Below are 55,694 nucleotides of genomic sequence, written 5' to 3'. Positions count from 1 at the left end.
GTCGCCAAAGCGGTCGCCTCGCGCGCCGTCACCGCGGCCGAGGCGCGCGCGCTGGGAACGAAGGAAAAGCTTGAACTGATTTTCCGCCCTGGTTTTTCGACCGCGGCAAAAGTCACCGCCATCTCGGGCCGCGGTGTCGGGATGGATATCGTCAAGGCGAATGTCGAAAAGATCGGCGGCGTCGTCGAACTGCGTAACGAAGAGGGCCGCGGGCTGACGATCCTGCTCCGCGTGCCGATGACGCTGACGATCATTTCGGGCCTGATGGTCCGCGCGGCGGGACAATATTTTGCGATCCCGCGCGGGGCCGTTCGCGAAATCCTGCTCGAAGGCGGGGACAGTGTGCGCATCGACCGCGTCGGTGGCGGCGAGCTCGCGACGGTGCGCGGCGAGCAATATCCGCTGCTTCGGCTCGAAACCGTGCTCGGTCGCGGGCGCCACCATGGGGACGACGTCGATGACCGCGCGCTTGTCATCGTCCGCCCGGGGCAGGGACAAAGTTATGCGCTAAGCGTCGCGGCGATCCACGATCACGAGGAGCTGGTGATCAAGCCGGCGGCGCCGATGATCATGGCGACGGGGCTCTACGCGGGCACGACCTTGCCCGACAATGGCCGGCCGGTGCTGCTCCTCGACGTCCAGGGCATGCTCGCCGCGTCGGCGATCGACGCGAGCGAAGCGGGGCGCAGCCACGACCGGATGGCCGAGACCGAAGCCGAAGCCGCGGCAGCGCGCAACGCCGCGCAATTGCTGCTGTTCCGCGACACCAATGCGCGCGTTCGCGGCGTCCGCCTGTCGGTCATCGAACGCGTCGAGGAAGTTCCCGCATCGGCGCTGTTCGAAAGCGCGGGCCGCGTTCAGGTCCAGATCGGCGACGATATTTTTCCCGTCCACGCAGCGGCCTTGCCGGGCGGCGAGGGGACGCTGAAGCTGCTGCGTCTCTACGACGGACAGTCGGTGCTCTGCTATCCGATCGCCGAGGTGGTCGACATCGTCCGCCTGCCCGACGCGGTGCAGCCGTCGGCTGCGCCCGGGCTGATCGCCGGCGTCGTGCTAGTCGGCGGGGAGCCGGTCGAGCTCATCGATCCATTCTGGTTGATGGAGCAATATGCCGGAGGGACCAGCGTCCCGACGCTGCGCCAGCCGCTCTGCCGCCTTGCCGACGACCATGATGGCTGGGGCGACAATTTCCTCGCGCCGATCCTGCGAAGCGCCGGTTATCGCGTCATCTCCGCCGATGCCCCGTCCGACGAGGCGCCCGACGTGCTGCTGTGTTTGACCGCCGAGGGCGGCGATTGCGATGACGCCGGTGGCGTGCCGGTGATCCGCCTGCGCACCTCGATCGCGGCCGCGGGTCCCGGGGACGAAACCGTCTATCGATACGACCGGCAGGCGCTGCTCGACGCGCTGCGCCGTCAGATCGGGGGAGAATGCGCATGATGGACAAGCTCTACCTCGTCGCGCGCATCGCCGACACGCGCGTCGCGCTACGCAGCCGCGCGATCAATTCGGTCGTCACCGTCGGCACGCCGGTCGAGGTTCCCGCCGCGCCGCCGCATGTCGCGGGACTTTTCGCGCTGCGCAGCCGCGTCTTCACGCTGATCGACCCGCACGTCGTCATTGGCCTCCCTCCGGTGCTGGTCGCGCCGGGGCAGCGTGTGATCGTCGTCGAGGTCGCCGAACATGGTTATGCGCTGCTCGCCGACGAGATCGAGGATGTCTGTTTCATCGAAGCGCCCGAAACGCGGATCGCGGGCAAGCTTCTCCCCGGATGGGCGCGCGTTGCCGATGCGATGATCGAACATCGCGGCGCTTCGCTGCTTGTCGTCGATCCGTCGCATTTCATCACCTTACCAGCCTTAAAGGCTGCATGATTCCTGCCGTCTATTAACGGGCTGAACACCCCTTCACCGTAAACAGGCCCAAATCCCGGGGGTCGGAGTTAATTTGATGTCGAAATCTTGTCTGGTGGTCGATGACAGCAAAGTCATTCGCAAGGTCGCGCGCCATATCCTTGAAAGCATGTCTTTTGCTGTCGAAGAGGCGGCCGACGGGCAGGAGGCGCTGACCTTTTGCCGCGCCAATCGCCCCGATGTCATCCTGCTCGACTGGAACATGCCGGTGATGAGCGGAATGGAGTTCCTCGGTGCGTTCAACGACCTCGACTATGGGCATGAAGAACGGCCGCGGGTCGTTTTCTGCACCACCGAAAACAGCATCGATCACATCCGCGCCGCGATCGAAGCGGGCGCCGACGAATATGTGATGAAGCCGTTCGACCGCGAAACGCTCGAAGGAAAGCTGCAGCTCGTCGGTATCGCTTGAGGCTGTTTCCATGGGCCGGCCACAACCCCTGATATCGGACCCCGAGCCAACGGCCCGCACCGTGCGCGTGATGCTCGTCGACGACAGCCTTGTCGTTCGCAGTATCCTCGAACGGATCGTCGATCAGCGGCCGGGCCTCAAAATCTGTGCATCGGTTGCTTCGGCGCAGGACGCGCTCGATTATCTCGCGCGCGAGCCCGTCGACGTCGTCGTGCTCGATATCGAAATGCCCGGGATGAGCGGTATCGACGCGCTGCCGCACATATTGGAACGCGCCGAAAAGGCCCGCGTCCTCATCCTCTCGTCGAACTGCGTCGAGGGCGGCCCCGCCGCGATCGACGCGCTTGCGCTCGGTGCCAGCGACACGCTTGCCAAACCCGGCCGCGGCAGCTTTTCGGGCCGCTTCGCGGAAGTGCTGACCGAACGGATCATGACGCTCGGGCATCGGCAGGATCATCCCGCGCCGGTTCCGGTCGCCGAACGCCGGGCGCCCGCGCCGCCGGCGCTGGCAATCGACACCGACCAGCCGATCGAATGCATTGCGGTCGCCGCCTCGACGGGGGGCATCCCCGCCTTCACCAATTTCCTCGCGCATCTCGATCCCCGGATCGGCGCGCCAATCCTGCTCACCCAGCATCTGCCCGACGCATTCATGGAATTTTACGCCAAGCAGATTGCGACGATGACGACGCGCCGCGTCTGTGTTGCCGCGGCGGGCATGGCGGTGGAGCGCGGCTGCATCTATCTCGCCCCCGGCGACGCGCACCTCCTGGTCGTTGCAAATGGCGGCCGTCACGAAATCGCGCTTGACCACCGCGTCGTCGACAATGGCTGCTGTCCGTCGGCCGACCCGATGCTCGACTCGCTCGCCGAAGTGTATGGCAAAGGCGGCATTGCGGTGATCCTGAGCGGCATGGGCCGCGACGGGGCGATCGGCGCGGCGCGCGTGAAGGAGGCTGGCGGGACGGTCTTCGCGCAGGCGCCCGAAAGCTGTGTGATCTGGGGGATGCCGGGCGCGGTCGCCAAGGCGGGTATCGCCGCCGCGACGCTCAACCCCGACGCGATCGCACTGATGCTCGGCAGCTTCCTGCCGGGGCGCGGACAGGGGCGCCGCAAGCCATGATGGGCGGCAGCGCCAGCGAATCGGCCTATCGGGTGCTGATGGGGGTGCTCGAATCGCGGACCGGCCAGACGCTGTCGCCGAACCGCATCTGGCGGATCGAAATGTCGCTCAAACCGGTGATGCAGCGTCATGGCATCGACGACCTCGACGCGCTGGTCGCGGCGCTCGTCACTTCGAACAGCCGGCAACTGCTCGACGATACCGTCGACGCGATGCTCAACAACGAAACCTATTTTTACCGCGAATATAGCGTCTTCGACGAAATAGCTGCGACAGCGCTGGAGCAGATACGCGAGATCAACAAGCTGCGGCGCCGGGTGACGATCTGGCATTGCGGCGTGTCGACGGGGCAGGAAGCCTATTCGATGGCGATGCTCATCGCCGAACAGGGCGAGAAATGGGCGGGCTGGCAGGTCGATATCGTCGGCACCGACGTCAGCTATCACGCGATCAGCCGCGCGCGTGTCGGCCTTTACAGCCAGTTCGAGATCCAGCGCGGCCTGCCCGTGCAGCGCATGGTGCGCTGGTTCGACCAGACCGAGGGGGGCTGGCTCGCCAAGGCCGACCTGCGCCGCCGGATCGATTTTTCGGTGCAGAATATGCTCACCGACCGGCCGCCGCTGGCGAGCCCCGCCGACCTGATCTTCTGCCGCAATCTCCTCCTCTATTTCTCGGCGCCGATGCGCCAGAAGGCCTTCGCGCGGCTGCGCGCGATGGCGGCGCCGCAGAGCTTTCTCGTGCTGGGGGCGGGCGAGACGGTGCTCGGACAGACCGACCAGTTCGTCGCGAGCCCGCGCCTGCGCGGTCTCTATGAGCCCGCCGACCAGCAAGTGCGCCGCGCCGCCGCGGCCTGACTTGCAATTTCCACCGTGCTGGCGCAGGTGGGGTGCCAATCCGCTTAGGGGCGGCGCAGGCAGGAACCGCGATACGCATGAGCGATTTTATCGAACGCTGGTCTCCCAATTTCGACGAACGCGCGCTGCCCATCTCGATGATCGTGCTGCATTATACAGGTATGAAGGACGGCGCCGAAGCCATTGATTGGCTTGCCAATCCCGAAGCCAAGGTGTCGGCGCACTATGTCGTCAGCGAAGACGGCCAGATCACCCATATGGTGCCCGAGGACAAGCGCGCCTGGCATGCCGGACAGTCGCATTGGCGCGGAGTCAGCGACGTCAATTCGGCGAGCGTCGGGATCGAGATCGTCAATCCGGGGCACGAATGGGGCTATGTGCCCTTTCCCGACCCGCAGGTCGCATCGGTCGTCCGTCTGGTCCACCTGATCAAGGACCGGCACGCAATCACGCGCGGTAATGTCATCGGCCACTCGGACATCGCCCCGACGCGCAAACAGGACCCCGGCGAACTGTTCCCATGGGAAGAACTCGCGCGTCGCCGCCTCGCGCTGCCGCGCCCGACAAAGAAGCTGACCGACCCGCTTTGGACCGACGCCGGCTTCCTGCTCGCGCTCGAACGCTTCGGCTATGATGTGACCGACGGATTCGCCGCGACGGTCGCGTTCCAGCGGCGTTTTCGGCCCGAACTGATCGACGGCACGATCGATGGCGAATGCCGCGCGATACTGCTCGCGCTGCTGCTCCCGCAACCCGAGGGAGGGTAGCGGAAGCCGTAAGGGAAATCGTCTCCCACTGCTTCGTGCGGAGCCGCGTTTTTGATGCGCCGTCGGCATCCTGTTGCAAATAGGTCACAATTTGCAGGAAATTTCGGGCCGGGCCTGAAACCTCCTTTACGCGCCTGGCCGGAAGGCCCATCGGCCCCGGCAGGGGGGGCGGCGCAAGGTTGCAATCCTCCCGGGTGCCGTCCCTTCCTATTCTGCCATAAGCAGCGAGGAATACTGCACAGTGAAAAAAGCTTATCTCCCCCTACTGAAATTGACTGCCGCTCCGCTCGTCTTGAGCGTGGTGATGCTTTCGGCTCCGGCGCACGCGCAGGACGCTGCCGCCACCGAAGAAGCGAGCGAAGATACGATCGTCGTGACGGGCTCGCGCATCGGGCGCCCCGAACTCGAGGGGTCGAGCCCGGTCCAGGTGCTCGGCGAAGCATCGATCCTTCAGCAGGGTTCGCAGAATATCTCGGACGTCCTGAATGAAATGCCGTCGATCGGCACGGGCATCGGACGCACCAACTCGAACTTCCTGACGAGCGGCAACGGTGTCGCCACGGTCAATCTTCGCAACCTCGGCAACAACCGCACGCTGGTGCTGGTGAACGGCCGCCGCGTCGCGGCCGGCCTCGGCGGGACCTCGGCCGTCGACATCAACAATATCCCGACGGACCTGCTGCAGCGCGTCGAAGTGCTCACGGGCGGTTCGTCGGCCGTTTATGGCTCGGAAGCGATGGCCGGTGTGGTCAACTTCATCCTGAAGGATGATTTCGAAGGCATCCGCGGCCGCGCCCAGGCCGGTATCACCGATGAAGGCGACAACGGCCGCCAGATGCTCGGCCTGACGGTCGGCAAGAATTTCGCGGACGGCCGCGGCAACATCACGCTGGCCGGCCAGTATGACCGCGACACGGGCCTGCGTTCCTACAAGCGCGCCATCTCGGCCGAGGACGTCCCCTTCCGCAGCGGCTTTACGCCCCAAGGTCGCTTCTTCGTCGGCGACACCAGCTACACCTATGATCCCGCGGGTAACCTCAAGGAAGGTTACAACGCGCCTGTCGATGGCTACAACCGCAATGGTGACCGCTATATCGCCGTCCCGCTCGAGCGTTACCTGCTCAACGGCCTCGCGCACTACGACATCAACGATTCGCTTACCTTCTTTGCCGAAGGCACCTATGCCAAGGTGAAGTCGCGCTCGCGCCTCGAACCCTATGCGTTCGACAATTCGGATGCGCAGTTGCCTGACGGCACCATGCTGCCCGGTCTGGCATTCGACAATCCGTTCATTCCCCAGGCGCTCCTTGATCGCGCCGCGGCGCTGAACAGCGATGCCAATCCGGATAATAACGTGTCGGAAATCGGTTTCACGAAGCGCTTCAATGGCGTGTTCGATCGCTCCAATCGTGCGGACCGCGAATTCTACCGCGCGGTGGCGGGCCTTCGCGGCACGCTGTTCGGCGACTGGAAGTGGGATGCGTACTACAACCGCAGCCAGACGGTCGAAAATACGGCGTCCGAAACCGCGCTGCGCGATCGCCTCTACTATGCGCTCGATGCGGTAGGCACCAGCCCCGCCACGGCAGTGTGCCGCGATGCGGCGGCGCGTGCGGCGGGCTGTAAGCCGTTCAACATCTTCGGCGCAGGCACGGCTTCGCCCGAATCGGTCGCGTACATCACGAACAACGGCCAGCTTTCGACCTACAAGGCGAAGATCAACCAGGAAGTGTTCGCCTTCAACACCTCGGGTTCGGTCTTCCGTCTGCCGGGCGGTGACGTGAAGGTCGCCGGTGGCATCGAGCATCGCACCGAGCGCAGCAGCGAAGTTTATGACGCCGCGACGCAGACGGGCAATACGCTGAGCAACATGCTGGCCAACACCACGGGCAAGTATCGCGTGTTCGAAGCCTATGGCGAAACGGTCGTGCCGATCCTGTCGGACGTTCCCTTCGCCGAATATCTCGGCCTCGAAGCCGCGGTGCGTTACGGCGATTATTACGACACTGTCGGATCGGTCTGGAGCTACAAGATCGGCGGCGACTGGGCGCCGACGTCGGATATCCGCTTCCGTGCGGTCTATTCGCGTGCGACCCGCGCACCGAACATCGGTGAATTGTACCAGGGCGCGTCGCAGACCTTCCCCTCGGGCTTGGTCGATCCCTGCAATGGTGTGACGGCGACGTCGAACCGGGAGGGATCGAACGACGCTTATTGCCGCACCATCCCGGGTATCGCCCAGCAGATCGCGGCCAACGGCGTTTTCAGGTATAATCCCAATTCCGATACTCAGAGCATCGAGGGTGAAGACAGCGGCAACCTCAACCTGAAGGAAGAAACCGCGAAGACGTGGACCGCTGGCGTGGTGTTCACGCCGAGCTTTGTGCCTGGCCTCAGCGTCACGGTCGACTATTTCAACATCAAGGTGAAAGATGCGATCCAGCTGATTCCGCGCCAGAGCTCGGTCAACGAGTGCGTCATGTCGGGCGGTACGTCGCCGCTTTGCGCCCTGATCGTCCGCGAACAGGTGGGCACGCCGCGTCCGCGCACGCCGGGAACGCTCTATCAGATCAACGCATACCCGATTAACTCGGCAAATATCGAAACCGCGGGTGTCGACGTTCAGGCGCGTTACAAGACGAGCTGGGGCGAAGACAGCAGCCTCGACGTCGCGTTGCTCTACACCTACCTCGACAAGCTGACGCTGCAGTCCTTCGCGGGCGGCGACGTCCAGGACAACCGCGGCCAGCTCGACGGTGACGGTCGTCTTGGTGCCGGTTTCAAGCATCGTGCGAACCTGTCGGTGACGTACCAGACCGGGCCCTTCAGCCTGAACTGGCGCACCAACTACCAGAGCAAGATGCAGGATACGCTCGGCGGCAACCCGGGCCTCGGTGACGAGAACTCCATCAAGGCATACTGGTACCATGACGTCCAGGCGCGTTTCGCCGTCGACAAGGATCGTCTGGAATTCTACGCCGGTATCGACAATCTGTTCGACAAGAAGCCGCCGGTCATCAACCAGAATGGTGCGTCGAACATCACCGGCACCGAAACTGCGGCGGACAGCTATGATCCGTTCGGTCGCAATCTCTACGTCGGGGCGGTTTTCCGCTTCTAGAAATCGGGCCCCGGTTCGCCGGGGGCCTGCAAACAGGAAGGGGCGGCTCCTCGCGGGGCCGCCCCTTTTCTTTGGCTTCAGCCCAGCACGTCGGTGAGCACGCGGCGCCAGTTCCCGCCCATGATGCGCTCGATGTCGCGCGAGCGGAACCGCGCCTTTTCGAGCGCCGCAGCGATCGTCGCCATGCGGCGGATATTGTTCAGTTCCGGAATGACGACATGCTCGGGCGTCCAGTCGAAGCCGGCGATCCTCTGCTCGCGCATCGCCTGCCACCAGGGCAGATATTCCTTCACGCCTTCGGCATTGTCGTTGTTCAGCGCCACCAGATTGGTCTGTCCCGCCATCGGGAAATCGTTCGATATCCCCACCGCTTCGATCCCCGCGATATTGGCGACGTGGCGTATCTGCGCGATCAGATGATCGACCGTCGGTGTCGCGTCGCGGGTCAGCCAGAAGCTCATCATGAAGATGCCCATCATCCCGCCCTTGTCGGCGATCGTCTTGATGACGGTGTCGGAGGCGCAGCGGGGGTGGTCGACGATCGCCTTGCACGCGCCGTGTGACAGCAGGATCGGCGTCGAACTGCGTCGTGCCGCATCCAGCATCGTGGGTTCGGACCCGTGCGAGACATCGGGGACGATCCCCACGCGATTCATCTCGGCCAGCCCTTCGATGCCGAGCGGAGTCAATCCGCTCCATTCGCGTTCGAGCGCACCGCCGGCGAACAAATTATTGTTATGATGTGTGAATTGCAGGACGCGGAGACCACGACGTTGGAAATCGGCGATGCGCGCGAGGTCGGTGCCGACAGGCTCGCACGACTGGAACTGCAGGAAGGTGGCGCAGCCCGGACGCGTGCCGATGTCCGATCCCTTAAGCGCGACGAACGCTTCGGGCCGATTCGCCAGTCGTGCGACGGCCGCGTCGAGTGCGGCGCTGCATTTTTCGAAGGTCCTGAGGTAGCGCGGCACATTATCCTTGTCGCGAACCTCTTCGATTTCGGAAATGTCGCAGATCATCCCCCCAAGGCCTGCAGCTCCGATTTCGGCAAGGTCTTCGGGCAGGAAGCTGAGGCCGTCCATCATGAAGCGCGGCTTCCCGGCCGCGGCGGCGCTGTATCCGCCCAAGGCAAGGGCCATGGCGCCTGCCGCGAGGAAGGACCGGCGGTCGATCGGGGGTTGGCCGGGTTTAGTCACATATTGCTCCTGTTGTGCATCGATTGGCATTTGCCTCCCTATGGCCGCGCCTGCGGGCCAAGCGCGAGCCTTTTTCGTACCGCTCGCCAACCGTCTGCAATATTGCTATACCCGGGCGTGCCAGAGGGTCGGGCGATCGCCGCTTTCGCAAGGAAGGGGAGGAAAGTCCGGGCTCCACGGAAATCACGGTGCCGGATAACGTCCGGCGGATCGGTCTTCGGGCCGGTTCAGGGAAAGTGCCACAGAGAGCAGACCGCCAACGGCTTCGGCCCGGCGAAAGGTGAAAGGGTGCGGTAAGAGCGCACCGCGCGGCTGGTAACAGGCGCGGCACGGCAAACCCCACCGGGAGCAAGGTCGAATAGGGATGGTACGAGGCAACTCAGGGCTGATTCCGGCCCAACCGTCCGGGTTGACTGCTTGAGCGTTCGGGTAACCGTTCGCCTAGAGGAATGATCGCACAGTCCCCGCAAGGGGATGGACAGAACCCGGCTTATAGACCCTCTGGCACCTCTCCCCAACGCCGCAATCGGGAACCGCCCGTGCGCGGGCCGCGTTCTACGCGGACCAGTTGAAAGGGAACGCATCATGAAAGTCGTCGATGACCATGTCGAAGTGACCGAGACCGAGGCGAGCAGCGGCGTAAAAGGACATAATGTCCGCTATGTGCTGGCTTTTTCGCTGGTCGCGGTGATTATCGTGATGTCCGCGATCTGGATCATCCCCGCGCTGTTGCAGCCCTGATCGCGGGCTTCATTTCGCTTTCGTGAGGCGAACAAGCTCCTCTTCGGCGCCCGGCGTGTCCTCCATATAGATTGTGCGGACGGGCTGCCTGAATTTGCGGGTATGAAGCTTGTCGTACCCACGGTCGCCGCTCGTTGCGACCTGGAGCAGGCTCGTGATTGTGTCGCCGGTGGCCACGTTCCAACTCATTTCGTTGCCGTCGTGCGCATAGGTCCGGCTGTATACCGTCGCATCGAGCCCGATCAGCCGCATCCGCGGCCCGTCTTTCGTCGCGGCGGCGCGGTAGCGATAGGTTGCCGACAGCGCCGTGGTGCCGCCCGTGAGGTCGCGGATCGTCAGTACGCCCTTGTCGATCGTCAGCCCCGCCGCGCCCAGCCGATCGGGTTCGAGCTTCAGTTCGCCCGCGGGCGAATGCCCGATATCGACCTCGCTGCGATAGCTCAGCATGACGCGGAGCGTCCGTGCATCGGGACTCGCGACGACATAGACCGTATCCGTGTCGCCATCGCCGTTGAGGTCGCCGTCGACGCGCGTCTCGATCTCTTCGCCGGCCTCCAGCCAGTCGTTCAGCATCGCGTCCGTGATCGGCGGCATTGGCGGTCGGCCGGGCGCGGCGTGGGCCACGCCGCACAGCGAAAAGGCTGCGATCCATCCCAGACTGCGCATCGCTTATTCTCCCCCTCGGCTACCGACAGATTATCAGTTGCTACCATATCGTCCAGCCGCCGCGGGTGATCCGGCGCACAGGCCAGTTTTCCGCTTTCCTACATCGTCCTGCTGACCTACCTTTGCCTTGGGGTCGCCTGGAACCGCACATATGCGAATTCAGAGTGAAGTTGCGCAGATTTCCGCCATTCTTCGTGCGAGTGGGAAAATGCGTCGAGGGGGCAGGCAGTTGGGAAAAATATGGCGGATCGGCGCGCTGGGCGCTGCGTTTATCGGACTTGTCCCTTCGGCTCCGACCGCGATGGCGCAACCGTCGGGTTCCTGCGGCACCGCGCCGCTACGGGGTGACCGCGTCGCGCTGCTGATCGGCAACAGCGCCTATAATGACTGGGAATGGCCGTCGCTCAAAAATGCCGTGAACGACATTGACTATGTTTGCGATGCCTTCGCGAAGGCGGGCATCGCGCCGCGTATTGTCCGCAACGCCGACAAGGCGGCTCTCGATGCCGCGCTCGCCAAATTCGCCGCCGAAGCGAAAGGCGCGAAGTCGGTGGTCCTCTATTATGCGGGACACGGGTTCGAATATGGTGGCCGCAACTGGCTGGTGCCGATGGACGCGCCGCCCGCGACGCGCCGTGCCGACGTCGAAAAACGCTATCTGTCGATCGAGGCACTTGTGAAGCACGTCGTCCCCGAGGGTGCCTTCACCTTGCTGTTCGTCGACGCGTGCCGGACGGCCGAGCCGGTGGTTCGGGTGGAAGACGTCAATATAACGGGCGGTGAGGCCGGATCGGCGCCGCTGGGCCTGCTCGATATCGGGCAGGGGGCGGTTTTCTATTCGACCGCCAAGGGGCGCCCGGCGCTCGATTTCGCGCCGGTGGGCTCGCCGGTCAGCCCGTTCGCGGCGGCGGTGGTCAAGGAACTCGGGATTCCGGGGCTCGAAATATCGGACTATTTCAAGGTCGTGTCGCGCGAAGTTTACAAGCGGACCTTCGGGATGGAGCACGGACCGCAGCAACCCTTTCATTACGGTAGCTGGTTCGACGATTATTATCTTGTCGCGCCGCCGGAGATGTCTCGGACGCCGTCGGTGACGCCGGCCCCCGCTGCGGTTTCGGGGTTGGCCGCGACACGCGGAGCGAAGCCAGCGGTCGATCCGCTCGCCGGCATTTCGCTCGACCGCCTCGCGATCGAAGACGAGCCGATCCTGATTGCCGACGTGCTGTCGCGTCACAGCGCGGGCGAGATTGTCACGCTCGCCGACGGCGGGCATCCGCTCGCCCAGCAGCTCGCCGGTTATATGCTGTCGCTCGGCGTCGGGCTCAAAAAGGACTTGCCGCGCGCGCGTGCCTATCTCGAAGCGTCGGCGGCACAGGGCTTCCCGGCGGGGCAGCAGGAACTCGCCTATCTGCTCCTCGAAAACGATCCGGCACCCGCCGATGTGAAGCGCGCCTATGACTTGTATGTCGCCGCGTCGGATGCGGGTTTTTCCAAAGCGAAGACGCATCTCGCCTATCGGCTGGCGGCGGGCACCTTCGGTACCCCAGACTTCGTGCGATCGCAGGCGCTCTATGCCGAGGCGGCGGAAAAGGGGCATCCGGCCGCGATCTTCGCGCTGACCTATTTTGCCGATACGCGCGCCCCGAACCTCGCACGGCTACGTACCATCGCGGATGCAGGCAACCCCGAGGGCAGCCACTGGCTCTGCGAGGCGCATTTCGCCGACAAGACGCTGGCTGGCGCGATCGAGGATTGCGGTGTTGCGGCGCGCGCCGGTTTTGCGGGGTCGCGTGCGATCATGGCATATGCCTATGCGAAGGGCGACGGGGTCACCGCCGATGTAAAGGAAGCCGCCCATTGGGCGAAGCTCGCACGCGACCTTCCCGAACTCCGGAAGGATCAGCGCGACCTGATTGCCGGGATCGGTGCGTGACGATCAGGGATAGCTGACCGCGATCACTTCCCATTCCTTGGGACCCGCGGGCAGTTGCACCGTACGCAAATCGCCGATGCCGGCGCCGCGCAGCGCGCGTGCGAGGGGGCTGTTCCAGCCGATCCGGCCTTCGCCCGCCTCGGCTTCGTCGTCGCCGACCAATGTGACGATCCGCCGCGCGTCGTCATCGTCGGCGAGTTCGACGGTCGCGCCGAACCAGATGCGGCTCTTGTCGGGTTGCTCGGCCGGATCGACGACGCGCGCCGCCTTCATCCGCCGCGCGAGAAAGCCAAGCCGTCGGTCGATTTCGCGTAGTCGCTTGCGGCCATAGATATAGTCGCCATTCTCGCTGCGGTCGCCATTGCCCGCCGCCCAGCTGATCACCTCGACCAGCTTCGGCCGCTCGTCGCCCAGCAGCGCGTCATATTCGGCGCGCAGCGCCGCGTAGCCCGCGGGGCTGATGATGTTCGTCTTCTCCCCCGCCATTCGGTGTCAGCCGGGGGTGCGTTTGCCGAGGTAGAAGCTCAGCGGTGCCTGCTGCCGCGACCCGCCGCCGTCGCGCAGCGTATCGTAGACGACGGCATTTTCGAGCACGCGCTGGACATAGTTGCGCGTCTCGAAAATCGGGATCGCCTCGATCCAGTCGATCATTTCGATCCCGCCGCCGCGCGGATCGCCGTTGGCGCGCAGCCATTTGTTCACATTGCCCGGCCCGGCGTTGTACGCCGCGACCGCTAGCGGATAGCTGCCGCCGAAATAGCGCAGCATCTGCTGGAAATAGGTCGATCCCAGCATCATGTTGTAATTGGTGTCGGTGGTCAGCGAGCCCGCGTCATAGCTCATGCCGAGCTTGCCCGCGACTTCGCGCGCCGTGCCCGGCATCAACTGCATCATCCCGCGCGCGCCGGCGTGGCTGACCGCCGCGCGGTCGAACTGGCTTTCCTGCCGCGTGATCGCGTGGATGAAGGTCCAGTTGCTTTCGTGGCCCGCGGGGACGCGCACGGTCGGGAAGCCAGACACTTCGACCGCATCGAGGCTGTTCGCCTGCGCGCTGCGCCCGATCATGACGCCAAGGTCGGGGCGCCCGATCTGTGTCGCGAGCTTGCCCGCGAGCACATGGTCGGCGGGCGAGGTCGCCTTTTGCGCAAGCGCGCGCAGGAACATTGATTGCTCGCGCCAGGCGCCGATCTCGCCGAGCGCGCGCGCGGCGCGGACCAGCCGGTCGTCTTCGAAGGTGCGGCGCTCGTCGTTGCTCACCTGGATCGTCGGGTCGGGCGTCGGCTTGGGCTGCGGGCGGTTCAGTCGTTCAAGCGACAACTGGCCGTAATATTGGTCATAATGCTGCGCTGCATCGGTGAAATGCGCGTTGGCGGTCGCGCGGTCGCCCGCCGCCAGCGCGGCGCGGCCCGCCCAGTAAAAGCCCTTGGTGCGCGTCTGTGCCGACCGGGCGGCTTCGCCATAGGCGCGGTACAGGCGCACCGCCTCCGCCGGACGGCGCAGGTCGCGATACGCGAGCTGCCCGGCAAGCCAGGCGAGCGACGTATAGTCGTCGCGCACGCCGAGCGGGGTTTCGCGGATCACCGTGCCCGCGGGGAAGGCGTCGTCGAGCTGGCGCGCGATATTATAGGCGGTGGTCTTGTCGCCGCCTTCGCTTGCCTGCCGTGCGTTGGTCAGGAGGGTTTCCAGCCATTCTTCGGTATCGGTCGGAGGCTTTGCGAGCGAACGCGGCGAGGCGAGCAACGCGCGCGCTTCGCCGACGCGGCCCGCCTTGCGCAGCCAGGTCGCCTTGTCGGTGATATAGCCGGCATCGGTGCGGGTCAGCGACGGATTCTGGCTTTCGACCGCCGATGCCTGGAAGGCCGCGTCGACCGACGCGTTGCGCATCGCAAGCCGCGCCGCGAAGACGCTGCGCTTGTCGGGTGAGGTATAGGCGAGCTGGCGGCTCGCAGCCGAAGTCGCGCCGAGCCACAGCAAGCGGTCCATCCGTGCATCGTGATCGGCCGGTGTGATCGCTCCGGGGAACATGCTCAGCGCGCGGCTCGTCTCATAATCGTCGAGTGGCCCGCTCGTCCATGCGCGGCGGACTGCGTCGGCGGCGTCCCCGCGGCGGCCCGAGGCGTTGAGTGCGAACGCATAGCGGAGCTGCCCGCTTGCGGTCTGGGGCGGATAGGCCTGGAAATAGGCGAGGGTGCGGGCGGGGTCGTAGCTGTCGAGCGAGATCGATTTTTCGGCGCGCTTGCGCATGGCGTCGCTATCGGGCCAGCCCTTGTTAGCCATCAGGAAACGCGAAAGCTGGTCGAACGAGGCGCCGGTGTTCGCCGTCAGCCGCCGCCATTCGAGCACGGCATCGCCGACTGAATTTGTCGACGGCGGCGCGCCCGACTGGGCGGCGAGGCCCATCTGCGCGCGATACCAAGCCATTTGTTCGGGGGTCAGTTCGCTGGCATGGGCGGTGGTCGGGATGAGAAGGGCCGCGGCGAGCGCGAGGCGGGAAATGCGGGACAGCGAGATCATACCGGCCATGCTAATGCCAAACTCCTTGCGGGGCGCTGAATAGACGTCCAATAGCGGCGCGCTGGCCGGATTCTATCGGCCTTCGCGGGTTCTTGTAAAGGAGCGGAGCATGTTTTCGGGGTCGATTCCCGCTTTGGTGACGCCATTTCGCGATGGGGCGTTCGACGCCCCGGCCTTCGCACGCCTCGTCGATTGGCAGATCAAAGAGGGGACGAGCGGCCTCGTTCCATGCGGAACGACCGGCGAAAGCCCGACGCTCGGCTTCGACGAACATTATCAGGTGATCGACAGCTGCATCGAGGCGGCGGCGGGCCGCGTGCCCGTGATTGCGGGTTGCGGATCGAATGATACGGCCACTGCCATCCGTCACATGCGCCATGCGCAGGCCGCAGGCGCGGCCGCCGCGCTGATCGTCGCGCCCTATTACAACCGGCCGAGCCAGGACGGGATGATAGCGCATTTCAAAGCGCTCGCGGACGCCAGCGACTTGCCGATCGTCGTCTACAACGTCCCCGGCCGCACCGTTGCCGACATCAGCGCCGAGACGATGTGCCAACTCGCCGAAATCCCCTCGGTCGTCGCGATCAAGGATGCGAGCGGCGATCTGGCGCGCGTCACGATCCACCGCGCGGGCGCGGGCGAAGACTTCTGTCAATTGAGCGGTAATGACGATCTGTGGCTGCCGCACGCCGTGATGGGCGGCGCCGGTTGCATCTCGGTCACCGCCAACGTCGCGCCGCGGCTGTGCGCCGATTTCGCCGCCGCTAGCGCTGCGGGCGACTGGGCGCGCGCGCTGGTACTGCATGACCGGTTGTTCGACCTGCACCGGGCGATGTTCTCCGACACCTCGCCCGGACCGGTCAAATATGCGCTGTCGCGCGTCCATGACTGGTTTTCGCCCGAAGTGCGCCTACCTATCATCCCGGCGAACGCCGCATCGCGGGCGGCCGTCGATGCCGCGCTCTCGTCGGCAGGAGTAATCTGAGCTTTCGTCATGGCCCGTCCCCAGTCCGCCGCCGAATTCGACAAGAAGAAGGTCGTCGCCGAGAACCGGCGCGCACGCTTCGACTATGCCATCGAACAGGTGTTCGAGGCAGGAATCGCGCTGCAGGGGACCGAGGTGAAGGCGCTTCGCTTTGGCGAAGGGACGATCGCCGAAAGCTATGCCGAGGTGACCGGCGGCGAAGTGTGGCTGATCAACAGCAACATTCCCGAATTCAGCCATGGCAACCGGCATAATCACGAGCCGCGCCGGCCGCGCAAATTGCTGCTCAAGGGACGCGAGATCAACAAGATGCACGCCGGCGTGATGCGGCAGGGCATGACGCTCGTTCCCTTGAGCGTTTATTTCAACAGCCGCGGTCGCGCAAAGGTCGAACTGGCGCTCGCCAAGGGCAAGAAGGCGCACGACAAGCGGGAGTCGATCAAGGAGCGCGACTGGAAGCGCGATAAAGAGCGGCTGATGAAGGACCGCGGATGAGCGGCGGCAAGCCTCGCGACAAGGCGGCGGTGATGAACTGGATTCGCCGCAATTCGCCGTCGCGCGAAGAGCTGCTCGAGAGCCGCTTCGTCAAGCCGTTCGCGCACCGCGTCGCGCACAGCCATTTGTGGCGCTTCACGCGCACTTCGGTGCCGCGCGGCACCGCGCTCGGGCTGTTCGTCGGCATCTTTTTCCTGATCCCGGGGGTGCAGATTCTGGGCGTCGCGTTGCTCGCGCTGCCTGTCCGCGCCAATATCCCGATTGGTGCCGCGATGACTTTCCTGTCGAATCCGGTGACGACGCCGTTCATCATCCTTGCATCGGTGTGGCTCGGCGACTGGCTGTTCGGACTTCATGCCAACAGCGCAACCTTTTCGGCGATGATCGAGCATGGCGCGTCGGCGGGCGACTGGGTGCGCTGGGTCTTTTCGGATGCCGCCCCGGCGATGCTGGCCGGGCTTTTCGTCATTTCGGTCGTTTCGGCGGTGGTCGGCTACATCCTCGCTTCGATCTTCTGGGACAACTGGATTCGCCTCCGCTGGCGGCGCAAGCTGGCGCGCGCGCGCGACCAACGACATGAGGCATCGACCAGCGACACCGCGGCCGGTTGAACCCCCGAACGGCGAGCGTATAGCTGTCGCATCGCTAAATTGCGCCGCGTCCGTGCGGCGCGGTTTTTAGCTTCATATTGAAACCGGGGAATATCATGACTCTACATATTTCTTCGCGCCTCATGGCGACCGCCGCGCTTGGCGCGCTGATGATTGCCGCTGTTCCGGCGACCGCCAAGGACAAGGCCGAGACCGCACCGGCCGCTGCGCAGACTGCGGCGAAGCCCGAAATCGGTGATTTCGGTTTCGACCTCAGCGGCATGGACAAGAGCGTCCAGCCGGGTGACGATTTCTATGGCTATGCCAATGGCATCTGGGCGAAGAACACGCAGATCCCTGCGGACAAATCGAACTATGGCATGTTCACCGCGCTCAACGACCTGTCGCAGACGCGCACGCGCGAAATTCTCGACACGGCCAAGGGCGATCCAAACAGCATGATTGGCCGCGCTTACAGTTCGTATCTCGATAGCGCGCGCGTCGAAAAGCTTGGTCTCAAGCCGATCCAGCCTTGGCTCAAAAAGATTCGCGCGGTCAAGAAGCCCGGGCTGGCCAAGTTGCTCGCCGAAGCTGACCGCAATGGGATCCAGCATTTCTTCGGCGGCTATGTCGGGCAGGACGACAAGAATCCCGACGTCTACACCTACATCATCTTCCAGGGCGGCATCGGTATGCCCGACCGCGATTTCTACCTGAAGGAAAATGAGCGGAACACCGCGTTGCAGGCGGCGTATCTGAAGCATCTGGAGAATATCCTGGCGCTTGCCGGCGAGAAAAACGCCGCGGCGCGCGCCAAGGCGATCTACCATTTCGAAAAGCAGGTCGCGACCGTCCATTGGGACAAGAACGACAGCAGCGATGCAACCAAAGCCTATAACAAGATGACCGTCGCCGAACTTGCGAAGGCTGCGCCGGGCTTCGACTGGCCGACCTTCATTCGCGGTCTCGGGGTCAAGGAAGATACGCTGATCGTGTCGCAGCCGAGTGCATTCACCGGTGAGGCGAAGCTGCTTGCCGATGCGCCGATCGAGGTGATCCGCGACATGCTGATCGTCCGCAGTCTCGACGGTTTTTCGGGCGTCCTGCCCGACGCGGTCGCAAAGGAAACCTTCTCTTTCTACAACACCGCGCTGTCGGGCACGCCGCAGATGGAGGAACGGTGGAAGCGCGCGGTCGACTTCACGACGGGCAATCTCGGCGATGCGGTCGGCAAGGACTATGTCGCGAAGTATTTTCCGCCTGAAACCAAAGCTGCAATGGACGAGCTGGTGAAGAACGTCCTCGGCGCGATGGGCCGCCGCATCGACGGACTGGCGTGGATGCAGCCGGAAACGAAGGTCAAGGCGCGAAAGAAGCTTGCCAATTTCACTACCAAGATCGGCTATCCCGACCAGTGGAAGGATTACAGCAAGCTGGAAATCCGTTCGGGCGACCTGTTCGGCAACGCGCTGCGGTCGAACCAGTTCGCGCATGACGATAATATCGGCCATCTGGGCGGTCCGATCCGTCGCTGGGAATGGTTCATGACGCCGATGACGATCAACGCCTATGCCAATTTCGGCATGAACGAGATCGTCTTCCCGGCCGCGATCTTGCAGCCACCCTTCTTCGATCCGCACGCCGATGCGGCGGTGAACTACGGCGGTATCGGCGCCGTGATCGGGCACGAGGTCAGCCATCATTTCGACGATCAGGGCGCGAAATATGATGAGACCGGCAAGCTGGCCGACTGGTGGACGCCCGAGGACGTCAAGGCGTTCGAGGCCGCGGGCGCGGCGCTGATTGCGCAGTACAACGCCTATGAAATCCTGCCCGGCGAACATATCGACGGCAAGTTTACGCTGGGCGAGAATATCGGTGACCTTGCGGGCCTGACTGTCGCCTATGACGCCTACAAGGCGTCGCTGGGCGGCAAGGAAGCCCCGGTGATCGACGGCCTGACCGGCGATCAGCGCTTCTTCCTCGGCTGGGCGCAGGTGTGGCGGCGCAATTACCGCGAACAGAATCTGTCGCAGCGGATCACGACCGATCCGCATTCGCCCTCGATCCAGCGGACTTGGGTCTCGCGCAATCTTGACCCTTGGTATAAGGCCTATCAGATCAAGGAAGGCCAGAAGCTCTATCTGGCGCCCAAGGACCGTGTCCGCATCTGGTGATGCGCTGAAAAGAAAGTCTGTCGTTGACCGCGCAAAGCCTGCCCTCCGCTGATGGTGATTTCATCAGGGGGGCAGGTCCCGCCGGGCCGCTGTCGGCCCCGGCGGGGCTGTCGCGGCTCGACATCGCGCTGCTCGGCGGGCTTGCGCTGCTGTCGGCGGGGCTACTGTTCTGGGCGACGGGCAATCCGATCCTGGCGGCGGGTTTCCTCGCCGGGCTCGCGGTTGCTGCCGGCGGCGTGCTGTTCGCACGGCGCCTGTTCCCGGCGGCAATCATCGGCGAGGCCGCGCTGCCCGACTGGACGATGCTGCGGCAGGCGGTCAATCATGACGATGTCGCAATTGCGGTTACTGATCGCGCGGGGCGGATGGTGTGCGCGAACGACCTCTTCGCGACCTGGTTCAATGGCTTCGTCACCCCGCCGGGCCTACCGCTCGAAGGCCGGGGCGCCGACGTGCTCAAGAATGCCGGCCGGGTCGCATGGCGCGACGGCGAGGGGCGCGCCGACGATATCGCGATCGGCCCGTTGCAGTTGCGCGCGCAGGTGACGCGCACGGGGCAGGCGGAGGATTATCTCGTCTGGCGCTTCTCGGCGCTCGAACGGCTCGATCTTGCATCGGAAATCGTCCGCCACCTCGATGGTCCGGCGGGCCGGACGCTGGGACATGCCGGGATCATGGCCGCGCTGGTGAGCGCCGAAGGGCGGCTGCGGGTCGCCAACCAGGGCTTCCTGCTTCGCGCGCTGGGCGAGGATGACGCTAGCCATTATGCGGGCCGCGACGTCGCCCCGATGATCCGGCTCGATGAGGGCGGCGCGCTCTATTTCGCGCGCGAGGGCGACCGCGCGACGCCGGTGCGGATGATCCAGATCCCGCTCGCGCCCGCCGATCCGAATACGCCGATGCTGCTCGCGCTGCTCGACGAGGAAATGGGGCCGGCCGATCGCGGCACGGCGCAAACCTATGTCGAAACCTTGTTGTCGCTGCTCCCATTCGGGCTCGCGATGGTCGATCGCGATGGGCGCTTCCTCTATATGAACCGCGCGTTCGTGCGCGCCGCAAGCGTTCCCGACGGCAAGATGCCGCGTTACCCTGGCGACATTGTCGTCGGCGAGGACAAGGGGCCGCTCGCCGACATGATCCGCCGCCACAGCAGCGGGCAGCAGGTCGGCGGCGACCTGTCGATCCGGCTCGCGGGGCAGAGCGGCGACCCGGTGTCGATGCGCGTCGTCGGCGTGCGCGGGCTGGGTGAGGCGGCGGTGCTGCTCAGCCTCAAGGATTCGAGCGAGGAATCGCGCCTGAAGCGCCAGGTCGCGCAGGCGTCGAAGATGCAGGCTGTCGGCCAGCTCGCCGGCGGCGTTGCGCATGACTTCAACAATATCCTCACCGCGGTACTCGGCGCGTGCGACCTGATGCTGATGCGCCACACGGCGGGAGACAGCGATTATGACGACATCCAGCAGATCCGCAGCAACGCGAACCGAGCCGCCAGCCTGACGCGGCAGCTGCTTGCGTTCTCGCGGCAGCAGACGTTGCGGCCGCAGATATTGCAGCTTCCCGACGTGATTTCGGAGGTGTCGCACCTGCTGAAGCGGCTGATCGGCGAGACCGTCCAGCTCGCGGTGCATCACGGCCGAGGGCTCGGCGCGGTGCGCGCCGACCCCGGTCAACTCGAACAGGTGATCATCAACCTTGCAGTCAATGCGCGCGACGCGATGCCGGGCGGCGGCACGCTGACGATCGAAACCTATCCGGTGTCGGCGGCCGAAGTGCGACAGATGGGCAATGAATTCATGCCGCCCGCCGACTATTGTGCACTCAAGGTTAGCGATACCGGCACCGGCATCCCCGCCGACGTGCTACCCAAGATTTTCGAACCCTTCTTCACCACCAAGGATGTCGGCAAGGGCACTGGGCTTGGCCTCTCGACCGTATACGGGATCATCAAGCAATCGGCGGGCTTCATCTTTGCCGACAGCAAGCCGGGGCAGGGGACGAGCTTTTCGATCTATCTGCCCGTTCACCGGGCCGAAGGCGATGTGCCGGTCGTTGCGCCGCCGCCGGCCAAGCCCAAGAAGAGCCAGTGGGGCACCGGCACCATCCTGCTCGTCGAGGACGAGGATATGGTGCGCGCTGTTGCGGAACGCGCACTGACCCGTGCAGGTTATAGTGTCGTCACCGCCTCGCAGGGCGAAGAGGGGCTCGAACGTTTTGCCCAGATGGAGAAGGTCGATTTGATCATCAGCGACGTTGTGATGCCAACGATGGACGGCCCCGCGATGGTGCGCGCCATGCGCGCCAAGCGCCCCGACCTGCCGGTGCTGTTCATGTCGGGCTATGCCGAGGAGCAATTGCGCCAGTCGATCGACATCGACGATGTCGCCTTCCTGCCAAAACCCTTTTCGGTTGCGCAGCTGGCCGAGGCAACCTCGGCGGCGCTCGACGACGCAGCGCATCGGGTGTCCAATGGCGAGTAATCGCCGCATCCTGCTTGTCGAGGACGATGTGCTGATCGGCATGATGCTCGCCGACATGTTCGATGCGCTGGATCTTCCCGAACCCGCGCAGGCAACGAGCAACGAGGAGGCGCTTGCGCTCATCGCTGCCGAACCGCTCGCCGGCGCGCTTGTCGATATCAACCTTGGCGATGAAAAGGGCTGGCCGGTGGCCGATGCGCTTGCCGAACGCGGCATTCCGTTCGCCTTCACCTCGGGAGGGGGCGATGTTATTCCGCCCGCGCATGCGCATCGCAAACTGATTACCAAGCCATTTCGGATCAGCGATATCGAGGCGGCTCTGGAAGAGTTTTCGGCTGAATAGCAAGCTTCTCGCCGAAACGAATTTTATTTTGTTCTCTACTTGTTCATGGAGAACAAATGTGGCACATAGTTCCGGCGTTGCGATGCTTCTGCTGTCGCTCTAGAGCTGGAAAGGGACGGTTATGGCCGGACAATTGTCACTCGTCGAATCGGGGAAATCAGTGAACAACACGGACAGGCAGAAGGCGCTCGACGCCGCGCTCGCACAGATCGATCGCGCGTTCGGCAAGGGCTCGGTAATGAAATTGGGCTCGAAGGAAGCGATGCAGGTCGAGGCGATCTCGACCGGTTCGCTCGGCCTCGATATCGCACTCGGCGTCGGCGGCTTGCCGCGCGGCCGCGTCATCGAAATCTACGGCCCTGAAAGCTCGGGCAAGACGACACTTGCGCTCCACACGCTCGCCGAAGCGCAGAAGACCGGCGGCACCGTCGCCTTCGTCGACGCCGAACATGCGCTCGACCCCGTCTATGCACGCAAGCTTGGCGTCAATATCGACGAACTCATCGTGTCGCAGCCCGATACCGGCGAACAGGCGCTCGAAATCGTCGACACGCTCGTGCGGTCGAATGCGATCGACGTGCTCGTCGTCGACTCGGTCGCGGCGCTCGTTCCGCGCGCCGAAATCGAAGGTGAAATGGGCGACAGCCACGTCGGCCTGCAGGCGCGCCTGATGTCGCAGTCGCTGCGCAAGCTCACCGGCTCGATCAGCCGCTCGCGCTGCATGGTGATCTTCATCAACCAGCTGCGCATGAAGATCGGTGTGATGTACGGCAACCCCGAAACGACGACCGGCGGCAACGCGCTCAAATTCTACGCATCTGTCCGCCTCGACATCCGCCGCACCGGCCAGATCAAGAATGGCGACGAAATCGTCGGCAACACGACGCGCGTGAAGGTCGTGAAGAACAAGGTCGCACCGCCGTTCAAGCAGGTCGAATTCGACATCATGTACGGGCAGGGCATTTCGAAGATCGGCGAGATCCTCGACATCGGCGTCAAGGCCGGCCTTGTCGAGAAATCGGGCGCGTGGTTCAGCTATGACTCGATCCGCATCGGGCAGGGCCGCGAAAATGCGAAGAATTTCCTGACCGAGAATCCCGAATTGCGCGAACGGCTCGAAGCTGCGATCCGCGGCCGCACCGACGCGGTGGCCGAAGAAATGATGGCCGGCCCCGACGTTGAGGGCGACGACGACAATTGATAGCCTTCCGGCCGGTTCGCCTTGGTGGATCGGCCGGCGAACGGCGGCGGGCCTCCAGCCCCCTCCTTGCCCCTATTGGGGCGCCTGCATTCCCTCTCCCCTGCAGGTGGGTCCGCCCGCCGTTGACTTCGCGTGACTTTTCACGCCCTTTCCGCTTGATCCTTGCCTGACCGCGCCCAGCGGGTACAACGCGCCATGCCCGCGATCCGTCTCTTCGGCCTGCCGACCGATATCAACAGCAGCTTCGAACGCGGCGCAGCCGCCGGCCCCGCCGCGATCCGTGCGGCCCTGTGGAGCGACCGTGGCAATATGGCGAGCGAACTGGGGCCCGAGATCGGTGCCGAGGTTGCCTTCACCGACGATGGGGATTTGCCGCTGACCGAAGATACGGCGCGCGACGACGCGGCGATCCGCCGTCACGTCACGATGCTCCACGAAGATGGCGAGGTGCCGCTCGCGATCGGCGGCGACCATGCGGTAACCTTCCCGCTTGTCGAGGCTGCGGCGACCTGTTTCGGCCCGGTCAATATCCTCCATTTCGACGCGCACCCCGATCTCTACGACGATTTTTCCGGCAACCCGCGCAGCCATGCCTCGCCCTTTGCGCGCATCTGCGAAGCTGGTCATGCCAAGCGGCTGGTGCAGGTCGGCATTCGCACGCTTACCGGCCACTGCCGCGAGCAGGCAGACCGGTTCGGCGTCGAGATTGTCCCCATGGCGTGTTTCACTCCCGATGCGGTCCCGGTGCTCGAGGGACCGCTGTATATCTCGATCGATCTCGACGGCCTCGATCCGTCAGCAGCGCCGGGTGTTGCGCATCCCGAGCCGGGCGGGCTGACGGTGCGCGAGATGCTCGCCATATTGCACAAGCAGACCGCGCCCATCGTCGGCGCAGATATCGTCGAACTGCATCCCGGTCGCGATATCGGCGGTGTCACCGCGATTCTCGGTGCCAAGCTGGTTCGCGAGCTGGCGGCGCTGATCGACCGCAACGGTCCTTGCCAAGATTGAACCCCTGAGGAGAGCGCCATGAGCCTGATCGTCCACCATCTGAACAACAGCCGCTCGCAGCGCATCCTGTGGCTGCTCGAAGAAATCGGCGCGCCGTACGAGGTCAAATATTATGATCGCGATCCGGTGACCAACCTTGCGCCACCCGAACTGCTCGCGGTCCATCCCCTCGGCAAGTCGCCCGTGATCGAGGAGCTCGACGATGCCGCCCCTGGCGGAAGGGGCCGCGTGATCATCGAATCGGGCGCGATCACCGAATATCTGTGCGAACGGCACGGCGGCGGGCATCTGGTGCCCGAACGCGGCACCCACGATCATATCAGCCACCTCGAATGGCTGCATTTCGCCGAAGGGTCGGCGATGACGCCGATCCTGCTGCGCATCTATACGGCTCGGCTCGGCGAAGCCGCCGCGCCGATCGAACCGCGTATCGCGCAGCAACTCGACGCCCATTTCGCCTATATGGAAAGCCGCGTCGGAGCGAACGGCCATTTCATCGGCAACGACCTGTCGGCGGCGGATATCATGCTGAGCTTCCCTGCCGAAATCGCGATCATGCAGGGCATGGCGCCCCGCTATCCGAAGCTCGCGGCGTTCGTGAACAGCTGTCACGACCGTCCGGCCTGGCGGCGCGCACGTGAAAAGGGCGGCGCCTATTATGGCTATTGAGTATCGGGGCCGCGCCATGCTGGCGGCCGCGGTCCTGCTTTTCGGAACCTCCGGCGCGACCGCGGCACCACCGGCGCTCGCGCCCGAGGTGGAGCGGGAGGTGGTCGCTCCAGAGGGTGTCACGTTCAAACCGTCGGCATTCGACGAGGAAGGCGCCATCGACCGCTTTGCCGAATATACGCTTGCGCTCGAACGCCGCGATTTCGCGGCAGCCTATGCGATGCTGCGCTTGTCGTTCCAGGCGGCGAACCCGCGGCTCGAATGGGAAATGAACCTCCGCAAGCGAACCACCCTGTGGGCTGACGGCCAGATCCGCCCGCTCCGCCTCAGCTGGTATCTCGATCCCGCAGGGCAGCCGCCAGGGCTTTATGCCGCCTTCGATTTTCGTGGCGACCGCAAGGACAGGACGATGGATTGCGGCTATGTCGTCGTCCACCGTGCGACGCCCGCCGACGGATGGACCGTCGTGCGTACCGATACGTCCGAAGTGCCCGCCGACCTGATCGAAGACGGGGTGCCCAAGGCCGACGTACTGCGACAATTGCCCTGCTATCTGGGCAAGGGGATCGCGACCAATTTCTGACCGGTTGCGTCGATGATGGCGATTGACACTAATCACCTTGTCGCATCGCCCCAAAATGCCTAATTCGCGCGCATGACATCGACCAACGACATTCGCCGCTCTTTCCTCGACTATTTCGGGGGGACGGGCCACCATATCGAGCCGTCGGCGCCGCTGGTGCCGTACAATGACCCGACGCTGATGTTCGTCAACGCGGGCATGGTGCCGTTCAAGAATGTCTTCACCGGCCTTGAGACGCGGCCGTACAAGACCGCGGTCTCGTCGCAGAAATGCGTGCGCGCCGGGGGCAAGCACAACGACCTCGACAATGTCGGCTTTACGGCGCGACACCATACTTTCTTTGAAATGCTGGGGAATTTCTCCTTCGGCGACTATTTCAAGGAGCAGGCGATCCACCACGCCTGGACGCTGATTACCAAGGTGTGGGGTCTCGCGCCCGAGCGGCTGACCGTTACCGTCTATCACACCGACGACGAGGCGTTCGACCTGTGGAAAAAGATCGCGGGCCTGCCTGAAGAGCGGATCATCCGCATCGCGACGAGCGACAATTTCTGGTCGATGGGCGACACGGGGCCTTGCGGTCCGTGCAGCGAAATCTTCTATGACCATGGCGAGCATATCTGGGGCGGCCCCCCGGGATCGCCCGAAGAGGACGGTGATCGCTTCGTCGAAATCTGGAACCTCGTGTTCATGCAGTACGACCAGCGCGGCCCGGGCGACCGGATCGACCTGCCGCGGCCGAGCATCGACACGGGCATGGGGCTGGAGCGCATCGCGGCGGTACTGCAGGGCGTCCACGACAATTACGACACCGACACGTTCAAGGCGCTGATTGCGGCATCGGTCGACCTGACCGGCGTCCCGGCCGAGGGCGCGACGCAGGCGAGCCACCGGGTGATCGCCGATCATCTTCGCGCATCGAGCTTCCTTGTCGCGGATGGCGTGCTGCCGTCGAACGAGGGCCGCGGTTATGTGCTGCGCCGGATCATGCGGCGCGCGATGCGCCACGCGCACCTGCTCGGCGCCAAGGACCCGCTGATGTACCGGCTGTTGCCGTCGCTGACCGCCGAGATGGGCGCCGCCTATCCCGAGCTGATCCGCGCGCAGCCGCTGATCGCCGAGACGCTCGAGCGCGAGGAAACGAAGTTCCGCCAAACGCTCGACAAGGGTTTGCGCCTGCTCGACGAGGCGACCGTGGGCATGAGCGCGGGCGCAACGTTGCCCGGCGACGTCGCGTTCAAGCTCTATGACACCTATGGCTTCCCCTATGACCTGACCGAGGATGCGCTGCGCACGCAGGACATCGCGGTCGACCGTGCGGGCTTTGACGCCGCGATGGCACAGCAGAAGGCGGCGGCGCGCGCGGCGTGGAAGGGCAGCGGTGAAAAGGCGTCGGACGAAATCTGGTACGATATCGCCGAGACCAACGGTAGCACCGAATTCACCGGCTACACCTCAACCGAGGGTGAGGCGACGGTGATCGCGCTCGTCCAGGAGGGCAAGTCGGTCGAGCGGATCGATGCGGGCGGCGAAGCCGTTGTCATCACAAACCAGACACCCTTTTACGGCGAAAGCGGCGGCCAGATGGGCGATGCCGGCACGATCACCAGCGACCACACCCGTGAGACCATCGTGCTCGATACCTTGAAACCCCTGGGGCGGTTGCACGCGCATCAGGTCAAGGTGGAGGAAGGTGCGATCGCGATCGGCGACACAGTGAAACTGACGGTCGATGCCGCGCGGCGCGACCGCATTCGCGCCAACCACAGCGCGACGCACCTGTTGCACGCGGCGCTGCGGGGCCGGCTCGGCGGACATGTCACGCAGAAGGGCAGCCTCGTTGCCGAGGACCGCTTCCGCTTCGACTTCTCGCATCCTAAGGCGCTTACGCCGGAGGAAATCGCCGATATCGAAGCCGAGGTGAATGCGCAGATCCGCGGGAACGAGGCGGTTACGACGCGGCTGATGACCCCCGACGACGCGGTCGCGGCGGGCGCGCTCGCGCTGTTCGGCGAGAAATATGGCGACGAGGTGCGCGTGCTCAGCATGGGACATACGGACGATCATAGCTATTCGGTCGAGTTATGCGGCGGGACGCACGTCCGTGCGCTGGGCGATATCGCCCTGTTCAAGATCGTCAGCGAGAGCGCGGTCTCGTCAGGCGTGCGGCGTATCGAGGCGTTGACCGGTGACGCGGCGCGCGTCTGGCTGAACGGCCGCGACGAAGCGCTGAAGGCAGCGGCCGCGGCGCTCAAGACCTCGCCCGACGATGTGCCGGTGCGCGTCGCACAGCTGGCCGAGGCGCTGAAGAAGGCCGAGCGCGAGCTGGCCGATGCGAAGAAGGCGCTCGCGATGGGCGGGAGCGGCGGTGCCGCCGCGGGTCCCGCGGTCGAGCAGGTTGGCGAAACGGCGTTCCTCGCGCAGGTCGTCGACGGGCTCGATCCCAAGGAATTGCGCGGGACGGTCGACGGCCTCAAGAAGCAGGTCGGTAGCGGCGTCGCGATGCTCGTCGCGGTGAACGACGGGCGCGCTTCGGTTGCGGTCGGCGTGACCGACGACAAGACCGCCAGCCTCAGCGCAGTCGAGCTGGTCAAGGCGGCGGTCGCCGCGCTTGGCGGGCAGGGCGGCGGCGGACGGCCCGACATGGCGCAGGGCGGTGGTCCCGATGGCGGCGCGGCGGACGATGCCGTCGCGGCGGTCAAAGCCGCGCTCGCTTGAAACCGACCAAGAAGACGCGGCGCATCGATCATGCCGAACGGCTGGTCGCCGCGCCGCTGGTCGATGTCTTTGCGGCCTTCACCAGCGCGACAAAGCTCGCGCAATGGTTGCCGCCCGATGGGGCGACGGGGACGTTCGACCATGTCGACCTGCGCGCGGGCGGCGGCTTTTTGATGCGGCTGACCTTCGACGACGCCGATGTCGAAACCAAGAGCGACGACGATAGCGATATTGTGGAAGTCTATATCCCGACGCTCGACGACGGGCGGCTGGTGGTGTGGCAGGTCGAATTCGAGTCCGACGACCCGCGCTTTTCGGGGACGATGGAGATGCACTGGTATCTGTCGCGGCAGGGCGGCGGTACGCTGGTCACGATCGACGCGCATCACGTGCCGCCGGGTATTTCGGCGAAGGATCATGTGGAAGGGTTGAACAGCTCGCTCGCGAATCTGGCGGCGGTGGTCGAGACTTAGCCTTCGACCCCCTTCGCTTTTCCCCACGCCCGCGCGGCGGTGTAGCCCAGATAACCCGTGCCGAAGAGCGCGTAGAGCGATTCCGGGATGCCCGCGAGATAGGCGTTCATGCCGTCGGCGATGCCCTTTGCCATGTCGGGGCGTGCTGCGGCGATCAGGCCCATCGGGATCGCCCAGAGCAGCAGGGCATACATGACATAGAGGAAGCTCGGCCGCGCGCGGCTGGTCCACGGGTCGGCGCTGTTCGCCTCGGCGACGATCGCGGTCATCCGGGTACGGATCGCCTCCATTTCCTGGCTGCCCTCCATCTTCAGCAGTTCGAGCTTGGCGCGGTCGCGCGCTTCGGGGTCGGGGATGATCTTGTCGATCAGCTTCGCAATGGGGCCGATCAGGCCTTCGATAATGCTCATGGTAATGCTCCTGCAGGTTCAAAGTTCAGGGAAGTTCAGCCCAATGGCGCGCCGAGAGGCATCAGCCGTTGCCGATGCGATTGGCGAGCCAGCCGTACAGGAAGACCTCCTGGCTCGGGCGGCGTTCGGCGAGCGCGATATAGCGTTCGCCCTGTAGCGCCTCCATCGCGCGCAGGAGGACGGTTTCGCCCGTCTTGCCGCGCGCATTCAGAAAGCCGTCGAGTGCCGACAGCGTCCGCGGGCCGATCTCGCGGTCGACGGCGATGTCGGGATAATCGCGCGCGGTCCGGTTGAGCGCGTTGAGTACGCGCTGGAGGAAGCTCGCCGCGGTGCCGGTGCCCATGTTGACCCCGGTATCGAAGAGTTCGGCGGCGATTTTGGGGGCGCGGAGCGCGACCTTGTCGAGGCCGGGACGCAGCCAATAGAGGCGTCGATAGATTGATGCGGCCTCGCTGCGCGGCAGCTCGCGCATCGGACCCGCATAGCCCTGCGCGCGTGCAACGGCTTCGGTGATTCCCCAGCAGGTGGGGCCGCCGCGGTCGGCGGGGTGGTTTACATATCGGCCTTCGCGGTCGATGACGGCGTCGATCAGCGTGTCGGCATCGCAAGCCGATGGGTCGGGTCGTGGCATGATTCGTTCCTTTGGTTCGGTGAACTATAAAAATGAACCATATAGGAATATTGTAGGAAAGGGTTTTCGCCATGCGGGCTTTGCAGGTACGCGAATTGCGTCCCGATCACGCGGGCGCGGCGCTCGAGGATTTGCCCGTACCTGTCCCTGGACCCGGCGAAGTGCGCGTGCGCGTGCGCGCGGCGGCGGTGAACTTCCCCGATCTGTTGATGACCAGCGGCGGTTATCAGTTGAAGCCCGACCTGCCGTTCGTTTCAGGGCTGGAATTTTCGGGCGAAGTCGACGCGGTCGGCGAAGAGGTGGACGGCTGGGCGCCAGGCGACGCCGTCGTAGGCGGCAACCGGTTCGGCGCAATGGCCGAATATACCGTCGTTCCGGCGGCCAGCCTGCGTCGAAAGCCCGGTGCGCTGGGATGGGACGCCGCCGCTGCCTACCCGGTCGCGTATCTAACCGCGTGGGTCGCGCTGGTCCGCTGCGCGCGGGTCGAGCCGGGCGAGTGGGTGCTCGTCCATGGCGCGGCGGGCGGCGTCGGGCTGGCGGCGGTCGATCTGGCGAAGGCGCTGGGTGCGCGCGTGATCGCGGTCGCGAGCAGCGCGGAAAAGCGTGACGCGATCGCGCGGCTCTATGCACCCGATGCCCTGATTCCTGCCGGTCCGGGTTTTCGCGAGGCGGTGAAGACGCTGACCGACGACAAGGGTGCCGATGTCATCTTTGATCCGGTTGGCGGCGATGTCTTCGACGAATCGACGCGTTGTATCGCGTTCGGCGGACGCTTGCTCGTTATCGGCTTCGCGTCGGGCCGCATCCCCGAGGTGTCGGTGAACATGCCGCTGATCAAGGGCTTTTCGGTCGTGGGGGTGCGCGCGGGCGAATATGGGCGGCGCTTTCCCGAACGGGGGGCGGAAAATGTTGCGGCGATCGATGCGCTGGCGGCGACGGGGAAAATCCGGCCGCACGTCCATGCGTCGCTCGACCTCGCCGACTGGCGCGAAGGGTTCGCGATGCTCGAACGGCGCGAGGCGGTGGGCAAGGTCGTGCTGAAACCGTGACGAGCCGAAGCCGCTGCCATGGTTTTGCACCGCGCAAGCTGTCATGGCCGCAGCGGGGCGTCCCGGCGCATGCGCCGAACAAGACCAAAGGACATGATATGACGAAATGGACGATGATCGCCGCAGGCTTCGCGTTGGCGCTTCCCGCGGCAGCCGCGGCCCAGCCGCCGCAGGATGGCGGCCGCATGTTTGCGACGATCGATGCCAATGGCGATGGCAAGCTGGACAAGGCCGAGCTTACCAAAATGGCCGAAATGCGCGCCCGGCAGCAAGGCGATCCGGCGATGGCCGCTCCCGAAAAGATCGACGCCTTCATCAAATTTATCGATGCGAACGGCGACGGTGTCGTCGACAAGGCGGAGCTGGCAGCGAAACAGAAGGCGCGTGCGGAGCCGCCGCCGCCAGCCGAAGACCAGCGCTAGAAGAGCGTCCACAGCGGGTTGGCGGGGTCGGCCAGCAGCTTCGCGGTCAGGGCAAAGGACATGATCACGAGCAGCGGCCGTACCCCGCGTCCGCCGAAGCGGATCGCGAGCCGCGCGCCGAGCTGGTTGCCCGCGACATTCGCGGCCGCCATCGACAGGCCGAGCAGCCAGAGGACATGGCCGCCGACGATCATCGCGAACAACGCCGCGATATTGGTCGCGAGGTTGAGGAATTTGGTGTTGCCAATCGCGCGAACGAGCCCGAGGCCGCCGAGTGCGACGAGCGTCAGCGTCATGAAGGAACCGGTGCCGGGACCGAAAAAGCCGTCGTAGAAACCGAGCGCCGCGACGATGAGGGTGAGCCCGATGGGGCCGACGCGCGCGTGGCGGTCGACGCTGCTCATCGGCGGGGCGAGCAGGAAATAGAGCCCCATCGCGATAAGCAGGATCGGCACGAGCGCGGCAAGGAAATCGGAGCGCACATATTGCACCGCGGTCGCGCCGAGCACCGAACCGGCAAAGGCGCCGGCGGCGGGGAGGGCGAAGCGACGGAGGTCGACATGCCCGCCGCGCCAGAAGGTCAGGAAAGCCGACGAGGTGCCGATGGTTGCTTGCAGCTTGTTGGTGGCCAGCGCAGCCACGGGGGGAATGCCCGCCGCCATCAGCGCGGGAATGGTGAGCAGGCCGCCGCCGCCCGCCATCGCGTCGATCGCGCCGGCGAGAAAGGCCACGGCGATCAGGAAGGCGAAAATTTCGGGGGCGAATTCCATGCGGGGCCTGTTAGGCGCGGGGCCACGGTTTGGCCAGTGGCGCGCGCGCGAATAGCAATGCGGCTTCAGGCAAGGGCGGTCCGGAATGCCTGCACGAGGAAAGTGGCTCCGACGATGGTGATGATCCAGCGGCGGCCGGCGCGGAAGTGCGCCTCGCTGATGCGATCGAGGATGATTCCGCCGACTATGATACCCGCCATCGACGCGAGAATCGCGACGGCGGTCACCGGCAAGGGGACGACCGCGCGCGCCGGAGCGCTGAGCAAGAGCCCGCCATAAACGAGGATCTTCGAGGCATGGCCGATCGCCTGCATCATCGCCTTGGTTGCGACGACCTGATGCCGGTTCAGCTTGCTGTGGACGAACAGCAGGTCGGTTACCGGGCCCGAGACGCCCGATACGAGCGCGAGGCCGGTCGAGACGAAGCCGCCGCCGATCGCGTGCCCGGGCCGCGTCGCGTCGAGTGACAGCCAGCGTTCGGGCAGCCAGACGAGGATCGGCATCAGGCCGAGGCCGAGGAAGACGTAAAATCTGGTCGGCGAGAAAATCAGCAGCGAGAAAAGGCCGATGGCCGCCGCCGCGCCGATCCCGAACCACAGCAGCACCGGCCATGCGACGTGACGGCGGTGCAGCAGGAAGCGCCACGTGTTCGATGCGAACTGGATGACCCCGTGCAGCGCCAGCGCGAACGCTGCAGGAAGCAGCCATGCGAGCAGGCCCATGAAGATGAGGCCGCCCGCCATGCCGAAGACGCCCGAAAGGATGGAGGTCAGGAAGGCGGCGATCACGATCAGCACGCTTGCCTGCATCGTATCTCGCTTTCCGTGAGGATGCGGACCGCAATATCGGCGGTTCAGAATTTGGTCGGGACGAGAGGATTCGAACCTCCGACCCCCACACCCCCAGTGTGATGCGCTACCAGGCTGCGCTACGTCCCGACCGGCCCTGTTGGGCAGGCGAGGCCCCTAGCGCGGGTTGGCGGGCGATGCAAGCGGCGATGGTCTGTTATTGCCGCGATCGATGGTGCGGGGTTGATCTGATGAGGATGCTTCCCATTTCGGCGAGGCTTGCCAAGGGGGAGGGGCGCGTACGCCCGGTTGCGCGCAACGCCCCTGCGTGATAGGCGCCACGCCATCTTTGCGCGCCGGTTCCGGAGGGGAACGGGCTGCGCGTTCGAACGGAAAGTTTTTCATTCATGTCGACGCAATTGCTTCTGACCCAGGCGGCCGGATCGGGCGGCGGGGCTGCCGGTTTCCTGATGCTGGTCCCCTATCTGCTGATCTTCGCGGTGTTCTGGTTCTTCCTGATCCGCCCGCAGCAGGTCCGCGCCAAGGAACATCGCGCCAAGGTTGCGGCGGTGAAGCCGCGCGACCAGGTCGTGACCGGCGGCGGCATCGTCGGCAAGATCACGCGCGTCGACGATGATTTCGTCGATGTCGAAATCGCACAGGGCGTGAAGATCAAGGTCGTGAAATCGACCCTCGCCGACGTTCTCCAGCCCGGTGGCAAGCCCGCCAACGACTGACGCGGCGGTGGCGGCGTTCGCCGCGGCCCCGCGCTTGCTATCGGATTTCTAGACCATGCTCGATTTCCCGCGCTGGAAGACCATCAGCATCAGCATCAGCCTGCTGCTCGGTATCATCTTCTCCATTCCCAGCTTCCTTCCCGAAAAGACGGTGAACAGCCTGCCGTCCTTCCTGCAGGCGAAGGTCAATCTGGGCCTCGACCTTGCCGGTGGTAGCCACCTCTTGCTCGAAGCCGACATCGCCGACCTGCGCAAGACGCAGCTCGCGAATATGGAAAAGACCGTGCGCACCGCGATGCGCGGCGAAAGCGGTCCCGACGACGATATCGCAATCGGCGAGCTGTCGACGGCGGGCGGCAAGATCAGCTTCCTCGTTCGCGACCTTGCGAAGCTCGACGAAGCGCGCGAGCGCCTGTTTAACGAGACGCGCGGCGCGCAGCTGACCGGGCAGCGCGACTGGACGGTCACCGTCGTCAATTCGACGCGGATCGAAATGACCCCGACGAGCGCGGGGCAGACGCAGGCCGTGGCGAACGCGATGGACACCGCGCGCGACATCATCGACAAGCGCGTCAACGCGCTCGGCACGCGCGAGCCGACGATCATCCGCGAGGGCACCGACCGCGTCGTCGTGCAGGTGCCGGGCCTCCAGGATCCGGCCGCACTCAAGGAACTGATCGGCAAGACCGCGCGCCTCGAATTCCGCATGGTCGACACCAACGCCGATCCCAACGAAGCCGCCGCGGGCCGCGTTCCCGTGGGCAGCGAGATCGTTCCTTATGCCGAAGGCGAGGGCAATGGCGCGGCGTTCGAAGTGCTGCGCCGGCAGGTAATGATCAGCGGCGAACAGCTGATCAACGCCCAGCAAAGCTATGACCCGCAGAACAACCAACCGGTCGTCTCGATCCGCTTCGATTCGGGCGGGTCGAGCACCTTTGCCAAGGTGACGGCGCAGAATGTCGGCAAGCGTTTCGCGATGGTGCTCGACGGCAAGGTACTGTCGGCGCCGTCGATCAACGAGCCGATCCTTGGCGGCAGCGCCCAGATTTCGGGCAGCTTCAGCGTCGCAAGCGCGAACGCGCTGGCGATTTCGCTGCGCTCGGGCGCGCTGCCGGTGAAGATGACCGTGGTCGAAGAGCGCACGGTCACCCCCGAACTCGGCGCCGATTCGATCCGTAAGGGTGCGATCGCTGGCATTATCGCAACGGTGTCGGTGCTGGTGCTGATGCTCATCGTATACGGCCGCTTCGGCGTCTATGCGTGCGTCGCGCTCGTCTTCAACGTCTTCATGATCATCGCGGTCATGGCGGCGTTCAACGCGACATTGACGCTGCCAGGGATCGCCGGCTTCGTGCTGACGATCGGCGCCGCGGTCGACGCGAACGTGCTGATCAACGAGCGCATACGCGAGGAATTGAAACGCGGTCGAAAGGTCTTCCAGGCTGTCGAGCTGGGTTATAGCGAGGCAAGCCGCGCGATTTTCGACGCCAACGTCACCAACGTCATCGCGGCCGCGTTGATGTTCTGGTTCGGTTCGGGCCCGATCAAGGGCTTTGCGGTGGTTCTGACCATCGGGATCGTCACCAGCGTCTTCACCGCCGTCACCGTCACGCGCATGTTCGTAGCCCATTGGCTGCGGACCAAGCGCCCGACGTCGATCAATATTTAAGGGAGCGAAACGATGCGCTTGCTGAAACTCGTTCCTGACGACACCAATATCGACTTCCTGCGGTGGCGGAAAGTCGCCTCGTTCATGAGCTTTTTCCTCGTGGCCGTGTCGATCGCACTGGTCGCGGTGAAGGGCCTGAACCTCGGCGTCGACTTCGTCGGTGGCCAGTCGGTTCGCGTCGAATTCACGCAGGGGATGCCGCCCATCGACGAAATTCGCGAAAAGGTCGGTGACATCGGCCTTGGCGAAGCGACGATCCAGCAGTTCGGATCGGACAAGGCGGTGTCGATCCGTACCGCGCTTCCCGACGGCGACAAGGCCGCCGCCGAGCGTGCGGGGCAGCAATTGGTCTCGGGTATTCACAAAGCCTTCCCGACTGCGAAGACCGGCTCGGTCGAAACCGTTTCGGGCAAGGTTTCGGGAGAATTGATACGCACCGGCGCGATCAGCCTCGGCCTCGCGATCCTCGGCATCTCGATCTATATCTGGATACGCTTTGAATGGCAGTTCGGGGTTGGTGCGCTCGGCCGCCTGTTCCACGAAGTGTCGCTGACATTCGGCCTGTTCGCGGTGACGCAGATGCAGTTCGACCTGAACAGCGTCGCGGCGCTGCTCACGATCGTCGGCTATTCGCTCAACGACACGATCGTCGTCTATGATCGTATTCGCGAGAATCTGAAAAAATATCGCAAGATGGAGATTATTCCGCTCCTCAATCTCAGCATCAACGAAACGCTGTCGCGTACGGTCATGACGACGGTCGCGATGGTTCTGGCGCTCGGCATGCTGCTGATCTTTGGCCCGGACGTGATTTTCGGCTTTACCGCTGCGATGCTGTTCGGCGTGTTCATCGGCGGCTATTCCTCGGTGCTGATGTCGACCCCGGTGCTGGTGTGGCTGAAGGTCGGTCCGCACAGCTTTGTCCCGCGCACGGTCGCGGGCATGGACGGCGGCGAACGCATCGAGCGCAAGGACGACGGCGCGGTCGTCTGAGACAATCCCGTTTCAAAGAAATCGGCGCCGGTCCGCTCTGTGAGCGGGCCGGCGTTGTCGTATCTAGAGACCGGCGCAGCCGTGGAGATGCGCGGCGAGTTCGCGGCCGTTGCGGTCCCAGTCGAACCGGCCGCCGAGGCTCGCCGCAACATCCGGCGAGGCGGGCGGGTTTGCCAGAATGGCCGCGACGGCTTTGGCAATTGCGCCCGGTGTGCGCTCGACGATCCGGCCGGCGGTTGGCGACGTCACCAGTTCGGCGGCGCCGCCCGCGTCGCTGATGACGATCGGCGTGCCGCAGGCGAGCGCCTCGACCCATGCATTGGCGAGGCCCTCGCTCGCCGATGGCATGACGACGGCATCGGCTGCGCGGTAAAGCTGCGGTAGCTCGGCGTTCGCGACGGGACCCATGAAGTGGACGCGGGTGTCGACGCCGAGCTTTCGCGCGAGCGCGCGGTAGCGGCCTTCCTCTTCGCCGGCGCCCGCAAGCCAATAGTGGACGCCGGGAAGCGCGGGCAGCGCCTCGATGACCAGCGCCTGCCCCTTGCGCGGGATCAGCGCGCCCACGGTCAGGATGGCGGGCGCATCGTCCATGCCGGGCGCCGCGTGCGCGGCAGCGCGGTCGCCGGGATGGAAGCGTGCGGTGTCGATCCCCGTGTAATGAACTGCGACCTTGGCCGGGTCGATACCGATCGCGGCCATATCGCCCCGCATCGCGTCCGACACGGCGAGCAGGCGGGCGGCTTTGCCGGCGGCCTCCATCACTTGCGCTTTCGTCGCGGGGTCATGCCCGAAATGGCTGATATCGGCGCCGCGCGCCTTGACCGAAAAGGGCAGTCCGAGCCGGTCCGCCACGTGCATCGCGGCGGGGCCGTCGGGATAGAAGAATTGCGCATCGACAACATCGAACTCGCGACCGCGCACCGCCGCAAGGACCGCGCGCGCGACCCGCTGCGGGTTGAAGCGGGCGCCGTAGCGCGGGATCAGCGTGAAGCGCGGCCGCAGGACGGTGAGGCCGTTCCACGTCTCGGCTCGCGGCAGGTCGCGCAGCGCGCGATAGCGTTTGTGGAGCGACAGGGGAAAGGGCGGCAAGCCCACCGGGGCGACGACTATGAGCTCGATGCCGGGCTGCGCTGCGAGCGCGCGCAGGCTCTTTTCGACGAAGAGACCGAAGTTCGGCCGCGCCGCATCGGGGAAAAGCGTCGCGATCGAGAGGACGCGCAGGGGTGAGGGGGCGGGCACTCAGAGCGAACGAAGCAGGCGAACCGCAACCGCGGCCCATGGCGGGTTGCTGACGACCTGCTGGCGCTGGCCGGTGCCGAGCGGGAGCAGGTGGAGTTTTTCGCCGTCGACATTGAGCAGGCGCGCAAAGAAGAAGCGGCCCGCGGGGCGCGGCACGAGGAGGTCGCGGTTGAGCACGCTTGCCCAGTCGCCTTCTATCCGGCGACACCAGATTTCGTCGCCGGCGCGATAGTCGCCGATCGACGACGTGACGCGAACCGCGACCATATCCTCGCCCGGACGCGCGGTGAGCGCCTGCTCGACGCGCGTCGGCGCCTGCGCGCCCTCGGCACCGAGCAGCGCGGTGATGGTGAGCTGCGTATCCTGCGGCAACTGGACGAGTTCGGCGGCCTCGACACCGAGCGCCGCCGCGATTCGGTTCATCCAGCCCAGCGAAAGCGTCCGCGTCCCGGTTTCGAGGCGGCCGATCGTCTGCGCGGTGGTCGGCGGAACGCAGCGCTGGCCGACTTCTTCGAGGGTGAGGCCCTTGGCACGACGGACAGAACGGATGCTGTTGATCATGGCGGCAACCTTCAGATAACCAAATCGGTTTCTTCTTTCCTACAAAATATTCCAGTGTCAAGCCCGCGGTGAAGCAAAGGAGAATCGCATGACCGCACGCCGCCTCGAGACGCGCCTTCACCCTGACGACCGGATCGATCCGGACAAGGCGGGGCCGCAGGTGATGCGTCATGTGACGGTCCATGTGGCCGAAAGCCCGATCGCATGGCTTGCGTCGCGCGGACATCTGACCGACGCACAGCTGCGCGCCGGCGAGCGGCTGCGCGCCGATTATGAGCGTGCGGAGCTGGCGGCGCGCGTCACGATGCGCTGGGATGCGGCGCCGCCCGCGAAAAGCCGCGGCGGCGCGCGGGCGTCGGATGCGTCGCTGGCGCGGATCGACGCGCACCGGCGCTTTCATGGCGCGCTCGACGCGGTGGGGCCGGGGCTGGCCGATATTTGCTGGCGCGTCATCTGCGCGGGCGAGGGGATTGGGGGTGCCGAGAAAATGCTGGGGTGGCCGGCGCGATCGGGCAAGCTGGTGCTGGGGCTGGCGCTCGACCGGCTGGCGCGCTTTTACGGGACGGGGTGAGGCCTAGCCGAATATTTGCTGCGCTTCGGATTTATCGTCGACATAGGTGTTCGCGACGCGTCGGGATTTCATGAGGTAGAGCGACCAGATCGTCGCAAATATCAGCGACTGGAAGATGCCCTTTATATACTCAGGGTCAAGTTGCGCGATATTTTCAGGCCATAAAATGCTGGCGACGATGAAGTCCAGTGCAAGGGCACCGACAGTCACTACCCATAATCCTCTGATAACCAGGCGCACGGTGGATCGATTCTGAACCCATATGAGGCGATAGGCGAAATAGAGGGTCGCCATGGCCATGGCGGCTGTCAGGCTCCAGGTAAAGGCTTCATATATTGTCCACTTCGTTCCCAATTGCGCTTTGATATCCGGCGCAATCTGGAGAGTCGCACTAGTCTGGATGATGCTGCGCAGCGGCGAGATGGCCGACAGAATGATAACGAATAGGCGCAGCCAGCCTGCAACGCCCTTCAGTTCCGGTATTTCCGATTCCGGCATTTCCGAATAGTTGGCCATGTCTTTTCCCCTCCTTTGTCCTTCTGAAGGGGGGCGTAATATTTGGCAACCTCGTGATTATCCCAGCGCTTCAACCTCTTCGGCAAGCGCCAGCCAGCGATCTTCGGCAGCCACTTTTTCATCGCGCAGCTTGTCGAGCTTTGCTGTCAGCGCGGTAAAGCGCGCATTGTCGCGCGTGAAGAGGGCCCCGTCGGACAGCTCGGTTTCGATCCCCGCCATTTCCGTCTCGATCTCCTCGATGCGGCCGGGCAGCAGGTCGTAGTCGCGCTGATCCTTATAGCTCAATTTCTTGCGCGCGGTCGGCGGGGGCGGTGGCGCGGCGGTCGCGGCCTTGGCCTTGACGCTGTTGGGCTTGACCCGCTTCGCTTCCCAGTCGGCATAGCCGCCCGCGACGATGTCGACCCTGCCCGACCCGTCGAGGCCGAGGGTGACGGTGACGGTGCGGTCGAGGAAGTCGCGGTCGTGGCTGACGAGCAGCACGGTGCCGGCATAGTCGGCGATGACTTCCTGCAACAGGTCGAGCGTTTCGAGGTCGAGATCGTTCGTCGGCTCGTCGAGGACGAGCAGGTTCGATTCGCGGGCGAATTCGCGCGCGAGAAGGAGGCGTGAGCGTTCGCCGCCGGAGAGCGCGCCGACGCTGGCTTCGACAACGCCGGGGTCGAAGAGGAATTCCTTGAGATAGCCCTGGATATGTTTTTTGACGCCGCGCACTTCGACCCAGTCGCCGCCGTCGGCGAGGATGTCGCGCACGCGTTTATCGGGCGAGAGCAGGCTGCGCTGCTGGTCGATGATGATGCCGTCGAGCGTCGGGGCGAGGGTGATCTTGCCCTCGTCGGGCTGGATTTCGCCGGTGAGCAGCTTGAGCAGGGTCGACTTGCCCGCGCCATTGGCCCCGACGATGCCGATGCGGTCGCCCCGCTGGACGCGGAAATCGAAATTCTTGATGATCGTACGGTCGCCGAAACTTTTCGAAACGCCTTCGGCGACGATCACCGATTTCGAGCGCACATCGTCGTTGGCGAGTCCGAGCTTGGCGACGCCGGGTCCGCCGATCATCGCGGCGCGCGTCGCACGCATTTCCTTGAGCTTTTCGAGCCGGCCCTGATTACGCTTGCGGCGCGCGGTGACGCCGCGTTCGAGCCAGTGCGCCTCTAGTCGGAGCTTCGAGTCGAGGCGCTGCGCGGCGCGCGCTTCCTCGGCGGCGACGGCGTCGCTCCACTCTTCGAAACCGCCGAAGCCGATTTCCTTGCGGCGGATGCTGCCGCGGTCGAGCCACAGGGTCTGGCGCGTCAGGCGGGTGAGGAAGGTGCGGTCGTGGCTGATCGCGACGAAGGCGCCGGTGTAGCGGGCCAGCCAGCTTTCGAGCCAGTCGATCGCCGCGAGGTCGAGATGGTTGGTCGGTTCGTCGAGCAGTAGGACGTCGGGGTTCTGCGCGAGCGCACGGGCGAGCGCGGCGCGGCGGCGTTCGCCGCCCGAGGCGCTGGCGGCAGTGCGCGACATATCGATGCCGAGCTGGTCGGCGATCGCGGCGACTTCAAAGGCTTCGGGTGCGTTGGGCGCAGCGACCGCGAAATCCATCAGCGTTGCAAAACCCGAAAAATCGGGTTCCTGCTCGAGCATCACGACATGCGTGCCGGGGACGATCATGCGCTTGCCCTTGTCGGCGTCGATCTGGCCCGCGAGTAGCTTGAGCAGGGTCGTCTTGCCCGCGCCGTTGCGGCCGATCAGCGCGAGCCGGTCGCGTTCGCCGACATAGATGTCGAGATCCTGGAACAGCCAGCCGCTGCCCTGCACAAGGCCGAGGCCTTCATATGAAAGAATGGGAGCTGCCATGATGAACGGCGCGCTACCGATACGTTCAGCATCATGCAAGCGCGCTGCGCACAAAGGCCGGAACGGGTTCGCTCCGTCTGCGTTACGGGGCGGACATCACAGATGACCGGAAGCCCGGTTCACAGGAGAATGAAATGACGAAGCAATTGTTCGCCGTTATGGCAACCGGACTGGCGCTGATGGCGGCGACGCCCGCGCTTGCACAACAGGGAGGTTCGACGGTGGCAGCAGCAACGACCCAGGGTCCGATCCTGACCTTCTCGGTCAGCGAAGAAGTGCGTTCGCGTCCCGACCAGGCGACCGTTGGTGCCGGCGTGACGACGACCGCGCCGACCGCGGTTGAATCGATGCGTGCCAATGCGGCGGCGATGGACAAGCTGATCGCCGCGGTGAAGGCGCGCGGGATCAAGGCCGAAGATATCCAGACGAGCGGCATCAACCTGTCGCCGCAATACGACTATAACAATCGCGGTGACGGCCAGCCGCCACGCTTCCTGGGCTATCAGGTGTCGAACAGCGTGCGCGTGACGACGTCGAAGATCGAGGATATCGGTTCGCTGCTCGACGCGCTCGTCGCCGCGGGCGGTACGAACATCGACGGCCCGTCGTTCGGGATGAAGGACCCCGACGCGCAGCTCGTCGGCGCGCGCGGCACCGCGATCAAGGCGGCCGAAGCGAAGGCGCAGGATTATGCGCGTCTTGCCGGTTTCCGCGGCGTCGAGCTGGTGTCGATCAGCGAAGGCGGTAGCTTTGGCCCGCAGCCGCCGATGCCGATGGTGCGCATGGCGATGGATGCCGGTTCGGCAAAGGCGACGCCGGTCGAGCCGGGTCGTGTGTCGAACACGTTGACGCTGAATTTCCAGTATCGTCTGGTGAAGTAAAAGCGGGGCAGGGAGTTGGCCTAGGCCAGCTCCCCCTCGGCCCACGGCCAGGGGCGTTCGCGAAACCATTTCGTGATGATATATTTGCGGCCCTTGCGCACCTTCATCCCGTGGTGGAGCGTGTCGGGGTTGGCGGTGCCGTCGGGGTGCACATTGTTCCACGCGAGCAGCTTGCCCGCCTCGGGCTGGTGCATTTTTCCGGTCGCGAGGAAGCGCGTCGCGCCGCCCGCGGCGGGCTCGTTCAAATAGATCATCAGCGTCCAGCTGCGCTGACCGGGAATCGCGCAATAGGTTTCCCAGTCGGTGCCGTGCGGGTCGAAATAATCGGTGTGCGCCTTGAATTCCTGCCCGACGTCGTAGCGCTGGCCCTGCATCGGCTCGCCATATTCGCGCGGAATTCCGGTGAGGTCGTGGAGACGGTTGTTGACCGCGATCACGATCGGGTCGCGATGGTCGAGGTCGCAGGTCGTGCTGGTTCGAAACGCCTCGTCGCCGTTCGGATCGGCGATCGTCGAAGGCCGTACGTCGCGATCGATCTGCGCGATCAACGCGGCGCAGGTTTCGGCGTCGAGGAAGCCGGACAGCATGAACTGCTGGAGCTTCGGCGATGGTGCGCGGCGGATGCCGGGGACGGCGGCGAGCCGCTCGGCGGTGCGGTCGGCGCCCGAGGTCGCCATGTCGACATGATCATTTCCGGCCATGGCGCGCTTTTTAGCAGGGAAGCGCGTGCGAACAATGCTTGACGAACGGGGGGATGCGCGCCTATTCGCCGCGCGCTGTCGAGGGCGCTTCGCGCGCCGCTCTTCGCTTATGTGGCGACCATAGCTCAGTTGGTTAGAGCGCCGGTTTGTGGTACCGGAGGTCGCGGGTTCGAGCCCCGTTGGTCGCCCCATTTTCTCTATCATCGCGCATAGACGCTTTTGGGGTGACTCGTCGCGCTCGTTGCATTATTGCGTCCTGACGTAATTTTCTAATACGAGGATGAGCCTATGTCCGCTGTCTGGGATTTCGCCGATTTCGACGATCACGAGCATGTCCACATGTTCCGCGATCGCGCCAGCGGGCTGACCGCGGTCATCGCCGTCCACTCGACGCACCTCGGCCCCGGCGCGGGCGGCGTGCGGTACTGGCATTATCCGCAGCGCAAGGCCGCGATCACCGATGCGCTGCGCCTGTCGCGCGGCATGAGCTATAAAAATGCCATGGCGGGCCTGCCGATGGGCGGCGCCAAGGGCGTAATCCTGGCCGACGAAGGGGCGGAAAAGACCCCCGCAATGCTCGCGGCGTTCGGGCGCGCGGTCGATTCGCTCGGCGGCGCCTATGTCACCGCGGAGGATGTCGGCATGTCGGTCGCCGATATCGTCGCGATTTCGCACGAGACCAAGCATGTCAGCGGGCTGCCCGTCGCGGGCGACGAAGTCGGCGGCGATCCGGGTCCGCAGACCGCGCTCGGCGTCTATCTGGGTATCCTCGCTGCGATCAGGCAGGGCCTCGGTACCGACAGTGCAAAAGGCGTCCGCGTCGCGATCCAGGGCGTGGGCAGCGTCGGCGGCGGCGTCGCGCGGCGGCTGGCGGCCGACGGCGCGATCCTGACGCTTGCCGACGTCAACCTGACGCGCGCGAAGGCGCTGGCCGACGAGCTGGGCGCCGAGCTCGCCGATTCGGCGGCGATCATGGAGATCGAAGCCGATGTGCTGAGCCCCAACGCGCTCGGCGCAATCCTGACCGAAGACAGCATCGCAAAGCTGCGCGTGCCGATCGTTGCCGGCGGCGCGAACAACCAGCTCGCGACCGCGACCGACGGCCAGCGCGTGCACGACCGCGGCATCGTCTATGCGCCCGACTATGTGATCAACGCGGGCGGCATCATCAACGTCGCGCTCGAATATCTGGGGCAGAGCAGCCGCGAGGAAGTCGAGAGCCGCATCCGCCAGATCCCCGGCCGGCTGGCCGACATCTGGGCCGAGAGCCAGGCGAGCGGTACTCCGGCGTCGGTCGTGGCCGACCGGATGGCGCAGAAGCTGATCGGGCGGGGCTAACCGTCGAGGGCTGGCGCGCGGTCCGATTTCCGCTAAGCCAGCCGTCGATGAAACGGCATTTCTACCTGATCGCGGGCTGGGCGTCGCTGGGCCTTGGCGCGATTGGCGCTTTCCTGCCGCTGCTCCCGACCGTGCCGTTCGTGATCCTTGCCGCCTTTTGCTTCGCGCGCTCGTCGCCGCGGCTCGAAAGCTGGCTGCTGACGCACCCGCATTTCGGGCATCATATCGTCGCGTGGCGCGAGAAGGGCGCGATCAGCCGCAAGGGCAAGATCGCGGCGACGGCGGCCTTTGCGTTCAGCATCGTCCTCGCGGCGATCTTTTCGCCCTGGCCGTGGGTGATGTTGCCGGTCGTTGCGGCGGCGGTGACGGGCGCCTGGATATGGACGCGGCCCGAGGGGTAAGGGCGCTCCTCACCTAATTCGCAATAGTTGCTCTTTTTGACCTTGCTCAATTGGGGCGATGGCGAACTGCGTTATGCGCGGCGGGTTGACGGCGTGCACGCGGGCGGCAAGAAAAGGGCCGCCGGGTCGCGCCGGGCAAATTGCTGGACCCCTTTCTCCGGCTCGCCTAAGGACGACGCGATCCGATGCACGCCTACGCCAATCCCACGCGCTTTCTTGCGATAGCCAAGCCGCTGACGCCCTGGTTGCTCGGCATCGGGCTGCTGCTCGTGCTCGCGGGTGGCTGGGCCGGGCTGGCGATGGTGCCGGGCGATTACAAACAGGGCGAAACCGCTCGTATCCTTTATGTCCATGTCCCGTCGGCGTGGCTCGGCATGGGCGGCTGGACGTCGCTCGCCATTGCCGGTTTGATCCAGCTTGTCTGGCGACATCCGCTGTCGGGCATCGCCGCGCGCGCAATCGCGGTGCCGGGGATGCTGTTCACCGCGCTTTGCCTTGCGACCGGTTCGATCTGGGGGCGCCCGACCTGGGGCACCTGGTGGGAATGGGACGGCCGGATGACCTCGATGCTCGTCCTGCTCTTTCTTTATGCGGGCTTCATTGCGCTGACGAGCGGCGACGACGGCCAGCGGCAGGGCGGTTCGCTGTCGCGCGGCGCTGCGATCTATGCGCTGGTCGGCGCGATCAACATCCCGATCATCAATCGCAGCGTCGTTTGGTGGAACAGCCTGCACCAAGGGCCCAGCATTACGCTGCGCGGATCGAGCATCGACGGGGCGCTGCTCTGGCCGCTGCTCTTGACGGTGCTGGGTTTTTCGCTGTTATTCGGGGCTATCGTGCTGATGCGGATGCGGCGGATCATCGCCGACAACCGTGTCGCGGCGCGATTGCGGCGACTGGCCGACGAGGAGGATTAAGGGGTGACGGGGGTGATCAGCGGGGGCGGCCAATGGGCGTTTGTCGCCGCGGCTTATGGTCTGACGATCGTGCTGACCGGGCTTGTCCTGTGGACGAGCTGGAGCGCCATGAAAAAAGCCGAGAAACGCAGCGACGCGCTGCGAAAGGATCGTAAGTGAAAGCCAAGCACCAACGGTTGATTCTGGCGCTGGTCGCATTGAGCGGCGTTGCGGGCGCAGGCGTGCTCGCGGCGAGCGCGCTGCGCGACGAAGCCGCCTATTTCCGTACCCCGGTCGAGATCGAGGGCGGCAAGGCCGAAGTCGGCGAGGCGATGCGGCTGGGCGGCATGGTCGCGAAGGGCAGCATCGTGCGCCAGAGCGACGGGCTGACGATCCGTTTCGTCGCAACCGACGGCAAGGCGTCGGTGCCGGTCGAATATACGGGCATCGTCCCCGACCTGTTCGGCGAGGAATCGGGCATGGTCGCCGATGGCCGGATGCGCGCCGACGGGACCTTCGTCGCCGACCGCATCCTCGCCAAGCATGACGAGCGCTATATGCCGCCGCAGATGGGCGATATGCCGAAGAATATGAAGGCGCCGGCAACGACATGATCGCCGAACTCGGTCTCGCGCTGCTGTGGATGGCGGCTGCGCTCGCGTGCCTCTCGCTTGTTGCCGGAACCTTGTTCCTGCGCGGCGGTTCGAAGGATCTGGCGGCGCTCGTGCGGCCGGCAAGCGTCGCGCAGGGGGTACTGACAACGGCGGCGTTCGGCTTGCTGATCGCGCTGTTCGTGCGGTCCGACATGTCGGTCGAACTCGTCGCGCGCAACAGCAACAGCCTGAAGCCGATGATCTTCAAGGTCGCCGGCACATGGGGCAATCACGAAGGATCGATGCTGTTGTGGCTGATGATCCTGTCGCTGTCGGGCGGGCTGATCGCAATTTTCGAGCGAAGGCTGCGCGAGGACACGCTCGTCGCCACGCTCGCGGCACAGGCTGCTCTAAGCCTCGGTTTCTTCGCGTTCCTCCTCTTCTCCTCGAACCCGTTCAAGCGGCTTCCGGTGGCGCCGCCCGACGGGCAGGGGCTCAACCCGCTGCTCCAGGACATCGGGCTCGCCTTCCATCCGCCGACGCTTTACGTCGGCTATGTCGGCCTGTCGGTCGCGTTCAGCTTTGCCGTCGGCGCGCTGATCACGCGCGAGATCGGACCGGCCTTCGCCCGCGCGATGCGGCCGTGGGTGCTCGGGAGCTGGATTTTCCTCACGCTCGGCATCACCGCCGGCAGCTATTGGGCCTATTATGAGCTCGGCTGGGGTGGCTGGTGGTTCTGGGACCCGGTCGAGAATGTTTCGCTGATCCCCTGGCTCGCAGGCGCGGCGCTGCTGCACTCGGTCGCGGTGACCGCCACCCGCAATGCCCTCCGCGCGTGGACGGTGATGCTCGCGGTGATCGGCTTTTCGATGTCGATGGTCGGCACCTTTATCGTCCGCTCTGGCTTGCTGACCAGCGTCCACAGCTTTGCCGTCGATCCCGAGCGCGGCACCTTCCTGCTCGCGTTGATGGCGATCTATATCGGCGGCGCGCTGACCTTGTTCGCGCTGCGCGCCGGGAGCGTCGCCGAGGGCAAGAAGTTCGCGCTGCTGAGCCGCGAAGGCTCGTTGGTGATCAACAATCTGCTGCTGACGACGATCCTTGCGCTCGTGCTGCTCGGCACGCTCTATCCGATCGTCGCCGAGGCGATGGGCGAGAAGATTTCGGTCGGGCCGCCCTATTATAACCGCGTCGCGGGACCGCTCGCGCTCGCGCTCTGCCTCGTGATGGTGGCGGGGCCGTTGCTGAGCTGGCGCAAGGACGATGGCAAGCGGCTCTGGTCGCGGCTTCCGCTGGCGATCTTTGCCGGTGCGGCCGTGCTGTTCGCGCTTATCCTGTTCGGCGGCAAGGTCGGCATATTGCCGCTGCTCGGCATGACCGTCGCGGGCATCGTCGCGGTCGCGAGCCTTGCGCCATTGTGGGGCCGCAACCTTCGCCGCACGCCGCTGCCGACGTGGGGCATGGTGGTCGCGCATTTCGGCGTGGCGGTGTGCCTTGCCGGCATGGGCGCCGAAAGCGCGTTCATCAAGGAACGGCTCGTCGCTGCGGCGCCGGGCGATGTGGTGAAGGTCGGCGATTTTTCGGTGAAGTTCGTTGGCGTGAAGCCGATCGCCGGACCGAATTATACCGCGATCGAGGGCACGCTGGTCGCGACGACCTCGTCGGGCGGCAGCTTTACCATGCGCCCCGAAGCGCGCACTTTCCCCGGGCTGATGGGCACCGCGCCGACCGAAACGAACGAGGCTGCGTTGCTGACGCGGCCGGGCGGGCAGCTTTACGCGGTGCTGGGGCAGCCCGTGACGGGTGACGACGGGCGCGCCGACCGCTACCAGATACGCCTGTGGTGGAAACCGCTGGTCTGGTGGATATGGCTCGGCGGTGGGCTGATCGCGCTCGGCGCGGCGCTGTCGCTGCTCGGACGTGCGCAATTGCTGACCATCTGGCGCGCCCGCCGCGCGCGTAAGGCTGAGGAACGTTTCGCGTGAAGAATCGCTGGGTCCTGTTTGTGCCGCTCGCGATCATGGGATTGCTGTTCGGCGCCTTCGTTTACCGGCTGGTGACGCCGGCAGAGACGTTGATCCAGTCGCAATGGATCAACAAGCCGATGCCGCTGTTCGACCTGCCGCCCGCGACGGCGGGGGTCGAGGGGCTGAAGAGCAGCCAGCTGGCCGACGGACGCCCGCGCCTCGTCAATGTGTTCGCGAGCTGGTGCATCCCGTGCCGCGCCGAGGCGCCGCAGCTCGAGGCGTTGAAGGCCGCGGGCGTGCCGATCGACGGCATCGCGATCCGCGACCGGCCCGAGGATGTCGCGATGTTCCTCCGCGAATATGGCAATCCCTTCGACCGCGTTGGGGCCGATATGCAGAGCAGCGTCCAGATCGCACTGGGATCGTCGGGCGTGCCCGAAACCTTCCTGATCGACGGCAAGGGTATCATCCGCGAACAGATCCAGGGCGTGATCCTTGCCGATCAGGTGCCCGAGATCGTCGCCAAGCTCGAGGCGATAAAATGAAGGGCGCGACCCAAAGCGACCGTGCCCCTGCGAAGGCAGGGGCCCATCTCCGGTCGTCGCGCCATCAAGCAACCGGCGGTTCTATGCTCTGCCGTCGGGTGATGGACCCCTGCCTTCGCAGGGGCACGGCGGCCTTTTTTGTGATGTTGTGTGTTGTCGCTGGTTTCACCGCAACGCCCGGAACCGCCCAAGACCGGCTGCCGCCCGCGCCCTACGCCTATCAGCAGCTCAAGGACCCGGCGCAGGAAGCGCGCGCGAAGGCGCTGATGGAGGAATTGCGCTGCCTTGTCTGTCAGGGCCAGTCGATCGCCGATTCGGACGCGCCGCTCGCGGGCGACATGCGGCATGAGGTGCGCAGCAAGATCGCGGCGGGGGAAAGCCCGGCCGAAATCAAGACCTGGCTCGTCGCGCGTTATGGCAATTGGGTGAGTTACGACCCGCCGTTCGATACGGCGACGGCGTTCCTGTGGCTCGGGCCGCTGTTTTTCCTCGCGCTTGGTGGATGGCTGGCGTTCGGCCGGTTCCGCCGCGGCGAGGGCGACGCGGAGGACGCGGCATGATCTGGTTGTGGGTCCTGCTTGTCGCGCTGCTCGTCATCGGCGGCATCTTCTGGTTCGGCAAGCTGCCCGCCGCGGCACGGCCGCTGGCGGGCGCGGCGATCATGCTGGGCCTCGCCGGCTATGCGTTGCAGGGCAGCCCGTCGCTGCCGGGCAAGCCCGTAGCCGCGCCCGAGGAGCCCGAAGGCTTCGGCGATGCGATCACCGACCAGCGGCAGGGGATGGCCGAACGTTTCGGCCCCGCGGCGCAGTGGCTCGGCATGTCCGACGGCTTTGCGCGCACCGGCAAGACCGAACTCGCGGCGAAGACGCTCGAAAAGGGGCTGGAGAAATATCCCGACAATGTCGACCTGTGGGTCGGATTGGGCAACGCGCTCGCTGCGCACGGCGGCGGCGCCATGTCGCCGGCGGCGGCGCTGGCGTTCGACGAGGCGGCACGGCGCGATCCGTCGCATCCCGCGCCGCCCTTCTTCGCCGGGCTGGCGCTGGCGCAGGGCGGCGACCTGAAGGGAGCCGAGACGGTGTGGAGCCAGTTGCTCGCGCGCAGTCCAGCCGACGCGCCCTGGCGGCCCGACCTCGAAATGCGGCTGGCGCAATTGCGGCAGGCTCTCGGCCCGCAAGCGCCACCTGCCGGCGCAGCGGATGGGTCCTGATTTGAAAGCTATTCCAACGGCGCGGGCTCGTCTAAAGGCGCGCGATGACTGCTGAGTCGCACCAGGGGGCAGGTGGCGCCGAAAGCGCTGCCCCGGCCGCCGCCGAAACGGTCCATCCGGGCCATGGACATCATGGCGACAGCAGGCTGAAGCTTGCTGTCGGCGCGGTCGGCGTCGTGTTCGGAGACATCGGCACCAGCCCGCTCTACGCCTTTCGCGAAACCTTTGCCGGGCACCATCCGATCGAGGCCGACCGACTGCACATCTATGGTGTGCTCAGTCTTGTGTTCTGGTCGATGATGCTCGTCGTCACCTTCAAATATGTGCTGACGATCATGAAGGCCGACAACAAGGGCGAGGGCGGCAGCCTCGCGCTGCTCGCGTTGATCAGCCGCTCGTCGGGCGAGAAGCGCTGGACCTGGCCGATCATCCTGCTCGGCGTCTTCGCGACCGCGCTTTTCTATGGCGACAGCATGATCACCCCGGCGATGTCGGTGCTGTCGGCGACCGAGGGCCTCAGCTACGTCAACAAGGGGTTCGAGCCGTACATCGTACCGATCGCGCTCGCGATCCTGATCGCGCTGTTCGCGATCCAGTCGCGCGGGACGGCGAAGGTCGGGATGCTGTTCGGGCCGATCATGCTCGCCTATTTCACGATGCTCGCGATCCTCGGCCTGATCCACATCGTCGATCATCCGGGGATCATCATCGAGACGCTGAACCCGGTGAATGCGCTTCGCTTTTTCTATGTCGACGGTTTCACTGCCTTCATCGCGCTCGGCGCGGTCGTGCTCGCGGTGACGGGGGCCGAGGCGCTCTATGCTGACATGGGGCATTTCGGGCGCGGGCCGATCGGGCTCAGCTGGCTGACCTTCGTGCTGCCCGCGCTGATGCTCAACTATATGGGGCAGGGCGCGATGGTGCTCGAGGCCGAAATGGGTCCGCGCGCCGACCTGATCGCCGATCCTTTCTTCCAGATGATGCCCGAAGCCTGGCAGGTTCCGGTGGTCATCCTCGCGATCCTCGCGACGATCATCGCGAGCCAGGCGGTGATCTCGGGCGCCTTCTCGCTGACCCAGCAGGCGATCCAGCTCGGTTTCATGCCGCGCCTGCGCGTCGAGCACACCAGCGCTTCGGCGGCGGGGCAGATCTATATCCCGATGGTCAATTGGGGGCTGATGGTGATGGTGATCATCCTCGTGCTCTTCTTCGGATCGTCGAGCAACCTGGCCGCGGCCTATGGTATCGCGGTGACGGGGGCGATGTTCATCGACACCTGCCTGCTCAGCGTCGTGCTCTTCACGCTTTGGAAGTGGCCGGCGTGGAAGGCGCTGCCGATCCTCGCGGTCTTCTTCATCGTCGATATCGCCTATTTCGGCGCAAACCTGATCAAGGTGCCCGACGGCGGCTGGGTGCCGCTGGCGATCGGCCTGACCATCTTCACCCTGCTGACCACCTGGTCGCGCGGGCGCAAGCTGATGCAGCAGGAAATGGCCGAGGGCGCAATGCCGATCCCGGTGTTCGTCAAATCGGCGGCGAACAGCGCGACGCGCGTGCCCGGCACCGCGGTGTTCATGACGTCGAGCAGCGATGGCGTGCCCCACGCGCTGCTCCATAATCTGAAGCATAACAAGGTGCTCCACGCGCGGATCATCCTGCTGACGATCAAGATTGCGGACGTGCCGTTCGTGCAGGCGGAGAAATTCTGCCTGCTCGAGGATCTGGGGCAGGGATTCCACCGGCTGGTGCTCAATTACGGGTTCATGCAGCCGATCGACGTGCCCGAGGCGTTGACCCGCGTCACGAGCTGCGGCGGCGAGTTCAAGATGCTCGAAACCAGCTTTTTCCTGTCGCGCCAGACGCTGATCGCGGCGAGCAAGCCGGGGATGCCGATCTGGCGCGAAAAGCTGTTCGCATGGATGCTGCGCAATTCGGAAAGCGCGATGGAATATTTCCGCCTGCCCACGAACCGCGTCGTCGAACTGGGAAGCCAGGTCGCGATCTGACGCGGGGCGCGCAAGGTTAACTTCCCGACATGTGCCCACTAAGCGTTTGAACATTGCGGCCAGTCTTGCGATGCAAGCGCGAACCCGAAAAGGCCGTGCAACGCGATGGACGACGGCAACCGCGATACGATGATCCTCCCGGTTCCGCCGGAACCCTTTGCGCTGATTGTCGGAGCGGCGATGCAGGGCGCGCCTGACGGCGCGCTCGAAACCTCGCTGCGTCACATGGGGCTGCGGCCCGAACCGGTCCGCGCGGACAATCCCGACGGCGCAGCGCGGATCGCCGCCCCCTGTTTTCGCCTGACCTTCGGCGCGGTATCGGTGCTGGCCGGTCCCGCGGCCGAAGCGGCACTCGACATGGCGGACCCCGAGCATCCGTCGACGAGTCTGCTTGCGGCCAGCCTGTCGCCGACATGGCGCGATCGCGGCGCGTGCTGGATTTTCATCCCCGAACCCGGCGAGGCGCCCGGTACGCCGACGCGGATGCGCGAATTCTTCAAGATGATGGTGCTGCTGATCGACCTGTTCGACGCCAGCCATATTTTCTGGTCGCCCGCGCGGCTCTGGTCCGACGCGCCCCAGTTTCGCGCGTCGGTCGCCGAAATGCTGGCGAGCGGTATGCCGCCGGTGCTGCATCTCGTCGCGTTCCGGCGTCAGGAAACCGATACGGGTGCGAGCATGGGAACGCGGGGGCTGGTGCTCTTTTCGGGGCAGGAACTGGAAGCGCGGATACCCGGCGGCTGGACGGTCGCCGAAATGGTCCGGCGGCTTTCGCGGCTCGCGCTCGACATGATGCTCAACGGCCCGGTCCGCGACGATCGAACGATGCGGGGATTGGAGGCGGGTGAGTGGATCGACCTTTCGCCGCGCGCCGCGAGCGGTAACCTGCGATCGACCGTGGTTGTCGAGTTCGGCCGCGACGCTTGATACCGCCGAGGGGATGGCACGGCGCACCGCCGCCGCAAACCGGGTTCCAGCGCCATCACCTCATCCCCATCGCCCTGTCGCGGCGCCCGCAAATGGCGACGATGTTCGAGCAGCTCCATAGCGAGGGGTTCGCGCTCCAGCATTTCGGCCGCAACGGGTTGATGCTCCCCGCGTGCGAGCCGGCGGCGCTGCGGTCGGGCCATGCGCTGCACCGCGGGCCGCACCATGGCTATAGCGATGTCATCGCGGCGCGGGTCGAGCGGATCCGGGCGCATTTCGCGCTTCACGCGCCCGCCGACATGCGGAGGGCGCGACGCACCGCGGTGATGCGTTTGCGCCTGTTGCAGGACACGGCACGGCGCGCGCTCACCGACCGCCATGGCGCAGGCTTCTGGCTCAATCGCCGCGATCCCATGCGGCTGTTCGTCGATCGCCCCTATCTCGATGAGGCGATCGACAAGCTGTTCGGAGGCGATGTCAGAGCCTGACTTTCGCTTCGAGCTCGCGGCGCGCCGCAAGATATTGCGCTTCGAGTTCGGCGACGAATTCGGCAACCGGGCGCACCGCGGAGACGGGGCCGATGCCCTGGCCCGAGCCCCAGATGTCCTTCCACGCCTTGGCCTTGGTGTTGCCGCCCGAGCCGAAATTCATCGTCTTGAGGTCGCCTTCGGGCAGGTTGTCGGGGTCCATGCCCGCCGAGACAATCGACTGGCGAAGATAGTTGCCGTGGACCCCGGTGAAGAGGTTCGAATAGACGATGTCGGCGGCGCGTCCTTCGACGATGCCGTCCTTATAGCCCTGATCGGCATTGGCTTCGGCGGTCGCGATGAAGGCGCTGCCGATATAGGCGAGGTCGGCGCCGCACGCCTGCGCGGCGAGGATCGAACCGCCGTGACCGATCGCGCCCGACAGCGCGACGGGGCCGTCGAACCATTCGCGGATTTCCTGCACGAGCGCGAAGGGCGATTGCCGGCCGGCGTGGCCGCCCGCGCCCGCAGCGACGGGGATCAGGCCGTCGGCGCCCTTTTCGACCGCCTTGCGCGCGAAGCGGTCGTCGATAACGTCGTGGAGCGTAATGCCGCCCCAGCCATGCACCGCCTGATTAAGCTCCTCGCGTGCTCCGAGCGAAGTGATCGTGATCGGCACCTTCCACTTGGCGCAGGTCGCGATGTCCTGTTCGAGCCGGTCGTTCGATTTATGGACGATCTGGTTGACCGCATAGGGTGCAGAGAGGCGATCGGGATTGTCGCGGTCCCAGGCGGCGAGTTCCTCGGTGATCTGGTGCAGCCATTCGTCGAGCAAAGATTGCGGGCGCGCGTTGAGCGCGGGGAAGCTGCCGACGACGCCGGCCTTGCACTGCGCAATGACGAGTTCGGGGCCCGACACGATAAACAGCGGCGAACCGATGACGGGCAGGCGCAGGCGGTCGAAAATCGGGGGAAGGGCCATGAATCAGTCTCTCCGGTTGCGGTTTGCAACTGACCTTAACGTAAACGGAAGGCAGCGCAAGATGCCAGGGTCAGGACCCATGAATTTGCGCGATCGAGGTTTGAAGCGATTTTGCTCAGGGCGAGGAGGCAAGGCGCAGGAATATGTCAATATTTCAAGACTTGCCGACGAAGCCATGGGCAAAATCGATCAAATCCCGAAGGGACGCCGAAATGGCTTCGATCTTGGGTCCGCGCGGCCTTGCGAGTAGCGATGCTACCCGCGGCGGCCACCCGAACCCCATATCTTCGCCATTTCGACGCCTCGGTCGCGTAATCAATGGGTCCTGACCCTAGTCGAAGGCGGGACCCTTGAGTTCGACGATATTGCCTTCGGGGTCGCTGATGTAGATCGACGGTCCTTCGCCCTCGGCGCCGTAGCGCGGACCGGCCTGTTCGACCGCGACGCCATGGTGATCGAGATGCGCACGAATGGCCGTCTCGTCGAACGGAGCGACGGCGATGGCAAAATGGTCGACGTTGCGGCCCTCCGTTCCCGGAGCCGCGCCGCCCATCGCGCCGAGCTTGCCGTCGATGGTGACGAGGTCGATCAGCGAACTGCCGGCGCGCAGCTGGAAGAGCCCGATTTCCGATTGCGCGCGCTCGTCGGTGCAGCCGAGAACTTCGCGATAAAAGCCCGCCATGCGGTCGAGATCGACGACCCGAAGTACGACATGGTCGATTGCGCGAAGGGCAAAGGGGGGTGTCGTCATGGCGATCGCTCCTCGATTTTTATGCGCGGCCGGAGCGTTCTAGTTGGTGAGCGCCCCTGCTGTCCATCGACCGGTAACGGGGGTTGATCCGGTGGCGGTTGCGGTCGGCCGTGCGGCGCGACAGGGTGCGATCATGCAGTTGCTCCAGCCCAGCCTGTTGCCCGCCGCCGCCGAGATCGCGCGGCATCATCACCGCGAACCCTATGCAACATTGGTATTGGCCGGAGCTTATGAGGAAGCCGGCGACGCCGGGCGGATCGCGGCGCAAGAGGGCGAAGTGCTGCTTCACGGACCTTTTTCGGCGCATCGTGACCGGGTTTCGGCGAAACGGACGGTCGTGCTCGACCTGCCGCTGCCGTTCGACGGGCGCGATTGGCCGGCACGCGCGGATATCGCCGATCCCGACCAGATCGTCCGGCTGGCCGGGCGTGATCCAGCCGAGGCTGTTGCCGCGCTGCTCGAAGGCCTTGCTCCCGCGACCGTGCCCGAAGACGGCGACCTGCCCGACCGGTTGTCGGCGGCGCTGCGAACATCGGCGTCGCTGCGGATCGGCGAATGGGCCGCGGCGCACGGGCAATCGCGCGAACATGTCTCGCGCAGCTTCGAGAAGCTCTATGGCGTGTCGCCCGCCGCCTATCGTGCCGATTGCCGGGCGAAGCGGGCGTGGCGGAGGATCGTCGCGTGCGGCGACAGCCTTGCCGGGGTTGCGGTCGAGGCGGGTTATGCCGACCAGGCGCATATGACGCGCGCGGTGACCCGATTGACCGGGATGTCGCCGCGGCGATGGCGGGTCGGGGTGGGGTAGGGAGGTCGGCTTCGGGGTGGATTGCAGACGCTGCGATTGAATGCAAAGGTGCGTGATGCCTATCTGCCGACCGATT

56 protein-coding genes, 2 tRNA genes and 1 other RNA gene (1 of these 59 running past the window's edge) are annotated in these 55,694 nt (G+C 65.1%); 43 read left to right on the top strand and 16 right to left on the bottom strand.

Annotated features, from left to right (window positions below; genetic code table 11):
* The 7 genes from ACIPPQ_RS09050 to ACIPPQ_RS09020 form a co-directional block, all read left to right on the top strand.
* On the top strand, nt 1-1,440 hold the 3' portion of the coding sequence (locus ACIPPQ_RS09050) for a chemotaxis protein CheA (protein ID WP_446543782.1). 948 nt of this gene lie to the left of the window's left edge; 1,440 of the gene's 2,388 nt are visible here — the last part of the coding sequence; its start codon lies off the left edge, out of view; its stop codon occupies nt 1,438-1,440.
* A complete protein-coding gene (locus ACIPPQ_RS09045) occupies nt 1,437-1,874 on the top strand; it encodes a chemotaxis protein CheW (protein WP_446543781.1) in 438 nt (145 codons plus the stop codon). Before ACIPPQ_RS09050 ends, ACIPPQ_RS09045 begins: the two co-directional genes overlap by 4 nt.
* A 76-nt stretch (nt 1,875-1,950) precedes the next feature.
* Nucleotides 1,951-2,325 (top strand): response regulator, encoded by a 375-nt coding sequence (locus ACIPPQ_RS09040; protein WP_058802094.1) that lies wholly within the window; start codon nt 1,951-1,953, stop codon nt 2,323-2,325.
* 61 nt (nt 2,326-2,386) lie between these two features.
* A complete protein-coding gene (cheB, locus tag ACIPPQ_RS09035; RefSeq protein ID WP_446543780.1) occupies nt 2,387-3,448 on the top strand; it encodes a chemotaxis-specific protein-glutamate methyltransferase CheB in 1,062 nt (353 codons plus the stop codon).
* Entirely contained in the window at nt 3,445-4,302 is an 858-nt protein-coding gene (locus ACIPPQ_RS09030) for a CheR family methyltransferase (RefSeq protein WP_446543779.1), read from the top strand. The genes cheB and ACIPPQ_RS09030 overlap by 4 nt, the downstream gene beginning before the upstream one ends.
* 77 nt (nt 4,303-4,379) lie before the next feature.
* On the top strand, nt 4,380-5,069 hold the full coding sequence (locus ACIPPQ_RS09025; protein ID WP_446543778.1) for an N-acetylmuramoyl-L-alanine amidase: 690 nt from the start codon (nt 4,380-4,382) through the stop codon (nt 5,067-5,069).
* Nucleotides 5,070-5,310: 241 nt separating this feature from the next.
* On the top strand, nt 5,311-8,190 hold the full coding sequence (locus ACIPPQ_RS09020) for a TonB-dependent receptor domain-containing protein (protein WP_446543777.1): 2,880 nt from the start codon (nt 5,311-5,313) through the stop codon (nt 8,188-8,190).
* 77 nt (nt 8,191-8,267) lie between these two features.
* On the opposite strand, the gene ACIPPQ_RS09015 is transcribed toward ACIPPQ_RS09020, so the two are convergent.
* On the bottom strand, nt 8,268-9,386 hold the full coding sequence (locus tag ACIPPQ_RS09015) for a membrane dipeptidase (RefSeq protein ID WP_446543776.1): 1,119 nt from the start codon (nt 9,384-9,386) through the stop codon (nt 8,268-8,270).
* A 120-nt stretch (nt 9,387-9,506) separates the two neighbouring features.
* On the opposite strand from ACIPPQ_RS09015, the gene rnpB reads away from it, so the two are divergent.
* Both rnpB and ACIPPQ_RS09005 read left to right on the top strand, forming a co-directional pair.
* Nucleotides 9,507-9,895, top strand: an RNA gene (rnpB, locus tag ACIPPQ_RS09010) — RNase P RNA component class A.
* A gap of 76 nt (nt 9,896-9,971) precedes the next feature.
* Nucleotides 9,972-10,127: a hypothetical protein gene (locus ACIPPQ_RS09005; RefSeq protein ID WP_446543775.1), complete on the top strand. Its 156-nt coding sequence runs from the start codon at nt 9,972-9,974 to the stop codon at nt 10,125-10,127.
* 9 nt (nt 10,128-10,136) lie between these two features.
* On the opposite strand, the gene ACIPPQ_RS09000 is transcribed toward ACIPPQ_RS09005, so the two are convergent.
* On the bottom strand, nt 10,137-10,793 hold the full coding sequence (locus ACIPPQ_RS09000) for a hypothetical protein (RefSeq protein WP_446543774.1): 657 nt from the start codon (nt 10,791-10,793) through the stop codon (nt 10,137-10,139).
* Nucleotides 10,794-11,022: 229 nt separating this feature from the next.
* Here ACIPPQ_RS09000 and ACIPPQ_RS08995 point away from each other — a divergent pair, with 229 nt between their 5' ends.
* Nucleotides 11,023-12,726, top strand: a complete 1,704-nt coding sequence (locus ACIPPQ_RS08995; RefSeq protein WP_446543773.1) for a caspase family protein — start codon at nt 11,023-11,025, stop codon at nt 12,724-12,726.
* 3 nt (nt 12,727-12,729) lie between these two features.
* On the opposite strand, the gene greB is transcribed toward ACIPPQ_RS08995, so the two are convergent.
* Together greB and ACIPPQ_RS08985 are read right to left on the bottom strand one after the other, a co-directional pair.
* On the bottom strand, nt 12,730-13,212 hold the full coding sequence (greB, locus tag ACIPPQ_RS08990; RefSeq protein WP_446543772.1) for a transcription elongation factor GreB: 483 nt from the start codon (nt 13,210-13,212) through the stop codon (nt 12,730-12,732).
* 6 nt (nt 13,213-13,218) lie between these two features.
* Nucleotides 13,219-15,249: a transglycosylase SLT domain-containing protein gene (locus ACIPPQ_RS08985; protein WP_446543771.1), complete on the bottom strand. Its 2,031-nt coding sequence runs from the start codon at nt 15,247-15,249 to the stop codon at nt 13,219-13,221.
* Nucleotides 15,250-15,349: 100 nt separating this feature from the next.
* On the opposite strand from ACIPPQ_RS08985, the gene dapA reads away from it, so the two are divergent.
* The 12 genes from dapA (at nt 15,350) to ACIPPQ_RS08925 (ending at nt 28,959) form a co-directional block, all read left to right on the top strand.
* Nucleotides 15,350-16,225 carry a 4-hydroxy-tetrahydrodipicolinate synthase gene (dapA, locus tag ACIPPQ_RS08980; protein ID WP_446543770.1) on the top strand — a complete coding sequence of 292 codons (876 nt, stop codon included), beginning with the start codon at nt 15,350-15,352 and terminating at the stop codon, nt 16,223-16,225.
* A gap of 9 nt (nt 16,226-16,234) precedes the next feature.
* Nucleotides 16,235-16,720, top strand: coding sequence for an SsrA-binding protein SmpB (smpB, locus tag ACIPPQ_RS08975; protein ID WP_327457193.1), 486 nt, complete (start codon nt 16,235-16,237; stop codon nt 16,718-16,720).
* Nucleotides 16,717-17,331 carry a DUF2062 domain-containing protein gene (locus ACIPPQ_RS08970; protein ID WP_446543769.1) on the top strand — a complete coding sequence of 205 codons (615 nt, stop codon included), beginning with the start codon at nt 16,717-16,719 and terminating at the stop codon, nt 17,329-17,331. Before smpB ends, ACIPPQ_RS08970 begins: the two co-directional genes overlap by 4 nt.
* A 95-nt stretch (nt 17,332-17,426) precedes the next feature.
* Nucleotides 17,427-19,487, top strand: a complete 2,061-nt coding sequence (locus ACIPPQ_RS08965) for a M13 family metallopeptidase (protein ID WP_446543768.1) — start codon at nt 17,427-17,429, stop codon at nt 19,485-19,487.
* A gap of 89 nt (nt 19,488-19,576) precedes the next feature.
* On the top strand, nt 19,577-21,961 hold the full coding sequence (locus ACIPPQ_RS08960; RefSeq protein ID WP_446543976.1) for a response regulator: 2,385 nt from the start codon (nt 19,577-19,579) through the stop codon (nt 21,959-21,961).
* Nucleotides 21,951-22,304, top strand: coding sequence for a response regulator (locus ACIPPQ_RS08955; RefSeq protein ID WP_446543767.1), 354 nt, complete (start codon nt 21,951-21,953; stop codon nt 22,302-22,304). The genes ACIPPQ_RS08960 and ACIPPQ_RS08955 overlap by 11 nt, the downstream gene beginning before the upstream one ends.
* A gap of 121 nt (nt 22,305-22,425) precedes the next feature.
* Nucleotides 22,426-23,505 carry a recombinase RecA gene (gene recA, locus ACIPPQ_RS08950; protein ID WP_446543766.1) on the top strand — a complete coding sequence of 360 codons (1,080 nt, stop codon included), beginning with the start codon at nt 22,426-22,428 and terminating at the stop codon, nt 23,503-23,505.
* A gap of 195 nt (nt 23,506-23,700) precedes the next feature.
* Nucleotides 23,701-24,516 carry an agmatinase gene (gene speB, locus ACIPPQ_RS08945; RefSeq protein WP_446543765.1) on the top strand — a complete coding sequence of 272 codons (816 nt, stop codon included), beginning with the start codon at nt 23,701-23,703 and terminating at the stop codon, nt 24,514-24,516.
* An 18-nt stretch (nt 24,517-24,534) separates the two neighbouring features.
* On the top strand, nt 24,535-25,185 hold the full coding sequence (locus ACIPPQ_RS08940; RefSeq protein ID WP_446543764.1) for a glutathione S-transferase family protein: 651 nt from the start codon (nt 24,535-24,537) through the stop codon (nt 25,183-25,185).
* The gene (locus tag ACIPPQ_RS08935) at nt 25,175-25,768 is read left to right on the top strand and encodes a hypothetical protein (RefSeq protein ID WP_446543763.1); all 594 of its coding nucleotides are present in this window, start codon (nt 25,175-25,177) and stop codon (nt 25,766-25,768) included. Before ACIPPQ_RS08940 ends, ACIPPQ_RS08935 begins: the two co-directional genes overlap by 11 nt.
* Nucleotides 25,769-25,840: 72 nt before the next feature.
* Nucleotides 25,841-28,486 (top strand): alanine--tRNA ligase, encoded by a 2,646-nt coding sequence (gene alaS / locus ACIPPQ_RS08930; RefSeq protein ID WP_446543762.1) that lies wholly within the window; start codon nt 25,841-25,843, stop codon nt 28,484-28,486.
* Entirely contained in the window at nt 28,483-28,959 is a 477-nt protein-coding gene (locus ACIPPQ_RS08925) for an SRPBCC domain-containing protein (RefSeq protein WP_446543761.1), read from the top strand. Before alaS ends, ACIPPQ_RS08925 begins: the two co-directional genes overlap by 4 nt.
* Here the strand turns inward: ACIPPQ_RS08925 and ACIPPQ_RS08920 are convergent.
* Nucleotides 28,956-29,369: a holin family protein gene (locus ACIPPQ_RS08920; protein ID WP_446543760.1), complete on the bottom strand. Its 414-nt coding sequence runs from the start codon at nt 29,367-29,369 to the stop codon at nt 28,956-28,958. The two genes, ACIPPQ_RS08925 and ACIPPQ_RS08920, sit on opposite strands and share 4 nt — an antisense overlap.
* Before the next feature lie 61 nt (nt 29,370-29,430).
* Nucleotides 29,431-30,000, bottom strand: coding sequence for a glycoside hydrolase family 108 protein (locus tag ACIPPQ_RS08915; protein WP_446543759.1), 570 nt, complete (start codon nt 29,998-30,000; stop codon nt 29,431-29,433).
* A 71-nt stretch (nt 30,001-30,071) separates the two neighbouring features.
* On the opposite strand from ACIPPQ_RS08915, the gene ACIPPQ_RS08910 reads away from it, so the two are divergent.
* Entirely contained in the window at nt 30,072-31,049 is a 978-nt protein-coding gene (locus ACIPPQ_RS08910; RefSeq protein WP_446543758.1) for an NADPH:quinone oxidoreductase family protein, read from the top strand.
* Between the two features lie 98 nt (nt 31,050-31,147).
* Nucleotides 31,148-31,471 (top strand): EF-hand domain-containing protein, encoded by a 324-nt coding sequence (locus ACIPPQ_RS08905; RefSeq protein ID WP_446543757.1) that lies wholly within the window; start codon nt 31,148-31,150, stop codon nt 31,469-31,471.
* Here ACIPPQ_RS08905 and ACIPPQ_RS08900 read toward each other — a convergent pair.
* The 3 genes from ACIPPQ_RS08900 to ACIPPQ_RS08890 all read right to left on the bottom strand — a co-directional run bounded on the left by ACIPPQ_RS08900 (nt 31,468) and on the right by ACIPPQ_RS08890 (nt 33,179).
* Entirely contained in the window at nt 31,468-32,241 is a 774-nt protein-coding gene (locus ACIPPQ_RS08900) for a TSUP family transporter (RefSeq protein ID WP_446543756.1), read from the bottom strand. The two genes, ACIPPQ_RS08905 and ACIPPQ_RS08900, sit on opposite strands and share 4 nt — an antisense overlap.
* 65 nt (nt 32,242-32,306) lie before the next feature.
* Nucleotides 32,307-33,050 (bottom strand): TSUP family transporter, encoded by a 744-nt coding sequence (locus ACIPPQ_RS08895; RefSeq protein WP_446543755.1) that lies wholly within the window; start codon nt 33,048-33,050, stop codon nt 32,307-32,309.
* A gap of 52 nt (nt 33,051-33,102) precedes the next feature.
* A tRNA-Pro gene (locus tag ACIPPQ_RS08890) sits at nt 33,103-33,179 on the bottom strand.
* Nucleotides 33,180-33,436: 257 nt separating this feature from the next.
* Here ACIPPQ_RS08890 and yajC point away from each other — a divergent pair.
* From yajC to secF, 3 genes are read left to right on the top strand one after another with little or no spacing between them, the layout of a single operon-like run.
* On the top strand, nt 33,437-33,766 hold the full coding sequence (yajC, locus tag ACIPPQ_RS08885) for a preprotein translocase subunit YajC (RefSeq protein ID WP_052182143.1): 330 nt from the start codon (nt 33,437-33,439) through the stop codon (nt 33,764-33,766).
* Between the two features lie 55 nt (nt 33,767-33,821).
* Complete coding sequence (secD, locus tag ACIPPQ_RS08880; RefSeq protein ID WP_446543754.1) at nt 33,822-35,435, top strand: protein translocase subunit SecD; 1,614 nt, start codon at nt 33,822-33,824, stop codon at nt 35,433-35,435.
* A gap of 12 nt (nt 35,436-35,447) precedes the next feature.
* Nucleotides 35,448-36,428, top strand: a complete 981-nt coding sequence (gene secF / locus ACIPPQ_RS08875) for a protein translocase subunit SecF (RefSeq protein WP_327457153.1) — start codon at nt 35,448-35,450, stop codon at nt 36,426-36,428.
* Nucleotides 36,429-36,491: 63 nt separating this feature from the next.
* Here secF and ACIPPQ_RS08870 read toward each other — a convergent pair whose 3' ends face one another.
* Together ACIPPQ_RS08870 and ACIPPQ_RS08865 are read right to left on the bottom strand one after the other, a co-directional pair.
* Complete coding sequence (locus ACIPPQ_RS08870; protein WP_446543753.1) at nt 36,492-37,667, bottom strand: glycosyltransferase; 1,176 nt, start codon at nt 37,665-37,667, stop codon at nt 36,492-36,494.
* A complete protein-coding gene (locus ACIPPQ_RS08865) occupies nt 37,668-38,228 on the bottom strand; it encodes a helix-turn-helix domain-containing protein (protein ID WP_327457149.1) in 561 nt (186 codons plus the stop codon).
* 88 nt (nt 38,229-38,316) lie between these two features.
* On the opposite strand from ACIPPQ_RS08865, the gene ACIPPQ_RS08860 reads away from it, so the two are divergent.
* Nucleotides 38,317-38,799: a DUF6456 domain-containing protein gene (locus ACIPPQ_RS08860; protein WP_446543752.1), complete on the top strand. Its 483-nt coding sequence runs from the start codon at nt 38,317-38,319 to the stop codon at nt 38,797-38,799.
* A 3-nt stretch (nt 38,800-38,802) separates the two neighbouring features.
* Here ACIPPQ_RS08860 and ACIPPQ_RS08855 read toward each other — a convergent pair whose 3' ends face one another.
* Entirely contained in the window at nt 38,803-39,315 is a 513-nt protein-coding gene (locus tag ACIPPQ_RS08855) for a DUF2569 family protein (RefSeq protein WP_446543751.1), read from the bottom strand.
* A 57-nt stretch (nt 39,316-39,372) separates the two neighbouring features.
* Nucleotides 39,373-41,148 (bottom strand): ABC-F family ATP-binding cassette domain-containing protein, encoded by a 1,776-nt coding sequence (locus tag ACIPPQ_RS08850; protein ID WP_446543750.1) that lies wholly within the window; start codon nt 41,146-41,148, stop codon nt 39,373-39,375.
* A 134-nt stretch (nt 41,149-41,282) separates the two neighbouring features.
* On the opposite strand from ACIPPQ_RS08850, the gene ACIPPQ_RS08845 reads away from it, so the two are divergent.
* Complete coding sequence (locus ACIPPQ_RS08845) at nt 41,283-42,029, top strand: SIMPL domain-containing protein (protein ID WP_446543749.1); 747 nt, start codon at nt 41,283-41,285, stop codon at nt 42,027-42,029.
* A gap of 20 nt (nt 42,030-42,049) precedes the next feature.
* Here the strand turns inward: ACIPPQ_RS08845 and ACIPPQ_RS08840 are convergent, their stop codons facing one another.
* Nucleotides 42,050-42,730 carry a prolyl hydroxylase family protein gene (locus tag ACIPPQ_RS08840; protein ID WP_446543748.1) on the bottom strand — a complete coding sequence of 227 codons (681 nt, stop codon included), beginning with the start codon at nt 42,728-42,730 and terminating at the stop codon, nt 42,050-42,052.
* Between the two features lie 114 nt (nt 42,731-42,844).
* On the opposite strand from ACIPPQ_RS08840, the gene ACIPPQ_RS08835 reads away from it, so the two are divergent.
* From ACIPPQ_RS08835 to ACIPPQ_RS08775, 13 genes are all read left to right on the top strand, one after another.
* Nucleotides 42,845-42,921: transfer RNA gene (locus ACIPPQ_RS08835), tRNA-His, on the top strand.
* A 97-nt stretch (nt 42,922-43,018) separates the two neighbouring features.
* Nucleotides 43,019-44,068 (top strand): Glu/Leu/Phe/Val family dehydrogenase, encoded by a 1,050-nt coding sequence (locus ACIPPQ_RS08830; protein ID WP_446543747.1) that lies wholly within the window; start codon nt 43,019-43,021, stop codon nt 44,066-44,068.
* Between the two features lie 47 nt (nt 44,069-44,115).
* The gene (locus tag ACIPPQ_RS08825; protein ID WP_446543746.1) at nt 44,116-44,469 is read left to right on the top strand and encodes a YbaN family protein; all 354 of its coding nucleotides are present in this window, start codon (nt 44,116-44,118) and stop codon (nt 44,467-44,469) included.
* 185 nt (nt 44,470-44,654) lie between these two features.
* Complete coding sequence (gene ccmC, locus ACIPPQ_RS08820) at nt 44,655-45,386, top strand: heme ABC transporter permease CcmC (protein WP_446543745.1); 732 nt, start codon at nt 44,655-44,657, stop codon at nt 45,384-45,386.
* Between the two features lie 3 nt (nt 45,387-45,389).
* A complete protein-coding gene (locus tag ACIPPQ_RS08815; protein WP_327457133.1) occupies nt 45,390-45,545 on the top strand; it encodes a hypothetical protein in 156 nt (51 codons plus the stop codon).
* Complete coding sequence (gene ccmE, locus ACIPPQ_RS08810) at nt 45,542-45,979, top strand: cytochrome c maturation protein CcmE (protein ID WP_446543744.1); 438 nt, start codon at nt 45,542-45,544, stop codon at nt 45,977-45,979. The genes ACIPPQ_RS08815 and ccmE overlap by 4 nt, the downstream gene beginning before the upstream one ends.
* Nucleotides 45,976-47,943 carry a heme lyase CcmF/NrfE family subunit gene (locus ACIPPQ_RS08805; RefSeq protein ID WP_446543743.1) on the top strand — a complete coding sequence of 656 codons (1,968 nt, stop codon included), beginning with the start codon at nt 45,976-45,978 and terminating at the stop codon, nt 47,941-47,943. Before ccmE ends, ACIPPQ_RS08805 begins: the two co-directional genes overlap by 4 nt.
* Complete coding sequence (locus ACIPPQ_RS08800; RefSeq protein WP_446543742.1) at nt 47,940-48,470, top strand: DsbE family thiol:disulfide interchange protein; 531 nt, start codon at nt 47,940-47,942, stop codon at nt 48,468-48,470. The genes ACIPPQ_RS08805 and ACIPPQ_RS08800 overlap by 4 nt, the downstream gene beginning before the upstream one ends.
* A 143-nt stretch (nt 48,471-48,613) precedes the next feature.
* A complete protein-coding gene (locus ACIPPQ_RS08795) occupies nt 48,614-49,030 on the top strand; it encodes a cytochrome c-type biogenesis protein (protein WP_327457754.1) in 417 nt (138 codons plus the stop codon).
* Entirely contained in the window at nt 49,027-49,680 is a 654-nt protein-coding gene (locus tag ACIPPQ_RS08790; RefSeq protein ID WP_446543741.1) for a tetratricopeptide repeat protein, read from the top strand. The genes ACIPPQ_RS08795 and ACIPPQ_RS08790 overlap by 4 nt, the downstream gene beginning before the upstream one ends.
* 44 nt (nt 49,681-49,724) lie before the next feature.
* On the top strand, nt 49,725-51,686 hold the full coding sequence (locus tag ACIPPQ_RS08785) for a potassium transporter Kup (RefSeq protein WP_446543740.1): 1,962 nt from the start codon (nt 49,725-49,727) through the stop codon (nt 51,684-51,686).
* Between the two features lie 105 nt (nt 51,687-51,791).
* Complete coding sequence (locus ACIPPQ_RS08780; protein ID WP_446543739.1) at nt 51,792-52,613, top strand: hypothetical protein; 822 nt, start codon at nt 51,792-51,794, stop codon at nt 52,611-52,613.
* Nucleotides 52,610-53,101 carry an AHH domain-containing protein gene (locus tag ACIPPQ_RS08775; RefSeq protein WP_446543738.1) on the top strand — a complete coding sequence of 164 codons (492 nt, stop codon included), beginning with the start codon at nt 52,610-52,612 and terminating at the stop codon, nt 53,099-53,101. Before ACIPPQ_RS08780 ends, ACIPPQ_RS08775 begins: the two co-directional genes overlap by 4 nt.
* On the opposite strand, the gene ACIPPQ_RS08770 is transcribed toward ACIPPQ_RS08775, so the two are convergent.
* Together ACIPPQ_RS08770 and ACIPPQ_RS08765 are read right to left on the bottom strand one after the other, a co-directional pair.
* On the bottom strand, nt 53,091-54,062 hold the full coding sequence (locus tag ACIPPQ_RS08770) for an NAD(P)H-dependent flavin oxidoreductase (protein WP_446543737.1): 972 nt from the start codon (nt 54,060-54,062) through the stop codon (nt 53,091-53,093). The genes ACIPPQ_RS08775 and ACIPPQ_RS08770 overlap by 11 nt on opposite strands.
* A gap of 331 nt (nt 54,063-54,393) precedes the next feature.
* A complete protein-coding gene (locus tag ACIPPQ_RS08765) occupies nt 54,394-54,813 on the bottom strand; it encodes a VOC family protein (protein WP_446543736.1) in 420 nt (139 codons plus the stop codon).
* Between the two features lie 46 nt (nt 54,814-54,859).
* On the opposite strand from ACIPPQ_RS08765, the gene ACIPPQ_RS08760 reads away from it, so the two are divergent.
* Complete coding sequence (locus tag ACIPPQ_RS08760; protein WP_446543735.1) at nt 54,860-55,618, top strand: helix-turn-helix domain-containing protein; 759 nt, start codon at nt 54,860-54,862, stop codon at nt 55,616-55,618.
* Nucleotides 55,619-55,694: the final 76 nt, after the last annotated feature.

Source organism: Sphingopyxis sp. LARHCG72 (assembly GCF_052871675.1).
Note: the sequence above shows the minus strand (reverse complement) of the source record. Positions and strands in the feature narration are given on the sequence as shown.

Coding starts and splice junctions, on each gene's coding strand:
- ACIPPQ_RS09045 (WP_446543781.1), top strand. CDS start 1,437: ATGATGGACAAGCTCTACCTCGTCGCGCGCATCGCCGACACGCGCGTC.
- ACIPPQ_RS09040 (WP_058802094.1), top strand. CDS start 1,951: ATGTCGAAATCTTGTCTGGTGGTCGATGACAGCAAAGTCATTCGCAAG.
- ACIPPQ_RS09030 (WP_446543779.1), top strand. CDS start 3,445: ATGATGGGCGGCAGCGCCAGCGAATCGGCCTATCGGGTGCTGATGGGG.
- ACIPPQ_RS09025 (WP_446543778.1), top strand. CDS start 4,380: ATGAGCGATTTTATCGAACGCTGGTCTCCCAATTTCGACGAACGCGCG.
- ACIPPQ_RS09005 (WP_446543775.1), top strand. CDS start 9,972: ATGAAAGTCGTCGATGACCATGTCGAAGTGACCGAGACCGAGGCGAGC.
- ACIPPQ_RS09000 (WP_446543774.1), bottom strand. CDS start 10,793: ATGCGCAGTCTGGGATGGATCGCAGCCTTTTCGCTGTGCGGCGTGGCC.
- greB (WP_446543772.1), bottom strand. CDS start 13,212: ATGGCGGGGGAGAAGACGAACATCATCAGCCCCGCGGGCTACGCGGCG.
- ACIPPQ_RS08985 (WP_446543771.1), bottom strand. CDS start 15,249: ATGGCCGGTATGATCTCGCTGTCCCGCATTTCCCGCCTCGCGCTCGCC.
- dapA (WP_446543770.1), top strand. CDS start 15,350: ATGTTTTCGGGGTCGATTCCCGCTTTGGTGACGCCATTTCGCGATGGG.
- smpB (WP_327457193.1), top strand. CDS start 16,235: ATGGCCCGTCCCCAGTCCGCCGCCGAATTCGACAAGAAGAAGGTCGTC.
- ACIPPQ_RS08970 (WP_446543769.1), top strand. CDS start 16,717: ATGAGCGGCGGCAAGCCTCGCGACAAGGCGGCGGTGATGAACTGGATT.
- ACIPPQ_RS08965 (WP_446543768.1), top strand. CDS start 17,427: ATGACTCTACATATTTCTTCGCGCCTCATGGCGACCGCCGCGCTTGGC.
- ACIPPQ_RS08955 (WP_446543767.1), top strand. CDS start 21,951: ATGGCGAGTAATCGCCGCATCCTGCTTGTCGAGGACGATGTGCTGATC.
- recA (WP_446543766.1), top strand. CDS start 22,426: ATGGCCGGACAATTGTCACTCGTCGAATCGGGGAAATCAGTGAACAAC.
- speB (WP_446543765.1), top strand. CDS start 23,701: ATGCCCGCGATCCGTCTCTTCGGCCTGCCGACCGATATCAACAGCAGC.
- ACIPPQ_RS08940 (WP_446543764.1), top strand. CDS start 24,535: ATGAGCCTGATCGTCCACCATCTGAACAACAGCCGCTCGCAGCGCATC.
- ACIPPQ_RS08935 (WP_446543763.1), top strand. CDS start 25,175: ATGGCTATTGAGTATCGGGGCCGCGCCATGCTGGCGGCCGCGGTCCTG.
- alaS (WP_446543762.1), top strand. CDS start 25,841: ATGACATCGACCAACGACATTCGCCGCTCTTTCCTCGACTATTTCGGG.
- ACIPPQ_RS08920 (WP_446543760.1), bottom strand. CDS start 29,369: ATGAGCATTATCGAAGGCCTGATCGGCCCCATTGCGAAGCTGATCGAC.
- ACIPPQ_RS08915 (WP_446543759.1), bottom strand. CDS start 30,000: ATGCCACGACCCGACCCATCGGCTTGCGATGCCGACACGCTGATCGAC.
- ACIPPQ_RS08910 (WP_446543758.1), top strand. CDS start 30,072: ATGCGGGCTTTGCAGGTACGCGAATTGCGTCCCGATCACGCGGGCGCG.
- ACIPPQ_RS08905 (WP_446543757.1), top strand. CDS start 31,148: ATGACGAAATGGACGATGATCGCCGCAGGCTTCGCGTTGGCGCTTCCC.
- ACIPPQ_RS08900 (WP_446543756.1), bottom strand. CDS start 32,241: ATGGAATTCGCCCCCGAAATTTTCGCCTTCCTGATCGCCGTGGCCTTT.
- ACIPPQ_RS08895 (WP_446543755.1), bottom strand. CDS start 33,050: ATGCAGGCAAGCGTGCTGATCGTGATCGCCGCCTTCCTGACCTCCATC.
- yajC (WP_052182143.1), top strand. CDS start 33,437: ATGTCGACGCAATTGCTTCTGACCCAGGCGGCCGGATCGGGCGGCGGG.
- secD (WP_446543754.1), top strand. CDS start 33,822: ATGCTCGATTTCCCGCGCTGGAAGACCATCAGCATCAGCATCAGCCTG.
- secF (WP_327457153.1), top strand. CDS start 35,448: ATGCGCTTGCTGAAACTCGTTCCTGACGACACCAATATCGACTTCCTG.
- ACIPPQ_RS08865 (WP_327457149.1), bottom strand. CDS start 38,228: ATGATCAACAGCATCCGTTCTGTCCGTCGTGCCAAGGGCCTCACCCTC.
- ACIPPQ_RS08860 (WP_446543752.1), top strand. CDS start 38,317: ATGACCGCACGCCGCCTCGAGACGCGCCTTCACCCTGACGACCGGATC.
- ACIPPQ_RS08855 (WP_446543751.1), bottom strand. CDS start 39,315: ATGGCCAACTATTCGGAAATGCCGGAATCGGAAATACCGGAACTGAAG.
- ACIPPQ_RS08850 (WP_446543750.1), bottom strand. CDS start 41,148: ATGGCAGCTCCCATTCTTTCATATGAAGGCCTCGGCCTTGTGCAGGGC.
- ACIPPQ_RS08845 (WP_446543749.1), top strand. CDS start 41,283: ATGACGAAGCAATTGTTCGCCGTTATGGCAACCGGACTGGCGCTGATG.
- ACIPPQ_RS08840 (WP_446543748.1), bottom strand. CDS start 42,730: ATGGCCGGAAATGATCATGTCGACATGGCGACCTCGGGCGCCGACCGC.
- ACIPPQ_RS08830 (WP_446543747.1), top strand. CDS start 43,019: ATGTCCGCTGTCTGGGATTTCGCCGATTTCGACGATCACGAGCATGTC.
- ACIPPQ_RS08825 (WP_446543746.1), top strand. CDS start 44,116: ATGAAACGGCATTTCTACCTGATCGCGGGCTGGGCGTCGCTGGGCCTT.
- ccmC (WP_446543745.1), top strand. CDS start 44,655: ATGCACGCCTACGCCAATCCCACGCGCTTTCTTGCGATAGCCAAGCCG.
- ACIPPQ_RS08805 (WP_446543743.1), top strand. CDS start 45,976: ATGATCGCCGAACTCGGTCTCGCGCTGCTGTGGATGGCGGCTGCGCTC.
- ACIPPQ_RS08795 (WP_327457754.1), top strand. CDS start 48,614: ATGTTGTGTGTTGTCGCTGGTTTCACCGCAACGCCCGGAACCGCCCAA.
- ACIPPQ_RS08790 (WP_446543741.1), top strand. CDS start 49,027: ATGATCTGGTTGTGGGTCCTGCTTGTCGCGCTGCTCGTCATCGGCGGC.
- ACIPPQ_RS08785 (WP_446543740.1), top strand. CDS start 49,725: ATGACTGCTGAGTCGCACCAGGGGGCAGGTGGCGCCGAAAGCGCTGCC.
- ACIPPQ_RS08780 (WP_446543739.1), top strand. CDS start 51,792: ATGGACGACGGCAACCGCGATACGATGATCCTCCCGGTTCCGCCGGAA.
- ACIPPQ_RS08770 (WP_446543737.1), bottom strand. CDS start 54,062: ATGGCCCTTCCCCCGATTTTCGACCGCCTGCGCCTGCCCGTCATCGGT.
- ACIPPQ_RS08765 (WP_446543736.1), bottom strand. CDS start 54,813: ATGACGACACCCCCCTTTGCCCTTCGCGCAATCGACCATGTCGTACTT.